The 57671-nt window shown below is 71.2% G+C and carries 45 protein-coding genes and 2 tRNA genes (1 of these 47 running past the window's edge); 30 read left to right on the plus strand and 17 right to left on the minus strand.

Translation table 11 applies throughout. The features are described 5' to 3' along the window. Positions 1–500: 500 nt before the first annotated feature. Positions 501–1811, minus strand: coding sequence for a tyrosine--tRNA ligase (tyrS, locus tag HSO01S_RS15830; protein WP_066043274.1), 1311 nt, complete (start codon positions 1809–1811; stop codon positions 501–503). A 58-nt stretch (positions 1812–1869) separates the two neighbouring features. Further along, positions 1870–3177 (minus strand): DUF445 domain-containing protein, encoded by a 1308-nt coding sequence (locus tag HSO01S_RS15835; RefSeq protein WP_066043276.1) that lies wholly within the window; start codon positions 3175–3177, stop codon positions 1870–1872. Positions 3178–3233: 56 nt separating this feature from the next. Between HSO01S_RS15835 and arr the strand changes: the two genes are divergently transcribed. The 4 genes from arr to HSO01S_RS15855 all read left to right on the plus strand — a co-directional run bounded on the left by arr (position 3234) and on the right by HSO01S_RS15855 (position 7184). Continuing rightward, complete coding sequence (arr, locus tag HSO01S_RS15840; protein ID WP_066043278.1) at positions 3234–3656, plus strand: NAD(+)--rifampin ADP-ribosyltransferase; 423 nt, start codon at positions 3234–3236, stop codon at positions 3654–3656. Between the two features lie 370 nt (positions 3657–4026). Continuing rightward, complete coding sequence (locus HSO01S_RS15845; RefSeq protein ID WP_245636034.1) at positions 4027–4968, plus strand: permease; 942 nt, start codon at positions 4027–4029, stop codon at positions 4966–4968. Further along, positions 4958–5761, plus strand: coding sequence for a TIGR03943 family putative permease subunit (locus HSO01S_RS15850; RefSeq protein WP_066043280.1), 804 nt, complete (start codon positions 4958–4960; stop codon positions 5759–5761). Before HSO01S_RS15845 ends, HSO01S_RS15850 begins: the two co-directional genes overlap by 11 nt. A gap of 4 nt (positions 5762–5765) precedes the next feature. Then, the gene (locus HSO01S_RS15855) at positions 5766–7184 is read left to right on the plus strand and encodes a hypothetical protein (RefSeq protein WP_157079117.1); all 1419 of its coding nucleotides are present in this window, start codon (positions 5766–5768) and stop codon (positions 7182–7184) included. A gap of 77 nt (positions 7185–7261) precedes the next feature. Here the strand turns inward: HSO01S_RS15855 and HSO01S_RS15860 are convergent, their stop codons facing one another. After that, positions 7262–8341 (minus strand): CobW C-terminal domain-containing protein, encoded by a 1080-nt coding sequence (locus HSO01S_RS15860; RefSeq protein WP_066043284.1) that lies wholly within the window; start codon positions 8339–8341, stop codon positions 7262–7264. A 49-nt stretch (positions 8342–8390) separates the two neighbouring features. Between HSO01S_RS15860 and ykgO the strand changes: the two genes are divergently transcribed. Beyond that, the gene (gene ykgO / locus HSO01S_RS15865) at positions 8391–8513 is read left to right on the plus strand and encodes a type B 50S ribosomal protein L36 (RefSeq protein WP_066043286.1); all 123 of its coding nucleotides are present in this window, start codon (positions 8391–8393) and stop codon (positions 8511–8513) included. Positions 8514–8588: 75 nt separating this feature from the next. Here ykgO and HSO01S_RS15870 read toward each other — a convergent pair. From HSO01S_RS15870 to HSO01S_RS15880, 3 genes are all read right to left on the minus strand, one after another. Then, positions 8589–8678 (minus strand) — tRNA-Ser (locus HSO01S_RS15870). 19 nt (positions 8679–8697) lie between these two features. Continuing rightward, on the minus strand, positions 8698–9354 hold the full coding sequence (locus HSO01S_RS15875) for an alpha/beta family hydrolase (RefSeq protein ID WP_066043288.1): 657 nt from the start codon (positions 9352–9354) through the stop codon (positions 8698–8700). Between the two features lie 60 nt (positions 9355–9414). After that, complete coding sequence (locus tag HSO01S_RS15880) at positions 9415–10716, minus strand: LCP family protein (RefSeq protein ID WP_245636035.1); 1302 nt, start codon at positions 10714–10716, stop codon at positions 9415–9417. 172 nt (positions 10717–10888) lie between these two features. Here HSO01S_RS15880 and HSO01S_RS15885 point away from each other — a divergent pair, with 172 nt between their 5' ends. After that, positions 10889–11359, plus strand: coding sequence for an SRPBCC family protein (locus tag HSO01S_RS15885; protein ID WP_066043292.1), 471 nt, complete (start codon positions 10889–10891; stop codon positions 11357–11359). Between the two features lie 27 nt (positions 11360–11386). Here HSO01S_RS15885 and HSO01S_RS15890 read toward each other — a convergent pair whose 3' ends face one another. From HSO01S_RS15890 to serS, 4 genes are all read right to left on the minus strand, one after another. Next, entirely contained in the window at positions 11387–12625 is a 1239-nt protein-coding gene (locus HSO01S_RS15890; RefSeq protein ID WP_066043293.1) for an alpha/beta fold hydrolase, read from the minus strand. A 31-nt stretch (positions 12626–12656) separates the two neighbouring features. Next, positions 12657–12743, minus strand: a tRNA-Ser gene (locus HSO01S_RS15895). Positions 12744–12797: 54 nt separating this feature from the next. Then, positions 12798–13601 carry an HAD family hydrolase gene (locus HSO01S_RS15900; protein WP_066043294.1) on the minus strand — a complete coding sequence of 268 codons (804 nt, stop codon included), beginning with the start codon at positions 13599–13601 and terminating at the stop codon, positions 12798–12800. Beyond that, complete coding sequence (gene serS, locus HSO01S_RS15905) at positions 13598–14908, minus strand: serine--tRNA ligase (protein ID WP_066043295.1); 1311 nt, start codon at positions 14906–14908, stop codon at positions 13598–13600. Before serS ends, HSO01S_RS15900 begins: the two co-directional genes overlap by 4 nt. Before the next feature lie 33 nt (positions 14909–14941). Between serS and HSO01S_RS15910 the strand changes: the two genes are divergently transcribed. Then, positions 14942–16033, plus strand: a complete 1092-nt coding sequence (locus tag HSO01S_RS15910) for a diacylglycerol/lipid kinase family protein (protein WP_245636036.1) — start codon at positions 14942–14944, stop codon at positions 16031–16033. A gap of 45 nt (positions 16034–16078) precedes the next feature. On the opposite strand, the gene HSO01S_RS15915 is transcribed toward HSO01S_RS15910, so the two are convergent. Further along, the gene (locus tag HSO01S_RS15915) at positions 16079–16792 is read right to left on the minus strand and encodes a LysR substrate-binding domain-containing protein (protein WP_066043297.1); all 714 of its coding nucleotides are present in this window, start codon (positions 16790–16792) and stop codon (positions 16079–16081) included. Between the two features lie 74 nt (positions 16793–16866). Here HSO01S_RS15915 and HSO01S_RS15920 point away from each other — a divergent pair, with 74 nt between their 5' ends. Both HSO01S_RS15920 and HSO01S_RS15925 read left to right on the plus strand, forming a co-directional pair. Then, positions 16867–17241: a DUF5997 family protein gene (locus tag HSO01S_RS15920; RefSeq protein ID WP_174523000.1), complete on the plus strand. Its 375-nt coding sequence runs from the start codon at positions 16867–16869 to the stop codon at positions 17239–17241. Between the two features lie 43 nt (positions 17242–17284). Then, on the plus strand, positions 17285–18694 hold the full coding sequence (locus tag HSO01S_RS15925) for a maltokinase N-terminal cap-like domain-containing protein (protein ID WP_066043299.1): 1410 nt from the start codon (positions 17285–17287) through the stop codon (positions 18692–18694). Positions 18695–18758: 64 nt separating this feature from the next. On the opposite strand, the gene pheA is transcribed toward HSO01S_RS15925, so the two are convergent. Continuing rightward, complete coding sequence (pheA, locus tag HSO01S_RS15930) at positions 18759–19691, minus strand: prephenate dehydratase (protein ID WP_066043300.1); 933 nt, start codon at positions 19689–19691, stop codon at positions 18759–18761. Positions 19692–19761: 70 nt separating this feature from the next. On the opposite strand from pheA, the gene pgm reads away from it, so the two are divergent. Further along, on the plus strand, positions 19762–21390 hold the full coding sequence (gene pgm, locus HSO01S_RS15935) for a phosphoglucomutase (alpha-D-glucose-1,6-bisphosphate-dependent) (protein ID WP_066043301.1): 1629 nt from the start codon (positions 19762–19764) through the stop codon (positions 21388–21390). A 114-nt stretch (positions 21391–21504) separates the two neighbouring features. Here pgm and HSO01S_RS15940 read toward each other — a convergent pair whose 3' ends face one another. Next, entirely contained in the window at positions 21505–22071 is a 567-nt protein-coding gene (locus HSO01S_RS15940; protein ID WP_066043302.1) for an NADPH-dependent FMN reductase, read from the minus strand. Continuing rightward, positions 22068–22868, minus strand: a complete 801-nt coding sequence (locus HSO01S_RS15945) for an IclR family transcriptional regulator domain-containing protein (protein WP_066043303.1) — start codon at positions 22866–22868, stop codon at positions 22068–22070. Before HSO01S_RS15945 ends, HSO01S_RS15940 begins: the two co-directional genes overlap by 4 nt. A 159-nt stretch (positions 22869–23027) precedes the next feature. Here HSO01S_RS15945 and HSO01S_RS15950 point away from each other — a divergent pair, with 159 nt between their 5' ends. The 5 genes from HSO01S_RS15950 to HSO01S_RS15970 are packed head-to-tail and all read left to right on the plus strand — an operon-like array spanning position 23028 to position 27782. Then, positions 23028–24218: a CaiB/BaiF CoA transferase family protein gene (locus HSO01S_RS15950; RefSeq protein ID WP_066043304.1), complete on the plus strand. Its 1191-nt coding sequence runs from the start codon at positions 23028–23030 to the stop codon at positions 24216–24218. After that, complete coding sequence (locus HSO01S_RS15955) at positions 24211–25038, plus strand: citryl-CoA lyase (RefSeq protein ID WP_066043305.1); 828 nt, start codon at positions 24211–24213, stop codon at positions 25036–25038. Before HSO01S_RS15950 ends, HSO01S_RS15955 begins: the two co-directional genes overlap by 8 nt. Positions 25039–25046: 8 nt before the next feature. Further along, positions 25047–25910: a DODA-type extradiol aromatic ring-opening family dioxygenase gene (locus tag HSO01S_RS15960; protein ID WP_066043306.1), complete on the plus strand. Its 864-nt coding sequence runs from the start codon at positions 25047–25049 to the stop codon at positions 25908–25910. Next, the gene (locus HSO01S_RS15965) at positions 25907–26281 is read left to right on the plus strand and encodes a hypothetical protein (RefSeq protein ID WP_066043307.1); all 375 of its coding nucleotides are present in this window, start codon (positions 25907–25909) and stop codon (positions 26279–26281) included. Before HSO01S_RS15960 ends, HSO01S_RS15965 begins: the two co-directional genes overlap by 4 nt. 43 nt (positions 26282–26324) lie before the next feature. After that, complete coding sequence (locus tag HSO01S_RS15970; protein ID WP_066043308.1) at positions 26325–27782, plus strand: amidohydrolase family protein; 1458 nt, start codon at positions 26325–26327, stop codon at positions 27780–27782. A gap of 101 nt (positions 27783–27883) precedes the next feature. Here HSO01S_RS15970 and HSO01S_RS15975 read toward each other — a convergent pair whose 3' ends face one another. Further along, positions 27884–28774 (minus strand): amidase domain-containing protein, encoded by an 891-nt coding sequence (locus HSO01S_RS15975; RefSeq protein WP_066043309.1) that lies wholly within the window; start codon positions 28772–28774, stop codon positions 27884–27886. Positions 28775–28871: 97 nt separating this feature from the next. Next, positions 28872–29789 carry a M15 family metallopeptidase gene (locus HSO01S_RS15980; RefSeq protein ID WP_157079118.1) on the minus strand — a complete coding sequence of 306 codons (918 nt, stop codon included), beginning with the start codon at positions 29787–29789 and terminating at the stop codon, positions 28872–28874. A gap of 263 nt (positions 29790–30052) precedes the next feature. On the opposite strand from HSO01S_RS15980, the gene HSO01S_RS15985 reads away from it, so the two are divergent. From HSO01S_RS15985 to HSO01S_RS16055, 15 genes are all read left to right on the plus strand, one after another. Next, positions 30053–36136 (plus strand): Ig-like domain-containing protein, encoded by a 6084-nt coding sequence (locus tag HSO01S_RS15985; protein ID WP_066043311.1) that lies wholly within the window; start codon positions 30053–30055, stop codon positions 36134–36136. Between the two features lie 16 nt (positions 36137–36152). Next, positions 36153–37127: an AAA family ATPase gene (locus tag HSO01S_RS15990; protein ID WP_066043312.1), complete on the plus strand. Its 975-nt coding sequence runs from the start codon at positions 36153–36155 to the stop codon at positions 37125–37127. Further along, entirely contained in the window at positions 37124–38419 is a 1296-nt protein-coding gene (locus HSO01S_RS15995) for a DUF58 domain-containing protein (RefSeq protein ID WP_245636037.1), read from the plus strand. Before HSO01S_RS15990 ends, HSO01S_RS15995 begins: the two co-directional genes overlap by 4 nt. Then, positions 38419–40800, plus strand: a complete 2382-nt coding sequence (locus tag HSO01S_RS16000) for a transglutaminase TgpA family protein (protein ID WP_066043314.1) — start codon at positions 38419–38421, stop codon at positions 40798–40800. Before HSO01S_RS15995 ends, HSO01S_RS16000 begins: the two co-directional genes overlap by 1 nt. Continuing rightward, the gene (locus HSO01S_RS16005; RefSeq protein WP_169799997.1) at positions 40797–42350 is read left to right on the plus strand and encodes an RDD family protein; all 1554 of its coding nucleotides are present in this window, start codon (positions 40797–40799) and stop codon (positions 42348–42350) included. Before HSO01S_RS16000 ends, HSO01S_RS16005 begins: the two co-directional genes overlap by 4 nt. Continuing rightward, the gene (locus tag HSO01S_RS16010; protein WP_066043316.1) at positions 42347–43213 is read left to right on the plus strand and encodes a PP2C family protein-serine/threonine phosphatase; all 867 of its coding nucleotides are present in this window, start codon (positions 42347–42349) and stop codon (positions 43211–43213) included. Before HSO01S_RS16005 ends, HSO01S_RS16010 begins: the two co-directional genes overlap by 4 nt. A 1-nt stretch (position 43214) precedes the next feature. Further along, a complete protein-coding gene (locus HSO01S_RS16015; RefSeq protein ID WP_066043317.1) occupies positions 43215–44963 on the plus strand; it encodes an FHA domain-containing protein in 1749 nt (582 codons plus the stop codon). After that, the gene (locus HSO01S_RS16020) at positions 44960–46711 is read left to right on the plus strand and encodes a serine/threonine-protein kinase (protein WP_066043318.1); all 1752 of its coding nucleotides are present in this window, start codon (positions 44960–44962) and stop codon (positions 46709–46711) included. The genes HSO01S_RS16015 and HSO01S_RS16020 overlap by 4 nt, the downstream gene beginning before the upstream one ends. Before the next feature lie 37 nt (positions 46712–46748). Then, positions 46749–47489, plus strand: coding sequence for an FHA domain-containing protein (locus HSO01S_RS16025; RefSeq protein WP_066043319.1), 741 nt, complete (start codon positions 46749–46751; stop codon positions 47487–47489). 62 nt (positions 47490–47551) lie between these two features. After that, entirely contained in the window at positions 47552–52015 is a 4464-nt protein-coding gene (locus HSO01S_RS16030) for a type VII secretion EssC family protein (RefSeq protein ID WP_066043320.1), read from the plus strand. Between the two features lie 141 nt (positions 52016–52156). Next, on the plus strand, positions 52157–52423 hold the full coding sequence (locus HSO01S_RS16035) for a WXG100 family type VII secretion target (protein ID WP_066043321.1): 267 nt from the start codon (positions 52157–52159) through the stop codon (positions 52421–52423). A gap of 73 nt (positions 52424–52496) precedes the next feature. Then, positions 52497–53588, plus strand: coding sequence for a hypothetical protein (locus tag HSO01S_RS19140; RefSeq protein ID WP_066043322.1), 1092 nt, complete (start codon positions 52497–52499; stop codon positions 53586–53588). A 55-nt stretch (positions 53589–53643) separates the two neighbouring features. Continuing rightward, complete coding sequence (locus tag HSO01S_RS16045; protein WP_066043323.1) at positions 53644–54120, plus strand: LpqN/LpqT family lipoprotein; 477 nt, start codon at positions 53644–53646, stop codon at positions 54118–54120. A gap of 9 nt (positions 54121–54129) precedes the next feature. Then, positions 54130–54627 (plus strand): hypothetical protein, encoded by a 498-nt coding sequence (locus HSO01S_RS16050; RefSeq protein ID WP_066043325.1) that lies wholly within the window; start codon positions 54130–54132, stop codon positions 54625–54627. 177 nt (positions 54628–54804) lie between these two features. Next, positions 54805–56532, plus strand: coding sequence for an MDR family MFS transporter (locus tag HSO01S_RS16055; protein ID WP_066043384.1), 1728 nt, complete (start codon positions 54805–54807; stop codon positions 56530–56532). A 27-nt stretch (positions 56533–56559) separates the two neighbouring features. Here HSO01S_RS16055 and HSO01S_RS16060 read toward each other — a convergent pair whose 3' ends face one another. Next, a protein-coding gene (locus HSO01S_RS16060) for an LLM class flavin-dependent oxidoreductase (RefSeq protein WP_066043327.1) crosses the window boundary here: on the minus strand, positions 56560–57671 show its 3' portion. It continues 232 nt past the right edge of the window; the window shows 1112 of its 1344 coding nt (coding positions 233–1344); the start codon falls outside the window, past its right edge — the gene reads right to left on this strand; the stop codon is at positions 56560–56562.

A 57671-nucleotide genomic window follows, 5' to 3' on the forward strand; every position in this document is an offset into this window, starting at 1 on the left:
CTGCACGACCCGAAGGCCGGCACATTTGATTGCAGCACCCGGCCGGAATAGGCCCTGGCACTGCGAGTTTGAAACTGACAGAACAAATCATTACTGACTTGCTTTGTTTCGTTTAAATGTATTCCAAAGGAATCCCAACCAGACCGAAGCCTGGACGGGGTATTTGGCATTTGACAATGTGCACGCTGTTGAGTTCTCAAGGATCGGATGCTCCGGCTCCACCTTCACAGGCGGCCCGCCGGGCAACTTCTCTACCCTAGCACTCCGGCGCAGCTTGTCAAATCGACACGCTGACGTTCCGAAGAGGAAGGGCTTAATCCTACGCTCCGAGTCGACGGCACTCAAGAAGAGAACCTAAGAAAAGGATGAGGATTGATGTCCCGCTTGAGGCCGGGAAGCTCTTCGGCTTTCCCGCACCTGTGGGGTGACGAGGGATTACATTACGCGGAGGTTTCCGGCAGGGCCAAATCAACCGCGCAGCCCGGGCGTGTCGCCGCGTCCTACTTCGTAACGGTGACGCCGGCGAGCGTCTTCTTGCCGCGGCGGAGCACGGCGATACCGCCGGGCAGGAGGTGGTCTCCGACCAGCGCGGTGTCCGCATCCACCTTCGCGTTGTTCACGTAGACGCCGCCCTGGGCGATCGCCCGGCGGGCTTCGCTCAGGCTCGACACCAGTCCCGTGGACACCAGCGCCTCGACCACGGGGGTGTCGGCCGCTGCGGTCATGGACGGGAGCTCGCCGACCGCGGCCGTCAGGGTCGCGACGTCGAGTGCGGCCAGGTCACCCTGACCGAACAGGGCGCCGGCCGCGGCGATCGCCGCCTCGGTGGCCTCGACCCCGTGCACCAGCGCGGTCACCTCGAACGCGAGGGTGCGCTGTGCCTCCCGCCGGAACGGCGACTCCGCCACCTCGCGCTCGAGACGCTCGAGCTCGGTGCGCGGGAGGAACGTGAAGATCTTCAGCCGCTGGATGACGTCGGCATCGTCGGTGTTGAGCCAGAACTGGTAGAACGCGTACGGACTCGTCAGCGCGGGGTCGAGCCAGATCGCGTTGCCCTCGCTCTTGCCGAACTTCGTGCCGTCCGAATTCGTGATCAGGGGCGTGCCGATCGCGTGGACGCTCGCATGCTCGGCGCGGTGCACGAGGTCGGTACCGCTCGTGAGGTTGCCCCACTGATCACTGCCCCCGGTCTGCAGCACGCAACCGTACGATCGGTACAGCTCCAAGAAGTCCATGCCCTGCAGGATCTGGTAGCTGAACTCGGTGTAGCTGATCCCGGCGTCGGAGTTGAGGCGGGCCGAGACGGCATCCTTCTTCAGCATCGTGCCGACGCGGAAGTACTTGCCGATGTCGCGGAGGAAGTCGATCGCCGAGAGCGGCGCCGTCCAGTCGAGGTTGTTCACCATCCGGGCCGCGTTGTCGCCCTCGAAGCTCAGGAAGCGTTCGATCTGCCCGGAGAGGTAGCCGACCCACTCGGCGACGGTCTCTTTCGTGTTCAAGGTGCGCTCGGCCGTGGGGCGGGGATCGCCGATCAGGCCCGTGGAACCGCCGACCAGCCCGAGGGGCTTGTGGCCGGCCAGCTGCAGCCGGCGCATCACGAGGATCTGCACCAGGTTGCCCAGGTGCAGGCTCGGCGCCGTGGGGTCGAACCCGCAGTAGAAGGTGATCGGCGGGCCGGACAGGAGCGTCTTGAGCTCTCCCGCATCCGTCGACACGTGCACCAGGCCGCGATAGTTCAGCTCGTCCCAGACGTCGTCGAACGAGGGATCGTTCTGCGGGACGGTGACGCTTCTGCTCGGGGAGTCTGACACGAGAAAAGAGCCTACCGCGCTCGGGCGTCCTTCCCCGGGAGAGCGCGGATGCGACCCGTCAGGCGAGGAGCGCGCGGACGGCGGTGGCGATCGCGAAGATCGCGAGGCCGGCGAGCGCCCCGACCACGGTGCCGTTGATGCGGATGAACTGGAGGTCGCGGCCCACCTGCAGCTCGATCTTCTCGGTGGTCTCGCGTGCATCCCACCGCGTGACCGTGTCGCTGATGACGGAGGCGAGGTCGTGGCGGTACTTCTGCACCGCGTAACCGGCGGCATCCGCGATCCAGGCGTCGATCTTGGCGCTGAGGGTGCGGTCGGCGGAGAGGCGCACGCCGACGTCGACCAGCGCGGAGGCCGCCGCCGAGCGCAGTTCACTCGAAGGGTCGGCCAGCGACTCGGCGAGCGTGGCCTTGACCGCCTCCCAGAGCCGGCCGGCGAACGAGCGCAGGCGTGGGCTCTCGAGGAACTCGGTCTTGATCTGCTCGACGCGATCGGCCATCGCGGGGTCGTTCTGCAGCCGGTCGGTGAGGTCGACGAGGTAGCCGTCGATGGCCACCCGGAGCGGATGCTCGGGATCGTCGCGCACGGCATGCAGCAGGCCGATCACCTCACGGTGGGCCCGGTCGTCGGCGAGATCGCGGGCGAAACCGGGGACCCAGCGGGGCAGGCGGGTGGAGACGACCTGACCCAGCGCATCCGGATGCTCGGTGAGCCAGGTCTCGGCGGCCTCTACGAGGGCGTCGACGATCGCGCGCTGCTGGTCGGCCGCGACGAGCTCGCCGCCGACCCGGCCGAGCGTCGGCGCCCACTCCCGGTCGAACAGGTACTCCCGGGCGAGCCTCTCGATCAGGCTCTCGACGTCTCCGTCGCTGAGGAAGCGCAGCAGGCCCTGCGCCATCACGGCGCCCTCGGCGCTCGCCCGCTCGGCGTTCGCGGGGTCGGCGAGCCACTCCCCCAGCCGGTCGGCGACGCTGAAGGTCGCCAGCTTGCTGCGCACGACCTCGTCGGAGAGGAAGTTCTGCTCGACGAACTCGCCGAGGCTCACGCCGATCTCGTCTTTTCGGTTCGGGATGATCGCGGTGTGCGGGATACGCAGGCCGAGCGGATGACGGAACAGCGCGGTCACCGCGAACCAGTCGGCGAGCGCTCCGACCATCGCCCCCTCGGCGGCCGCCCGGACGTAGCCGAGCCAGGCGTACCTGTCCTCGAGCGCGAAGGCGATCGCGAAGATGATCGCCGAGAGCACCAGGAGGGCGGTCGCCAGCAGCTTCATGCGGCGAAGTGCGGCTCGCCGCTCCGAGTCGGCGGCGCCGAGCTGCGCATCGCGCACGGTGTTGCCCGTCGTGTCGCGCGTGGTGCTGCTCATCGTGCTCCTCCCGGGCCGTCGCACTGACCACCGTAGGCGGGTTCTAGGCTGGCGGGGTGAATGCAGCTCAGGAAGCGGGGCCGTTCTTCCATGGCACCGCCGCAGACCTCCGGCCCGGCGAGCTCCTGTCTCCCGGGTTCCGGTCGAACTACCGTCCCGACGTCGTGATGAACCACATCTACTTCACCGCGCTCCGCGACGGCGCGGGGCTCGCGGCCGAGCTCGCCGCCGAGCTGCTGCCCGGCGACCTCGTCCCGCGGGTCTACCTCGTCGAGCCGACGGGCCCCTTCGAGGACGACCCGAACGTCACGGACAAGAAGTTCCCCGGCAACCCGACCCGGTCGTACCGCAGCACGGCGCCCTTGCGGGTGCTCGAGGAGGTCAGCGACTGGACCAGGCTCACGCCCGAGGCCCTTCAGCTGTGGCGGGATCGGCTCGTGGCGCGGGCGCCGGAGGAGCGGGGGGAGATCATCAACTGACCCGCGGGCGGTCGGGTGAGGTCGTCGACCCGCGGCGGGGGCGGCGTCCTGAGCCGCCGGGATCGCGGGCAACGCGCCGCACGACTGCCGGGAGCGCCCCGGTGCCGGAGTTAGCATCGTGCGGGTGCCGCCCTGCACGTGATCTGGATCGAGGAACCCGCTGACCGATTCGCCGAGCGTCCGCGACGCGCACCGCCCGCGCGACCCTGCCTCTGTGCCGGGCGTTGGGCCGGGCGTTGGGCCGGGCGTTGGGCCGGGCGGTGGGCCGGGCGCAGGGCCGGGTTCGCCGAGCCGAGCCGAGCCGATCCCGGATCTGCGGAGCCTGACGCGATCGGAATGGCGCTGGGCGCCGACGGTCGGGATCATCGCCGTGCTCGTGCTCGTGGCGACCCGTCTGCTGCTCCCCGCGGGGGCCAGCGACGGGCTCGGCGACGCGGTCCACGACGTGATCACCCTGTCGGTGAGCGTCATCATCGAGTCGTTGCCGTTCGTCATCCTCGGGATCGTCATCTCGGTGCTGGTGCAGATCTGGCTGCCGGAGGGCTTCCTGCTGCGGCGGCTCCCCCGGTCGCCCGTGCTGCGACGGCTGTGCGTCTCGGTCCTCGGCATCCTGCTGCCGGTGTGCGAGTGCGGGAACGTGCCGCTCACCCGCGGGCTCATCGCGGGGGGCCTCACGGTGGCCGACTCGATGACGTTCCTTTTCGCCGCGCCGATCGTGAACCCCATCACGATCGTCACCACGTACCAGGCGTTCGGCTGGAACGACGGCATCCTCGCGACCCGGATCCTCGGTGGACTGGCCATCGCGAACCTGGTCGGCTGGATCTACAGCCGGCATCCTGCACCCGACACCCTGCTCACCTCGGGCTTCCAGGCGGTCTGCCGGCGCGGTCCCGGTCACTCGCACGGCAGCCGGGTGCACCGCAGTCTCGGCATGTTCAGCCGGGAGAGCAGTTCGATGATGCCCGCGCTGTTCGTCGGAGCGGCGGTCGCCGGGATCATCCAGGTCGCCGTGTCGCGGGACGTGCTCATCGCCCTGGGAAGCAATCCGCTGTGGTCGGTGCTGGCCCTGATGGCATTGGCGTTCGTGGTGGCGATCTGCTCGAACGTCGACGCGTTCTTCATCCTGTCGTTCGGCTCGACCTTCCTGCCGGGCGGGATCGTCGCCTTCCTCCTGTTCGGGCCGATGATCGACGTCAAGATGCTGGCGCTGCTGCGCACGACCTTCACCGCGCGCACGCTCGTGCAGCTCACGGCGCTGATCGCCGTGTGCGCTGCGGCGATCGGATTGGCGGTCAACCTTGTCGCTTAGCCTGCTGATCGCGCGGTGGCGCGGACTCGCCCTCAGCCTCCTCGGCGTGCTCGCGACGGTGCTCCTCGCGCTCTCGGGCCAGCTGGGGTTCTACATCCATCCGCGCTACACGGTCTTCACAATCGTCATGGCCGCGATCGCCGCCGTGCTGATCGTGGGGGCCTTCGCGGTCGGTACCGACGAGGAGGACGACGACGACCATGAGGAGCACGAGGACCACGAGGGGCACGAAGGGCACGCCAGCCAGGCCGCTCGTCGTCGGCGACCCGGCGCACTGTTCGGAGCGGCCGGCTCGGTGCTCGTGGTCGTCGTCGCGGCGGTCGCGCTCTTCGCGGTTCCGCCGACCCCGCTGACGAGCTCGGCCCTGCAGCAGCGCGACCTCAACGGGTCCGCCGGCCAGCACGGGAGCCTCGCCCCCGCGGCCGCGCTCGGCGACGACACGTCCGGGTACACGGTCAAGGACTGGGCCGCGCTGATCAGGCAGGGCACCGCACCGGACGATCTCGCCGGCCGGAGCGCGACCCTCACCGGATTCGTCACCCCCGACACCGACGACCCCGAGAACGTCTTCTTCGTCGCCCGGTTCGTCGTGACCTGCTGCGCCGTGGATGCTCAGCCCGTCGGCGTCGCCGTCTATCTCCCGCACTGGGCCGACACCCTCTCCGTGGACGACTGGGTGACGGCGGAAGGGACCTTCGAACCGAATCCGAGCGTGCTCAGCCTGTCGTCCGTGGCACTGGACGCCGTCACCGTCACGCCGATCGACGAGCCGTCGGAGCCGTATGTCTACTGATCTCGTGTCCACTGATCTCGTGTCTACTGATCTGGCGGGCGGCCGGGACCCGGCATCCGTCACGCGCCGTCTCCGACGTTTCAACCGGCTGCTCTATGGCTCGATCGGAGTGATCGCGCTGGTCGCGGGAGGGCTCACCGCCGCGAGCCTCGGCCAGGGGCCCCGACTCGTCGGGGGCCAGCTGAACGTGCAGGCCGCCGTCGAGCGCGCCGGACAGCGACTGCTGCTGGAGACCGACGGGGCGGTCGCGGCGCTCCCGGACGCATCCGTCGTCGTGACTCCGGCGGCGGCCGCCTCGGCGACCAGCGACGGGTCGACGATCACCGTCACCTTCACGACCCCCCTGCAGTACGACACGGACTACTCCGTCCGTATCTCGGACGTCACCGCCGAGCAGACGGGCGCGTCGTCGACCGTGGAATACACGTTCCACACCCCCGATCCGCTCGTGCACTTCCTCCGCTCGACGCCCCAGGGCGACCAGATCGTCAGCAGTCGCACCGCAGGCGGCGACGTCGACGTGCTCGCCGAGGCCCCGAGCATCCGACGGTTCGCCGTCGTGGGCGATACGATCGCCGTGGTGCAGACGGACGAGAGCGGCGACGACTCGCTCAGCGTCATCCGCGCGGGCGCCGCGACACCGGTCACGATCGACCTCGGCGGCCCGGGCACGGTCGACAGCCTGCGGGCCTCGCCCGGATCGAACCTCTTCGGTTACACGTTCACCGCACGGTCGACGGGGTACTCCGCGCCGATCCCGCCCCGCCAGCTGTTCGCCTACGACCTCACCCGCGGACAGGACTACCCGATCCCGGTCACCGGCCCCGATTTCGAGCAGTTCACGGCCGCGGATTGGAGCTTCGTGCCGGGGAGCACGTCGGTGCTGGCCCGCACCGACGACGGCGACCTGTACCTGGCCGACGTCGTCGGCGAGCGGGATGCGACCTCCTCGGCCGTCGAGATGGGGCACGCCGAGGCGTTCGGCGGCTTCGTCCGCGGAACCACCGATGCGGTGCTGACGGAGGACGGGCGGAGCGTCGTCCGGGGCGTGGACGCCGCGTCGTCATCCCTCGGCTCGCCCTCGACCTCGACCTCTACCTCGACCTCGACCGGCGCCGTCGCCGGCGCGGAATCGGGGCCGGTGAGCTCGCTCGCGGTGGTGCTCGACCCGAGCGGCACCCGGCTGGTGGTCGACGACGGGGTGCTCGAACGCGTCACGGCGCAAGGCGGACGCGAGACCCTGCTCGACGCCACCCCCGGCGACCAGGTGACCGCACTCTGCCTCGCCCCCAACGGGCGATCCGCGGTGCTCGCATCGATCGACGCGCGCGGCGACGGGATGCTGGAGTACGTCGATCTCGACGACCCCTCGACGGTGAGCCGGATGCCCGGGCGCGAGCCCGACTGGTGCGGCCGGGACTGAGGCGGCGGCAGGCGCGGGCGGACCGGGACCCGGACCTGGCCGGGACCGGGACCGGGACGAGAGCTTCCGGGTGACGACTAGTGGTGGTGCTGGACGGCCCAGTCGGGGAACGGATCGTTGTAGCCCGACCAGGCGCCGGGGCCGGCCGCGAGCTCCGCGGGCTCCAGCAGGCAGCCGGTGAGCAGTGCATCGAGCGCGTCCCGGTCGAGGTCGAGTCCGAAGAACACGATCTCCTGACCGATCGGGGAGTCGGGATCCCAGCTGAGCATCGACGTCGGATCGAGATCCAGGATCCCGCCGGCGGTCGACCACGCGCCGATACGGTCCGGGCGGGTGGCGAGCCGCACGAACCCCCGGGACCGCACGATCCGGCCGACCTCGTCCGGAATCAGCCCGGTCGTGATCGCCTCGAGGAGGCGCTCCGGATGGAACGGTGTCGGGTCGCGGAACACATGGACCCCGACGGGTTCCCGCGTGCCGACGGCCGGCGCTCCCTCGGCGAGATGCTGCCGCCACCCCATCGACGCCCCGAGCCGATGGGCCCGGCTCCGGATCAGCAACCCGGAGCGACGCCACTGTCTTTCGACAGCGGTGAGGGAGAGCATCCGGGCGGCGGGGGCGAGTCGAGCCAGCAGCGCTCGCACCAGCCCGGTCTCGGCGGGGCTGCGCGCATCCGTGACGTCGCCGAGCACGATGATGCTCGCGAACTCCAGCCGGGCGGCGAGCCGGCCCGGGGAGTCGAAGTCCGCCGGCGGAGGCGCGGACGAGGGGGTGTCGTCAGGACGGACGAGGAGTTCGAGGATCTCGTGGACGGTCGTCACCGCGATGACCTCGCGGATGCCGATCGGCAGTCGGGGCTGCTGGGAGTCGAGGGCGTGTTCGAGCACGAGGGCCACCTCGACGACGTCGGCGGCGGCCTCGAGGACCACGATCAGGTCGCCGGTCATCCCGGTTCGAGCATCGGCGACGAGGTCCTCCGCCAGTTCGACCGCGAATTCCGCGGCAGTGGCGCCCGGCAGCTCGAACTCGCGCTGCGCCTTCGCGGCGGGCACCCCGCTGAGCGTTGCGGCCAGGCCGGCGCAGGCATCCGGATCGCTGCCGCTGACGAGGGTGACGGCCAGGGCCGGGACGGGCCTCGGATCGGATGAGGTGCTCATGTCGGCTACTGTAGGTGAGAACCATTCTCAATAACAACCGGAGGTCGCCATGAAGGTCCGCAACTCGCTGAAATCGATGAAGAAGATGCCCGGGTCGCAGGTCGTCCGGCGGCGCGGCCGCGTGTTCGTGATCAACAAGCTCAACCCGCGCTTCAAGGCGCGCCAGGGCTGAGGTGTGCGGCGGCTGCCCGCAACGAGAAAAGACCCCCGGCATCCTTCGTGGAGAAGGGCTTCGAGGGTCTTGGTGCGGAGACGGTGGGATTTGAACCCACGGTACCCTTGACGGGTACTCCACCTTAGCAGGGTGGTGCACTAGGCCGAACTATGCGACGTCTCCTTGGCTTTCGCCTCCGCCATCATAGCCGATCGAGGGATTCGTTCTCGACGCGGAGGAAAGCGGCCACCGCATCCGCCGCCTCGACGAGGTTCTGCTCGTGGGTGCGACCCGAGATCTTCACCCGAGGCTTGAACTCGTGCTCGCCGTCGCCGAGCCAGACCAGGCGGATGGACGGGGACAGCGGGTAGGCCGCGACCTCGGCCCGCGTGCCGAACGGGTCGCGCTCGCCCTGGCAGATCAGGGTCGGGGTGCGGAGGTGCTCGAGGTGGGCGGTGCGGAGCTTCTCGGGCTTGCCGGGCGGATGGAACGGGTAGCCGAGGCAGACCAGCGCGTCGATCTCGCCCGCGTCGTGGAGCTCGTCGGCGATCAGGCTCGCGACGCGGCCGCCCATCGACTTGCCGCCGATCGCGATCGGGCCGCCGGCGACCGCGCGGGCAGCGGCGACCGCGGCGCGGTACTCGTCGGCCAGGGTCTCGGCCTTGGGCGGCGGCTTCCGTGAGCCGGTGCGGCGGGCGGCCATGTAGGCGAACTCGAAGCGGGCGGTACGGATGCCGCGGTCGGCCAGCAGGGCGGCGAACCGGTTCATCCAGTCCGAGTCCATCGCGGCACCGGCGCCGTGCGCGAGCAGGAGGACGGGGGCGGACGGCGGGCCGGTCCAGAGCAGGTCGGTCGACATCGTTCCACGGTAGCGCGGCGGGCGGGCGTGGAGAGAGGGGTGACGGGCCGGGGCTGGGCCTCAGTCGTTGCCCTTCGAGCAGGTGTACTCGGCCGCGGTCTGGCCGGTGATGGATTGCGGGAGGGCGGTGGCGGCGGATGCCGCGGCGCCGGCAGACGGGTCGGTGGGAGCGGCGTCGGCGGCGGACGGGTCGGTGCCGGCTGGGTCGGTCACTGAGGGGTCGGGCGTTGCCGCTGCATCCGTCGGTGCCGTGGCTGCCGGAGCGCTCGGGTCGGCGACCGCGCCGATACCCGTGTTGCCCGGCTGGGCGGTGACGACGGGACGATCGGCCGCGATCGCGTCGAAGAGCACGGCCGCGTCATCCGTCAGCGGCTGCACCTTGCCGGCGTAGACGCCCTCGCCGCCGGTCGTGCCGGGGTAGGCGACGAAGGTGACGCGGTCGAGGTCGATGTCCTTGAGGGCGAGCGCGATCGAGACCAGGGTGTCGGGCGAGGCGAGGCTCTTCGAGAGCACCATGTTGCCCGAGGCGGCACGCGCGAGCCCGTACAGCTTGCCGAAGTCGCCCAGGGTGTCGCTTGACTTGATCGTGCGGACGAGGGAGGAGAGGAACACCTGCTGCGAGGAGATCCGCCCGAGGTCGCTGCCGTCGCCGACGCCGTGCCGGGTGCGCAGGAAGCCCAGCGCATCCGCCCCCTGGAGGGTGTGGGTGCCGCTGTCGAGCTTGACCCCGGTGAACGCGTCGTCGATCGGGTCGACCACGCAGACCGGCACGCCGCCGACCGCGTTCGACATCTCGATCACGCCGTTGAACTGGATCTCGGCCGCGAACGGGATGTGCAGGCCGGTCAGAGCCTCGACCGTGAGCACGGTGCAGGGCAGGCCGCCGTAGCTGAGGGTGACGTTGATCGGCTGCGCGCTCATCGCGTCGAAGCTGCCGCCGTCGGGGTCGGGACAGCTCGGGATCGGCACGACCATGTCGCGGGGGAAGCTGACGACGGTGGCGCTGGAGTGGTCCTCGGCGATGTGCATCAGCATCGTCACGTCGTTGAGGTTGCCCTCGGTCTCGCCGTAGGCGTCGCCCTGGCCCTCGCGGCTGTCGCTGCCGACGAGCAGCAGGTTGACCCCGCCGTCGATCGCCGCGATCTCGGGTACGGATGCTGCTGCGAGCGAACCGTCGCCGGTCTCGCCGGCGAGATCCACGGTGCGCACCTCGCTCGAGACGCTCCAGGTGGCGTAGCCGGCGAAGGCCGCTCCGCTGACCGTGAGCACCGCCGCCGCGAGCGCGACGAAGCGGCCGACGAGCCCCCAGGGTGAGGGGGTCTTCAGCCGGCCGTGGCGGGCGACGGGGTGGAGGGAGGCCATGACAAACATCCATTCTCTCGAATGAAACTGTGAGTCCCATCGGCATTCGTGGCGGCCGGCGTGTTGACCGGGTAATGCGCGGTGCGTACGGTCGACGCACGATCTGTTGCTCGACGCACGCCGCCGTGGGGGATCGCCGAGCCGGTGCGGCTGAGCAGAAGGAGAAGGAGCGATGACGAATCCCGTCAGCATCACGGCCCCCGAGGGCCTGCCGTTCGTCGAGATCGCGCGGGAGTTCGACGCCCCCGTCGACGCGGTCTTCGAGGCCTACCGCGATCCGGAGCTGGTGCGCCGGTGGCTCGGGCCGGACGGCTACGACACGCAGATCGAGGAGTACACGCTTGAATCCGGCGGGCGCTACCGGTACGTGCACGTGAATCCGGCGGGCGACCGCTTCGGCTTCCGCGGAGTCTTCCACACCGTGCGGCCGGGCGAGCTCATCGTGCAGACCTTCGAGTGGGACGGGATGCCGGATGCGGTCTCGCTCGAGTCGGTGCGCTTCGAGGCGCTGCCCGGCGGGCGCAGCCGGGTCGTCGGGCACAGCGTCTTCCCGCGCGTCGACTGGCGCGACGGGATGATCGAGAACGGCATGGAGCGCGGTGTCGTCGAGGGCTACGCCCGCCTCGACGCACTCCTCCCCTGACCGCCTGGCCCACCCTGCAGAGAGGACTTAGCGGAGGCCTCGGGTGAGGGAGATCAGGCGGTCGAGGAGGGCTGCGCCGTCGGAACGGAGGCCGTTGTGGAGGTGCTCGTTCGAGAGCCAGGGGCGGAGCCCGGGCAGGAGCTCTGCCGTCTCGAGCGAGAACTCGCGGTCGACGAAGGGGTCGTCGGCGTAGATCGCCGCCGCGGCCGGGACGTCGGCCGCCTGGAGGACCGCCGGGTCGTAGAGCCGTGGCCACTCGGTCTCGGCGATGATGCCCGCGACCGCCTTGAACGGCCGGAGCGCAGGGGTGTCGTCGAAGTGCCAGGGGTAGAGGTGCTCGCCGGTGAACAGTTCGGAGTCGCCGCGGAAGTCGTCCGGCGCCACCCGCTCGGCCGCCCATCCGGTCGTGCCGCCGTCGGCGTAGCTCGACTCGTGCAGCACCGCGTACATCGGGTTGCGCCCCCCGAACGGCAGCAACGCCTGGAGGTCGTACGCGAAGGCGGCCGACCCGGGGTCGCGCTCGAGGAGGAAGTGGATGAGCTCGGCCCCGCCGTCCATCCCGAGGTGGAGGCCGATCGAGCGGACGAGCGTGGGGCTCACCGCGCTGCCGTCGGGCGCCCGCACCTCCCCCGCCGCGGCGGCCGCGAGCACCCGCGCGAGCCGCTCGCGGTCGCCGGGGAACCGGGCGTGGTACCGCCGGTTCAGCGGGCGCATGGCCGCGTAGGTCGCCGCGTAGACCTCGTCGACGGGCCGGCCGACCGGCGGCAGGCCGCCGGTGAAGAAGACCTCGCGGAGGCTGTCCGGCGAGACAGAGAGGTAGTTCAGCGACGTGAAACCGCCGAAGGACTGCCCGAGGAGGCTCCACCGGCGGGCACCGAGGTGCTCACGGAGCGCCTCGGCATCCTGCACGATCGCATCGGCCCGGAAGTGACGGAGGCGCTCGGCGTCGGCGGCGGGATCGGCCCCCGCCCGATCGTAGGGCGTCGAGAGCCCGGTGCCGCGCTGGTCGAGCAGCACGACCCGGAAGTCCTGCAGCGCCCGGCCGAGCCACGACGGCCCGAGCGGCGAGGTCGGCCGCGGGGACTCCTGCCCCGGCCCGCCCTGAAGGAACAGCAGGTACGGCCGGTCGAGGCCGTCCGGCGCCACGACCTCGCGGGCGAACACCTCGATCGTCTCGCCGGCCGGGTCGGCGTGATCCAGCGGCACCCGGATGCGGTGGTCGGTCAGCCGGGCGCCCGGCAGGGAGACGGATACGGACGAGGTCATGAGTAATCCTTCACCGGGTGTGCGGGTGCAGCGGAGGGCGCGAGATTCGAACTCGCGAAGGCTTTAACACCTCACCAGTTTTCAAGACTGGCTCCATCGGCCGCTCGGACAGCCCTCCCGATCGCCGAGGCGATCGGGGTCGAGATTACCAGGGACGGGCCGGAACTGCCGGTCAGAGGGTGGCGAGAGTGACCGCGACCCCGTCGTCGTAGACCGACGCGGTGGTCTCGGTGGCCACCTCGATCACGTCCTCCGGCGCCTGGGCCATCGCGACCGCGCGACCCTCGGCACCGGCCCAGCGGAACATCTCGACGTCGTTGCGGCCGTCGCCGATCGCCATCACCCGGGTGCGCGGGATGTCCAGCGCCTCCCGCACGCGCTCGAGGCCGGTGGCCTTGTTCACGCCGTCGGGGGCGATGTCGAGCCACGCGGTCCAGCCGATCGAGTACGAGACGCGGTGCAGGCCCATCCGCTCGACGACCTGGAGGAAGTCCTCCATGTCGTGATCGGGCGAGACCACCACCACACGGGTGGCCTGCACGCCGAGCAGGTCGTCGAACGCGACCTTCTCGCTGCCGACGCCGAGCACCGAATCGGGGAACTCGCCGGTGTAGAGGAAGTGCCCCTCGTCGTCCTCGACCGCGAACAGCGCCTCGGCGAGGTGCGACCGGATGGTCGTGAGCACGGCTCCGGGGTCGAAGGTCTCGACGTGCTCCTGGCGGTACCCGAGCGGCGCCGAGGGATCGCGCTTGAGCGTGACGGCGCCGTTGGCGCAGACCACGTACTCCGGCGCGATGTCGAGCAGGGCGAGCACCGGCAGGGTGTGCACGGCCGAGCGGCCGGTGGCGAGCATCACCTGATGGCCGTCGGCGGTCGCGCGGCGCACCTCGGCGCCCACGATGTCGCTGAGCGAGCCGTCCTCGTGCAGGACCGTTCCGTCGATGTCGAGCGCGACGAGCCAGGGAGACGCGGTCACGGGGCGACGATCCGCTCGAGGCCGCCGAGGTAGGGCCGGAGCACCTCGGGGACCACGACGGTGCCGTCGGCCTGCTGGTGGGTCTCGAGCAGCGCGACGATCCACCTCGTGGTCGCGAGCGTGCCGTTCAGGGTCGCGACGGGCGCGGTCTTGCCCGACTCGGTGCGGTAACGGGTGTCGAGGCGGCGGGCCTGGTAGGTCGTGCAGTTCGAGGTCGAGGTGAGCTCGCGGTAGGTCTCCTGCGACGGCACCCAGGCCTCGGTGTCGAACTTGCGGGCGGCGCTGGAACCCAAGTCACCGGCGGCCACGTCGATCACGCGGTAGGTGAGCCCGAGGTCGGTGAGCATGCCCTCCTGGTACGACAGCAGCGCCTCGTGCTCGGCCTCGGCGTTCTCGGGCAGCACGTAGCTGAACATCTCGAGCTTGTTGAACTGGTGCACCCGCAGGATGCCCCGGGTGTCCTTGCCGTGCGAGCCGGCCTCGCGGCGGTAGCAGGTCGACCAGCCGGCGTAGCGCTTGGAGGTGGGGGCGGCGCCCGCACCCGCATCCGCATCCGCCGCATCCGCAGCGGCCGGTGCGATGTCGAGGATCTCGCCCATGTGGAACCCGGCGAGCGCGACCTCGCTCGTCCCGGTGAGGAAGAGGTCGTCGGCCGGCAGGTAGTAGACCTCGTCGGCGTGCTCGCCGAGGAAGCCCGTGCCGTCCATCGTCTCGGGCCGCACGAGGGTCGGCGTGATCAGCGGCGTGAAGCCTGCGGCGAGCGCCCGGTCGAGCGCCAGGTTCATCAGCGCGATCTCGAGGCGGGCGCCGACACCGGTGAGGAAGTAGAAGCGCGCACCCGAGACCTTGGCGCCGCGCGCCAGATCGAAGAGCTTGAGGCTCTCGCCGAGCTCGACGTGGTCGCGCGGCTCGAAGTCGAAGACGGGCTTCTCGCCCACCTCGCGGAGCGTGACGAAGTTCTCCTCGCCCCCCTCGGGCACGCCGTCGATCACGATGTTCTGGATCTGGCGGGCGGTCTCGAGGAAGGCGTTCTCCGCATCCGTGGCCCGCTGGTTGGCCGCCTTCACCCGCGCCGCGAGCTCCTGCGCCTGGGCGACGAGCGCCTTCTTCTCGTCTTTGGGCGCGGCCGCGACGAGCTTGCCGAAGGCGTTCTGCTCGGCCCGCAGGTTCTCGAACTCGAGGATGGCGGCACGGCGCTCGGCGTCGGCCGCGATGGCCACGTCGACGAGTTCGACCGAGGAGCCCCTGGCACGCTGCGAGTTGCGGACGACGTCGGGGGTTTCACGCAGGAGCACTGGATCGATCACGGGTCCATCCTACTTAGGCGGTACGGTGAACCCGTGGGAGACGAATCGGGTGCGGGGGCACCCCCTCGCGCGGCCATCGTCGTGAACCCGATCAAGGTCGACGCCTCGAAGCTCCGCGCCTTCGTGGCCGCCGCCGAGAAGGCCTCGGGCTGGGGCGAGACGCTCTGGTTCGAGACCACGTCGGAGGACTCCGGCCGCCAGGTGACCCGGCGCGCGGTCGCCGAGGGCGCATCCGTGGTGATGGCCGCGGGCGGCGACGGCACGGTGCGCTCGGTGGCCGAGGGGCTCCGCGACACCGGCGTGCCGATCGGCCTGCTGCCCGTGGGCACCGGCAACCTGCTCGCGCGGAACCTCTCGATGACGCTCACGAACGTCGAGCAGGCCGTCACGACCGTGTTCACGGGCACCGACCGGGCAATCGACCTCGGGCTGGTCACGATCACCCGGCCGGATGACGCGGCGACCGAGGAGCACGTCTTCCTGGTCATGGCCGGCCTGGGCCTGGACGCCAAGATGATCGCCAAGACCAACAAGAGGCTCAAGCGCGCGGTCGGCTGGCTCGCCTACGTCGACGGCATCGGGCGCGCCCTGCCGACGCTCCGGCCCGTGCGGCTCCGCTTCCGCCTCGACGGTTCGGCGTGGAAGAGCACGAGCGTGCACACCGTGATCGTGGGCAACTGCGGGCTGCTGCCCGGCGGCTTCCTGCTGATTCCGGATGCGCGACCCGACGACGGTCGCCTGGACATCGTCGCGCTGCGGCCCGAGGGCCCGTTCGGCTGGCTCAAGGTCTGGAACAAGATCGCCTTCGAGAACGGCGTGCTGCGGAAATCGGCGGCCGGCCGCAAGATCATCGACCTCAACAACGACGTGCGCTCGGTCTCGTACAGCACCGGTCAGGACTTCGAGCTGCGGCTCGAGGGCGAGCAGGAGATCCAGCTCGACGGGGACGAGTGGGGCATGGCGACCGCGGTGCACTGCTGGGTCGACCCGGGCGCGCTGCTCGTGCGGGTGCCGGCGGGGACGGCGGGACTTCGGGACACGGCGGCCGTGGCGGCCGCGCGCGCGGAGGCCGCGTCGGCCTCGAGTGAGGCGGCGTCGACGGGGGACGCGGCGATCCGCTCTTAGCGCTCCGCACCCGGCGAGCGCGGTCCGCGGATGCGCGGATGCGCCCTAGCGCGGCTTGCGCGTCCGGCGCGGCACGAAGGTCGTCGCCTTCTTCTTCTTCGCCGGCTGCTTCTTCGCCGCCGCCTCCCTGGCCTCCCGCGCCTTGGCCTTCGCGGCGGCGGTCGCCTTCGCCTTGGGCGCGTGCGGGTCGGTGTCGGCGCGCGAGCTGTTGGCCGTGCGGCCGCGCACGATCCCGATGAACTCCTCCACCAGTGCCGCGCGCTCCTCGTCGAGGTCGGTGCGCCAGACGATCGCGATCCGGGTCTCGTCCCCGTCGGTCAGCGGACGTGACTCGACGTCGCGGCGGCTCCACAGGCGTGCGAGCGACTTCGGCAGCACCAGGGCGCCGACGCCCGCGGAGACCAGCTCGACCGCGTCGGGACCGCCGGTCGGGGTCTCGGCGATCTCGAGCATCCGTTCGCCGGCCACGTCGTCGAGGGCGAGCTCCTCCTGCAGCGTGAGGTCGTGGTCCTTCGGCAGCACGACCACCGGCACCTCGCTGTAGAGCGGGATGGCGTTGACGCCCTCGCCCGCGATCGGGAAGCGGGCGAACGCGACGTCGGCGGCATCCTGGTGCAGCACCTCGAGGGCGTCGGTGCGGCCGAGCGCCACCGTCTCCAGGGGCACCACCTCGAGGGGGGTGCGCGGGAACCTCTCGTCCCAGATCCGGAACCACTTGGCCGGGGTGACGCCCGGTACGAATGCGACACGCAGCGTCATGGCCCCATGATAGGGCGGGATACCCTGGGCAGATGAGCGCCGACGAGAAACCCCGCACCGGGACCGTGCAGACGATGAAGCCGGCCACGGCCGCCAAGAAGCTCGGCATCTACCTGCCGGCGGCGCCCGCCGAGTTCCAGGAGTCGCCCGTCACCCGCGAACAGCTGAACGCCCTCTTGGCGAGCCCGCCGGAGTGGCTCGTGCAGCTGCGGCTGAACGGCCCGCACCCGCGCGACATCGTCGCCCGCAAGCTCGGCGTCTCGATCTCGGGGCTCGCCCGCGCCGGGATGACCGAGGCGCTCACGACCGAGGAGATCTCGGAGTACCTGCAGTCGCCGCCGGAGTGGCTCGTCACCGAGCGCCGCATCCAGGCCGAGGTGCGCGCCGAGAACCGCCGGGTGAAGGACGTCGCCCTCGAGAAGGCCGCCGCCGCGGCCGACCAGGACTGACCCCTCCCTGGTGGATCGGGCCCCGTCGGCGTAGGGTCCGAGCATGAGCGTCTCTCCAGTGAGTCTCCCGTCCACTCGAGAAGTACGACCGGCGTTGGCCGAATGGATGGCCGCCCAGCGGTGGTTCGCCTCCGGCTCCGCTGAGCCCCGGCTGAGCCGGGTCGGGATGTGGTCGCTCGTCGACCACAAGCATCAGGTCGGCCTCGAGACGCACCTGATCCTCGACGAGTCGGCGACGCCGCCGGTGCTCTACCAGGTGCCCCTGAGCTTCCGCACCTCGAACCTGCTCGGCGGGGATCGCGCCCTGATCGAGCGGGCGACGATCGACGGCCGCACGATCTACATCTACGACGGCCCGCACGACCCGGCCTTCACCCGGGCGCTGCTCGGCCTGATGCTCGACGACGAGGCCGAGGCCGGCGAGGGCGACGAGACCGAGGCCGTCGGGCACCACTCCCTGACCAGCTCGGAGGTGCGGGTCACCGACTCGCACGTGCTCCGCGGCGAGCAGTCGAACACCTCGATCGTCTTCGACCTCGTGCACCTGAACGGCAAGCCGGCCCAGCCGGTGATCTGCAAGGTCTTCCGCGCGCTCGCCGACGGCCCGAATCCGGATGTCGTGGTGCAATCGGCGCTCTCCGACGCGGGATCGCGGCTCGTGCCGCGCGCGGTCGGCACCGTCACGGGGGCCTGGAGCGACCCGCGACTGCCGGGCGGCCAGGCCACCGGTCACTTCGCGTTCGCGCAGGAGTTCATCCCCGAGGTCGAGGACGCCTGGCGCGTGGCGCTCCGCTCGGCCGAGACCGGCGAGTCGTTCTCCGCCCTCGCCCGCGCGCTCGGCGAGTCGACCGCGCAGGTGCACACCGAACTCGCCCAGCTCTTCCCGGTACGCACGCCCGAGGCCTCCGATGTCGGCGGGATCATGGCCAGCATGCGCGAGCGCGCCGCCCAGGCGGTCGCCGAGGTTCCCGACCTGGCCGAGCGTCAGGATGCGGTCGAGACCGTGTTCCGCCTCGCCGAGTCGGCCGAGTGGCCGGTCTTCCAGCGCATCCACGGCGACTACCACCTCGGACAGGTGCTCGGCGTCCCCGGGCGCGGCTGGGTCATCCTCGACTTCGAGGGCGAGCCGCTCCGGCCCCTGGCCGAGCGCAGCGAGCCGGACGTGACGCTCCGTGACGTGGCCGGGATGCTGCGGTCGTTCGACTACGTGGCCGGAACCTTCGCCGCGGGGCCGAATGCCGAGGCCGTGCGCGAGTGGGCGCTCGAGGCGCGCGAAGCTTTCCTCGACGGGTACATCACGCGCTCGGGCAACGACCTGCGGGCGCAGCGCGTGCTGCTGGACGCGTTCGAGCTCGACAAGGCGCTCTACGAGGTGAGCTACGAGGCCCGCAACCGGCCTGACTGGCTGCCGATCCCGGTGGGGGCCATCCGGACGCTCACCGAGCGCGTCTAGGGTTCGGGTTGGGGCTCGGTTCGGGCCCGGCTCAGCCTCGCGTGCCGGCCTCGCGGCCTGAGGCTCAGGCCCCCGGCTCCCCCGAGAGCAGCCCGCGCAGCCAGTCGCGCGCCTCGACGAACACCTCGTCGTCGTAGCGCTCGGTGTACTCCACCGGGGCGTGGTCGGCCCGGGGGTACGAGCCGAGGAAGAGCACCTTCGGGCTGAACCGGCGGACGCCGAGCAGCGCATCCGCGACCCGCTCGTCCGAGATGTGGCCGTCGGCGTCGATCACGAAGCGGTAGCGGCCGAGGGCGTCGCCGATCGGCCGCGACTGCAGCAGCGAGAGGTTGACGCCCCGGGTCGAGAACTGCTCGAGCAGCTCGAGCAGCGCACCCGAGCGGTCCGAGGGCAGCTCGGCGATGATGCTCGTCTTGTCGGCACCGGTCGCGGCCGGCAGATGGGTGCTGCGGGAGACCAGCACGAACCGCGTGACGGCGTTCGCGTTGTCGGCGATGTCGCTCGCGAGCACCTCGAGGTCGTGGTGGTTCACGATCTGGGGCGGGGCGACCGCCGCATCCGCCAGGTCGTTCTCGAACAGCGCGAGCGCGGCGGCGACGTTCGAGGTCGACGGGATGTGGCCGTGGGTCGGCAGGTTCGCGTCGAGCCAGCTGCGGGTCTGGGCGTAGGCGACCGGATGCGCGTTGACGACCCGCACCTCGTCCAGCGCGGTGCCCGGCCGGCCGACCAGCACGAACTGCACGCGCACCAGGTACTCCCCCACGATGCGCAGGCCCGGGATGTTCGCCAGCGCGTCGAGCGTGGCCGTCACCCCGCCCTCGATCGAGTTCTCGATCGCGATCATCGCGGCGACGCTGCGGCCGGAGACCACGTCGTCGAAGGCCTCGCCGACGTTGTTGACCGAGCGCCACTCCTTGCCGGCGGCCTCCGGGACCTGGGCGAGGGCGGCCTCGGTGAAGGTGCCCGAGGGGCCGAGATAGCTGTACGTCTCCGACATGGACCCGAGCCTAGCCACCCGGGTACCGCGGAGTACTGCAGCGGAACCGGAGCGGTGCCAGACTTGGGGCATGCATGAGCGCGCCGGCACTGTGGCCCTTCCCGAAGACCTGATCGACCCCGAGGCCCTGGTCGCGGCCTATTACGATCTGCATCCGGATGTGAACGACCCCGAGCAGAAGGTGATCTTCGGCACGTCGGGCCACCGCGGCTCGTCGTTCAACACCGCCTTCAACGAGGACCACATCGCCGCCATCACGCAGGCGATCGTGGAGTATCGCGCCGCCCAGGGCATCACCGGCCCGCTGTTCATCGGCCGCGACACCCACGGTCTCTCCAAGCCCGCGGAGGACACAGCCCTCGAGGTTCTGAACGCCAACGGCGTCACCGCGTGGACCGACTCCCGCGACAGCTGGACCCCGACGCCCGCCGTCTCGCACGCGATCCTCGCCTACAACAAGGCCGGCCACGACGACCAGGCCGACGGCATCGTCGTGACGCCCTCGCACAACCCGCCCGGCGACGGCGGCTTCAAGTACAACCCGCCGCACGGCGGGCCGGCCGACTCGGATGCGACGGGCTGGATCGCGAACCGCGCCAACGAGCTGATCGCGGCCAGCCTGGTCGACGTGAAGCGCGTGGGCCGCGGCGAGGGCACCCCCTCGGGCACCTACGACTTCCGCGAGCACTACGTGGCCGACCTGGTGAACGTGATCGACCTCGACGCCATCCAGAAGTCGGGCATCCACATCGGTGCCGACCCGCTGGGCGGGGCGAGCGTGGAGTACTGGGAGCTCATCCGCGACCGCTACAGCCTGAACATGGACGTCGTGAACGAGACCGTCGACCCGCGCTGGGCGTTCATGACGCTCGACTGGGACGGCAAGATCCGGATGGACTGCTCGAGCCCCTACGCGATGGCCTCGCTCGTCGCCCGGCGCCACGACTTCGACATCTCGACGGGCAACGACGCCGATGCCGACCGGCACGGTGTGGTCACGCCGGATGCCGGCATCATGAACCCGAACCACTACCTGGCCGTCGCCATCCAGTACCTGTACTCGCGGCGCGAGGGCTGGCAGCCGGATGCGGCCGTCGGCAAGACCCTGGTGTCGTCGTCGATGATCGACCGGGTCGCGGGCTCGCTCGGCCGCACCCTCTGGGAGGTGCCGGTGGGCTTCAAGTGGTTCGTGCCCGGGCTGATCGACGGCTCGGTCGGGTTCGGCGGCGAGGAGTCGGCCGGTGCGTCGTTCCTGCGCTTCGACGGCTCGGTCTGGACCACGGACAAGGACGGCATCCTGCTCGCCCTGCTGGCGTCGGAGATCCTGGCCGTCACGGGCAAGACCCCGTCGCAGCTCTACGCCGAGTTGACCGAGGAGTTCGGTGCGCCGGTCTACGAGCGCATCGACGCCGCCGCGACCAAGACGCAGAAGGCGGCGCTCGCGAAGCTCGACGGCGACGCGATCACGGCGACCGAGCTCGCCGGCGACCCGATCATCGCGAAGCTCTCGCACGCACCCGGCAACGGCGCTGCCGTCGGGGGCGTGAAGGTGGTCACGGAGAACGCGTGGTTCGCGGCCCGCCCCTCGGGCACCGAGGACGTGTACAAGATCTACGCCGAGAGCTTCGTGGGCGAGGAGCACCTCCGCCGCGTGCAGGCCGAGGCGAAGTCGATCGTCGACGCCGCCCTCGGCGGCTAGCCGACTGTCGCCGATCCGTCAGTTGTTGTCGCTATCCGCGGGGTTTAGCGACAACAACTGACGGGTCGCGGACAGTCGGGCGGGCGCGGACAGGCGGACGGGCCCGGGGCGGGGTCAGGCCAGGAGGGTCGCGAGCTCGGCGAGCTGGGCCGCGAGGGCCCGGTCGTGGCGGTCGGTGGGGACGAAGGCCCCGTCGACCAGGTGCTCGGCGACCCAGGCGATCTCGACGTTGGCGTGGATGCCGCGCATCCCGAGGTTCGCCAGCACCGGCTGGATCGCCACGACGGCCCGGGCTCCCCCGGCGAGGCCGCCGTAGCTCACCAGACCGACCGGCTTGCCGTCCCACTCCTGCACGAGGTAGTCGAGCGCGTTCTTGAGCGGCGCCGTGAAGCTGTGGTTGTACTCCGGCATCACGATGACGATGCCGTCGGCCCGGTCGACCTGGGCGCTCCAGCTCCTGGTGTGGTCGTGCCGGTAGTCGCGGAGACGCGGATGCGCGGGCTCGTCCAGGAGCGGCAGCGCCAGCTCCTGCAGGTCGGCGACCTCGACGTCGAACTCCGAGCTCACGCGGGCGGCCTCGACCACCCACTCGCCTACTGCTCCGCCGACGCGGCCGGGGCGCGTGCTCGCGATGATCACGAGGAGCGTCGGACGGGCGCCCCCGTCGCGTGCCGCGCTCATCGGGCCAGCTCCGCGAGCGGGCGGCTCTCCCAGCGCGCCCAGTCGCTGCTGATCGCACTCGCCGCCGTGAGGAGGTGCGGCAGGTGCCGGTCGATCAGCGTCTCGACGCTCGTCTCGGCCGCGTGCGCGTTGACGTTGACCGCGGCGACGACCCGCCCCGACCCGTCTCGCACGGGGGCGGCGACCGAGCGGATGGCCGGGCCCAGCTGCTGGTCGGTCAGTGCCCAGCCGGCCGCACGCACCTCGCGGAGCGACTCGCGGATCTCGTCCTGCTCGGGCCGCGACGCCGGCAGCACGGCCGACAGCGTCGGCAGCGCGAGCACCCGGTCGAGCTCGGCCGGATCGAGGGCCGCGAGCAGCACCTTGCCGAGCGAGGTGACCGCCGCCGGGAACCGCGTGCCGATCGAGACCTGCAGGGTGACGAGCTTGGGCACGGCGACCCGGGCGACGTAGACGATGTCCGACCCGTCGAGCTGCGCCAGCGAGCAGGACTCCCCGGTGCGCCGGCTCAACTCGGTCAGGTGCGGCCGGGCGACCTCCCAGAGGCTGCTCGCCGAGACGTAGGCCATGCCGAGGTCGAGCACCCGCGCGGTGAGCGAGAAGCTGCCGCCGTCGGCCCGTACGTAGCCGAGCTCGGCCAGGGTCAGCAGGATGCGCCGCACCGTGGGCCGGGCGAGACCCGTCGCGGCCGAGAGCTCCGCGAGGCTCTGGTTCTGCCCGGTGGTGCCGAACGCCGTGATGACGTCGAGCCCCCGGGCGATGGCCTCGATGAACTCGGGCCCTGTCGACTCGCGCATGGCCCTCCCGGCCGTTCGTCCGTTTTTCGTGTACCCCTTTCCTACCGCATCCTCGCCCGCCTGAGAAGCGGCGAAGAACCTCTTGACACCTCGATACGGATGCATTTAGCTGTGCTCATCCGCACAGCGGACACTTGACCGCATTCAACGAGGAGTTCGATGGTCACCCTTTCCGGCCCGCTCGACGGCCTGATCGTCGCCGACTTCTCCCGCGTGCTGGCCGGACCCTTCGCCACCCAGCAGCTCGCCGATCTCGGCGCCACGGTCGTCAAGGTCGAGAGCCCGGGTGGCGACGAGACCCGCTCCTGGGCGCCGCCGGAGCGCGACGGCGTCTCGACCTATTACCTCGGCATCAACCGCAACAAGTTCGACGTGGTGCTCGACTTCCGCGACGAGGGCGACCGCGCCACCGCCCTCGAACTGGCCCGCCGCGCCGACATCGTGATCGAGAACTTCAAGCCCGGGGGCCTGGCCAAGTTCGGGCTCGACTACGACTCGGTGGCCGCCGTCAACCCGGCCGTGCTCTACGCGTCGATCAGCGGCTTCGGCAGCGCCGGCGGCGCATCCCTCCCCGGCTACGACCTCATCGTGCAGGCGATGTCGGGCCTGATGAGCCTGACCGGGTCGCCCGACGGCCCCGCCTACCGCAGCGGCGTCTCGGTCTTCGACGTGATGACCGGGATGCAGGCCACGATCGGTCTGCTCGCCGCCCTCGAGCACCGGCACCGCACGGGTGAGGGCCAGCACATCGAGGTCAACCTGCTCTCGACCGCGCTCGCGGCGATGGCCAACCACAGCTCGACGTACGTCGCCGGCGGGTCGGTGCCGTTCCGGATGGGCAACGCGCATCCGAGTCTGTTCCCCTACGAGCCGCTGCCGGCGAGCGACGGCGAGATCGTGGTGGTGGCCGCCAACGACGGGCAGTTCACCCGGCTCGCCGAGGCGCTCGGGCGGCCCGAGCTCGCCGACGACCCGCGGTTCGCCCGCACCGAGGATCGCAATCGCAACCGCGAGCTGCTGCGGCCCGAGCTGGTCGCCGCACTCGCCGGGCACACGATCGCCGAGTGGTTCGACATCCTCACCGAGGCCGGGATCGCCTGCGGCCCGATCAACACGATCGACGGCGGGGTGGCACTGGCCGAGCGGCTCGGTCTCGAGCCGGTGGTCGAGGTCGGGGAGGGCGAGCGGGCGGTGCCCGTGATCCGCAACCCGATCCGCTTCTCCCGCACGCCCGCCCGGTACGACTCCCCGCCGCCCACCCTCGGCGAGCACGACGAGCTCGTGCGGGCCTGGCTCGCGGGGCCAGCATCCGCATCCATCGCCCCGACCCCCGGAGGAAACCGTGGCTGAGTACCCCACCGCGATCGGCACGAGCGACACCGAGTCGATCTCGCTGCTCGGCCACGACCTCGCCGGCGAGCTGCTCGGGCAGATCTCGTTCGGCGAGCTGGCCTACTGGCTCGCGACGAAGCGCAGGCCGACGCCCGGCCAGCTCCGGGTGTTCGAGGCGGTGCTCGTCTCGCTCGCCGACCACGGCTTCACCCCGACTGCCATCGCCGCGCGGCTCACCTACTACAGCGCCCCCGACTCGCTGCAGGGGGCGATCGCCGCGGGTCTGCTCGGCGGCGGCTCGCGATTCCTCGGCGTGACCGAGGACACGGGGCTGTACCTGCACGGCATCATCTCCGGCCTCGGCGACACGAGCGACTGGGGAGACGAGGAATGGGATGCTGCAGCTCTTGCCGCCCTGGAGGAGACCCGATCGCAGGGCGGCAAGATCCCGGGGCTCGGGCATCCGGTGCACAAGAACGGCGACCCGCGCACGCCCGTGATCATCCGGATCGCCGAGGAGAGCGGGGTGAAGGGCCCGCACCTGGAGCTCTTCGAGGCGATCGGCCGCGTGCATCCGGGGCTGCTCGGCCGCACCCTTCCCCTGAACGGTGCCGGGGTGGCGGGCGCCGCCCTCGCCGACGCGGGCCTGCCCGTCGACCTCCTGCGTGGCTTCGCGCTGCTCGCCCGCACCGCGGGCCTGATCGGCCACCTGGCCGAGGAGCGCGAGAACCCGATCGGCCCGACCGTGTACGCCGAGGTCGACCGCAACGCCGTCTACACCCCGCCGGCGGACAGCGCCGAGAACGCCACGCACGCCGAGAACGCCGAGAACGAATAGGACCCGACATGGCTGAACTCGCCGCCGTGCTCGCCACGACGCACCACCCCTTCTTCCTCAAGGCCACCGAGCTGACCCCGCCCGACGAGCGGATGCCCCAGGCCGCCGAGTGGAAGAGCAAGGTCGAGGCCTACCGCGAGACGCTCACCGCGGCCGAGCCCGACATCCTGGTGATGGTCGGCGCCGACCACTTCCACCAGTTCTTCCAGGACAACTACCCGACCTTCCTGATCGGCAAGCAGCCGAAGTACGACGCCACCTTCTACAACGAGGAGCGCGAGTTCGGCCTGCCGAAGTACCTGCTCGACGGCCACGAAGACCTCTCGGGCTTCATGTTCCAGGGCTTGCTCGACCGCGGTTTCGACTTCTCGATCAGTCACGAGCTCAAGATCGACCACTCGATCATCTGCCCGATCATCACGACGCGACCCGCCGCCGACCTGCCGGTCGTGCCGATCTACACGAACATCTTCGCGCCGCCGCTGCCGAGCCCGAGGCGCTTCTACGACCTGGGCCGGGCCATCCGCTCGATCATCGACGAGTACCCCTCGGACAAGAAGATCGCGGCCGTCGGCAGCGGGCACCTCTCGCTCGAGCTCGGCGGGCCCCGGCAGTTCGGCGAGACCGGGCCCGACCCGGTTTTCGACCGCAAGGCGATCGACTGGCTGGCCTCGGGCGACATCGAGGCGATCCTCGAGAACGTCACGCACGCGAGCATGGCGGGGGCCGGCAACGCGACCCACGGCTTCATGGACCTCATCCTGATGCTCGGGATCGCCGGACCCATCGACGCTTCCTACGTGGACGAGCTCGACCTCTTCCACACCCGCGAGATGTACATGACCTGGTACCCGGGAGGGGATCCGCGATGAGCGTCTACTACGTCAACAAGTTCCTCTATCAGGTCGACGGCGACCCGGGGCTGCTGGCGGCCTACAAGGCCGACCCGGCCGCGCTGGTCGAGCGCTGGGAGGCCGACTACGGCCGGCGGCTCGGCACCAACAATTCGGTCGAGACGACCAGCTGGCTGCACTTCACGGAGGCCGAGCGCGCCGCCCTCGTCGAGCATGACTACGTGGCCCTGTTCGAGCTCGGGGCCCACTTCTTCTTGACCCTCACGATCTTCATCGCGATCTACGACGACGACTACAGCGCCGCGAGCGGACCGCTCTCCTTCCAGCGCGAGTACGCCGCCAAGCTCTCGCACTGGCTCGACAAGGACTACCCCACCGTCGCCCTCTGACCACCCCGCTTCTCCTTCTTCTCACCCGGCAAAGGAGCCGAACATGGCTGAAACACCCCTCCCCACCGACGACCGCCCGGTCGTCTTCCGCGACGCGCTCGTGCTGACGATGGACGACCGGCACGAGATCATCCGGCACGGCGACGTGCTCGTGATCGGTGATGCGATCGCCGCGATCGGCCCGGGTCTCGCGGTGCCCGACGGCACCTTCGAGATCGACGCGGCCGGCGGCATCCTGATGCCCGGGATGATCGACACGCACCGCCACATGTGGCAGACCGCGATGCGCGGCTACGGCGCCGACTGGACACTCACGCAGTACTTCGTCTGGTACTACCTGGAGTACGGCACCTACTTCCGGCCCCAGGACATCTACGCGGGCAACGCGCTCTCGGCCCTGGACGCCATCGACGCCGGCGTCACCACGACGGTCGACTGGTCGCACGGCCTGCGCACGATCGAGCACGCCGAGGCCGCGCTGCAGTCGCTGCGCGACTCGGCCGGACGCTTCGTCTTCGCCCCGGGCAACATCTTCGGGGCGCCCTGGGAGTGGGCGACGAACCCCGACTTCGCCGCGTTCGTGAAGCGGGCGGACACCGGATCGGACATGCTCCGGATGCAGCTGGCCTTCGACGTGACCGGCGACCCCGCGTTCCCCGAGCGGGGCGCGTTCGAGGTCGCTCGCGAGCTCGGCCTGCCGGTGACCACGCACGCGGGGGTCTGGGGAGCGACGAACGACGACGGCATCCGCCTGATGTACGAGAACGGCTTCATGACGCCCGAGACGGTGTACGTGCACGCCGCGACGCTCAGCGACGACTCCTACCAGCGGATCGCGGCCACCGGCGGCTCGGTCTCCCTCTCGACCGAGAGCGAGCAGAGCTGCGGGCAGGGCTACCCGCCGTCGTGGGCGCTCCGCGAGCACGGCATCCCGATGTCGCTCTCGGTCGACACGAGCGTCTGGTTCTCGAGCGACCTGTTCACCGCGATGCGCTCGACCCTCGGCGCCGACCGCTCGTGGGAGCACGTGCAGGCGCACGAGAAGGGCGAGACCGTCACGCACTCGCACCTGCGCGCCGAGAACGTGGTCGACTGGGCCACGCGCGGCGGGGCCAAGGCCCTCGGGCTGGATGCGCTGACCGGCAGCATCGAGGCCGGCAAGAAGGCGGATCTGGTGCTGCTGAAGAACGACGGCTCGCCCTCGATGTTCCCGATCACGAACCCCTACGGGCACGTCGCGCTGCAGGTGGGACGGGCGGATGTGCACACCGTGCTCGTCGACGGACGGATCGTGAAGTTCGAGGGATCCCTCGTGGGTCACGACCTCGCGAAGACCCGGGCCGCCGTGGAGGACACGGTCGAGCACCTGCAGAGCGAGCTCGGCGACGCGGTCTGGGACGCCGGGATGAACCCGGAGATCCCGGAGACCAAGGTGCTCGACAACCCCTACATGTACACCGAGTTCCGCACCGCGGCGACGCACGCCGCCACGGAGGCCTAGCGCCCGACCGACTGTCGCCGATCCGTCAGTTGTTGTCGCTATCCCGTCGGTTTAGCGACAACAAGTGACGGATCGCGGACAGTCGGGGGGCGGGGGCGGGGCTAGTCGATCGACCAGAAGTGGGCGGTACCGCCGGGCTTCTCGACGGTGATGGCGTTGTCGAGGTCGCGGTACTGGGCGTCGAGGGTGTGCCCGACCATCCCGATGGCGATCGTGCCGTCGGCGTTCGGCGTGACCTTCGACACGATCATCGTATGGTCGACGCCGTTGTCGTTCTGCGGATCCCAGTCGAACATCACGACGTCGCCGATCTTCACGCGGTCGCGCTCGTCGATCGAGAGCCGCGTGGTGTCGGGGCGGGAGGCGTAGTAGGCATCCATCTCGTTGCCCCGGATCCAGCTGAAGCTGTAATCGCCGGTCGCTGCGTAGTCGCTGTACCAGTCGTCGCTCTGCTCCCAGCCGCGGGCGAGCATGGCCTGGTTCACGAAGTTGCCGCAGTCGTTGTCGCTGAAGACGCCCCACTCGTCGAGGTTGTAGTCCTGCCAGTAGGTGAACGCATAGTTCATCTGGGCGTCGACCGGGGTCTGGATCTCGTAGCTGTAGCCCGCGGCATCCGTCGACACCTGCGATCCGTCGGCGAGGGTCACGACGATCGGCACCTCGGCCGGCATGAAGTCGGTCGCCGAGGGGGCCACGACGGTGAGCGTGCCGTCGTCGACGACCGAGAAGGCCGGAGCCGGCACGGTGGCGAAGGCCACGTCGGAGACGCCCTCGAAGCCGAAGCCGCTCAACGTGACCGTCTCGCCGCCGACGAGGGAGCCGACCGCCGGGTCGACCGTGGAGACCCCGCCCGATGCCTCGGAGGAGGCGAGTTCTTCGGCGCTCCCGGCCGCATCGGCAGACCCGGAGTCGCCGCCGGCCCCCGCGCAGCCGGAGAGCAGGAGGACCGTCGAGGCGGCGGCCGCAGCGAGCAGAGCGGTGACACGGTTCATGCGTAGGGGCATGCATCCATGTCACCACGAGAACATTTGTGCCCTCTATGAGGGACAGGGGGCTGGGCCGTCGAGGGGCTCAGGAGTAGGGTGCGGCTCAGCCCGCGTAACCGGGCGCCGCCGGCAGCCCGAAGAACTCCTCGAGCGTCGGGATGCCGTCGGTGTGCAGCTCGGTCGCGAGCGGAACCCCGACCCAGCGCCAGTGCCACGGCTCGAACTCGTAGCCGGTCACCGGTGTGCCGCCGTCCGGGTAGCGCAGCACGTAGCCGAACCGGTAGGCGTTCGCCTGAAGCCAGGCGTAGGCCGCGGTGCCGGCGAAGCAGCGGCCATCGGTCGAGCATCCCGAGACCGTGTCGAGGATGTCCATGGCGAAGCCGGTCTGGTGCTCGCTGTACCCCGGCCGTGCGCTCGTCAGGTCGGCGCCGGCGACCCCCAGCGAGTTGACGTAGTAGTCGTACGCCTTCACCTGCACGCTGTACGAGCGGTAGCCGCTCTGGGCCACGAGCTGCACCCCGATCTCGTTCTTCGCCGCGTGGAACATGTCCTCCAGCGCCGTCGCCGCCGCGTCACGCAGCTGGTACCCGTTCGGGTTGGGCATGTCGGCGGGGAGATCGACCAGGTCCGGCGGCGAGTAGTCGGCGCCGTCCCGCACGGGCCGGAGCTTGTCCACGATCACCCACGGGCTCAGCGGGTCGTCGATCGAGTTGGCGGACCGGTCGAACCCGGCCGGGCTCGGGGCGGCGGGTTCGGGGGTTGCGGGCACGGGAGTCTCCGTCGGCTGAGGGGTGAACGAGGGAGCGGGGAGGTCAGGGGCATCGGTGACCGGTCCGCGGGAGGAGGAGACGGGCGCGGCGTCCGGCCCGGCGTCGGGCGCCCAGACCCCGGCGGCCGCGAGCGAACCGGCTCCGACGAGCGCGGCGACGACGAGGGTGGCCGCTCCGGCCCAGACGAGACGGATGCGCCGGGCCCGGCGTCGCTCGGTCGCGCGCACCATCCGCTGACTCGTCCTCGACACCGGGCCAGCCTACTGGGCGGCCCCCGGACGACCCTGGATGCGCAATGGGGAGTTCTACCCCCCGAAATAGTGCCCGGGGATTTGGGGCATCCGGGTGATCATGCTTGAATTGCCCCTGTGCGGGGCTCCGTCCACCCGAAAGTCGGAGCCATCGGTTCGCAGTGACCACCCCGATTCTGCAGACCCCGTCCAGTCTTACCCACACCGTATGAATCCGTTCTGAATGTTTGCGTTCTGAATCCGTTCGACGATCCGGAGACCGTGTGAGGCTGTTCCAGGCGATCCGCCGCCATAAAGCGACGACCGCATCCGTGGCGACCATCGCCGCGCTCGCCGTAGGCGTGACGACGATGGCATTCGTGTACGAAGGCGTGAAGACCGCCGACGTCGATCTGAACGACGGCGGCGTGTGGGTGACGAAGCCCACCGGCCTGCTGCTCGGGCACCTGAACCATCCCGCCCAGGTCATCGACGGCGGTCTCCGCACCTCCTCGACCGACTTCGACGTGCTGCAGCGCGGCGACACCGTGCTGCTGCTGGACAGCACCGGCGCCTCGCTCACACCCGTGAACCCGCGCACGGTCGCGCTGGAATCCCCCCTCAACCTGCCGCCGAAGGCGTCCGTCTCGCTCGGCGGCCGCTCGGTCTCGGTGCTCGACCGCGAAACCGGTCAGCTCTGGGCCGGCCCCGCCGACCAGGCGGGCGCCATGCAGCTCGACCCCGACGAGCCGCTCGCCGACCTCGGCGCGGGCTCCGCCGCCGTGGCCGACGTCGACGGCAACGTGCACGCCCTCGCCCGCTCGGCCGGCCAGCTCGAGACCTTCCCGCTCGACGAGACGACGGGCGCCCTCCCCGAGGAGCCCGAGACGGCCGCCTTCCCCGAGGTCGCCGACGACGCCCAGCTCACCCTGACGACCGTGGGCGACGACGCCGTGGTCTTCGATGCGGCGACCGGCACGCTCCACCTGCCCGGCGGCGCGACCGCCGTGATCCCCGAGGCCAAGGGCGGTGTCGTGCAGGACTCCGGGCCCGCCTCCTCCGACGTGCTCGTCTCCACCGCCACTGCCCTCATCCGCCAGCCCCTCGCAGGCGGCGACCCCACGGTGATCAGCACCTCGGGCGAGCCGGGCACCCCCGCTGCTCCCGTGTTCCTGAACGGATGCGCCTACGCGGCCTGGTCGGGCTCCGGCACCTACCTGCGTGACTGCTCCGGCGACCAGAACGACGTCGAGTCGACCATCGACGGACTCGCCGCCAACGCGCAGCTCAAGTTCCGGGTGAACCGCGACGTCGTCGTGCTGAACGACCTCTCGACCGGAGTCGTCTACCTGGTGAACCAGGACATGAAGAAGGTCGACAACTGGGACGACATCGCTCCCCCGCCCGAGCAGAGCGACTCGGACGAGGAGGAGGACAGCACCCAGGAGGAGCTCCAGGTGCTGCTCCCGGACCGCACCGAGGAGAACACCCCCCCGACCGCGGTCGACGACCAGTACGGCGTGCGGCCGGGCCGCACCGTCATCCTGCCGGTGCTGGAGAACGACAGCGACCCCGACGGCGACGTGCTCACCGCCTCCCTCAAGAGCAACCAGCCCTCGATCGGCCAGGTGCAGCGCATCCTGAACGGCGTCGCCCTGCAGATCGTCGTGTCACCGGATGCGACGGGCAGCGCCAACTTCACCTACCAGGCCGACGACGGCCGGGGCGGCACCGACGACGCCACCGTCTCGCTCACCGTGCGGAGCCCCGAGCAGAACTCCGCCCCGACCCAGAAACGCGTCTCTGACGTGCTGGTCGAGCTCGGTGCGACCGTGAAGCACAACATCCTCCCCGACTTCGGCGACCCCGACGGGGACGACCTCTATGTCGTGGGCGCCTCCTCCGGCACCGCCGACCAGGTGCAGTACCGGCCCGACGGAGAGATCACCTTCACCAGCATCGACCCGAACACCGGGCCGAAGGAAGTGACCGTCACGGTCTCCGACGGCCGCGACGTCACCGAGGGCACCATCCGCTTCCAGGTGCGCGACACCGGGACCCTCGCGCCCGTCACGAACCCCGACTACGTGGTCACCACCGTCGGCGAGCGCGTGACCGTCTCGCCGCTCGACAACGACCTGAGCCCCTCGGGCGCACCGCTCCGCCTCGCGAAGGTGAACGAGGTGCCGGGCGTTCTGCTCGAGCCCGACTACACGTCGGGCACCTTCGGCTTCACCGCCGCGGCCGCGGGCACCTACTACGTGCCCTACCTCGTCTCCGACGGCCCGAAGACGGCCGGCGGCCTCGTCCGCGTCACCGTGGTCGAGCGTGACAACAGCGACCTGGCGCCGATCGCCGTCCGCGACACCGCCCAGCTCCCGGCCGGGCGCGAGACGCTCGTCAACGTGCTGGCCAACGACACCGACCCGAACGGCGGCATCCTCGCCGTGCAGTCGGTGCAGGTGCCGGCCGACTCCGGCGTGACCGTCGAGGTGCTCGAGCACGAGATCATCCGCATCGCCGACCGGCCGGGCCTGACCCAGCCGATCACCATCACGTACACCGTCTCGAACGGTGTGGCCTCGGCCCGCGGCGAGGTGTTCATCACCCCCATCCCGGCGCCCGAGCGACTGCTGCCCCCGGTGGCCGTCGACGACGAGGTCACCGTGCGTGCGGGTGACGTCGTGACGATCCCGGTGCTGGCGAACGACTATCACCCCAACGGCGACACGATCACGCTCTCCGACACCCTGATCGACCCGCTGGTCGACCCGGCCGACGGCGAGATCTTCATCAGCGAGAACGTCGTGCGGTTCAAGGCCGGCCCGACCCCCAAGACTGTCTACGCGACCTACCAGGTCGTCGACTCGCAGAATCAGAAGGATGCCGGGTACATCACCATCCGCATCGTCGCCCCGGACGCCGGCACCAACTCGCCGCCGCGCCCGCAGGACGTGACGATCCGGGCCCTGCAGGCCACCAGCGTCCGCATCCCGATCCCGCTCGACGGCATCGACCCCGACGGCGACTCGGTCACCCTCGTCGGGCAGAACTCCGCCCCGCAGAAGGGCCGGATCACCGAGGTCGGCGAGGCCTGGCTGGTCTACGAGGCCTACCCCGACTCGGTCGGCACCGACACCTTCACCTACACCGTGCGCGACAAGCTGGGTGCCACGGCCACCGCCACCGTGCTGGTCGGCATCATCCCGGCGAGCGAGGCCAACCAGCCGCCGTACGCGGTGAAGGACACCGTCTCGGCCCGCCCGGGCCGCACCCTCGCCGTCGACGTCATGTCGAACGACACCGACCCCGACGGCGACCCGCTGTCGATCATCGGCGACGGCCTCGAGGTGCCCGAGGGCGTCGACGCCTCGGTCGAGGGCGGCCGCGTCATGGTCACCGCTCCGGACGAGCCCGGCGACTACACGCTCCAGTACACGATCGTCGACCGCTGGGGCGCCCCCGCGACCGGCGCCCTGCTCGTGCAGGTGAGCCCGGACGCCCCGCTCGCGACGCCGATCGCCCGCGACGACATCGTGAAGGTCACCGACGTGATCGACCGCCCCTACACCGACGTGAACGTGCGCGAGAACGACGACGACCCGGACGGCACGATCGAGGGCCTCACGGTCTCCTCGGCCGACCCCGCCGCCGTGTCGCTGGGCGAGGGGCTGCTGCGGATCACCCTGCTGCCGACCCCGCAGATCGTGACGTACACGGTGACGGACCAGGACGGCCTTCAGGCCTCGGCCTTCGTCTTCGTCCCGGGCCTGGACGACCTGCCGCCCGTGCTCAAGCCCGGCATCGAGCCGATCGTCGTGCACGACGGCGAGACCGTCGACATCGAGCTGAGCGACTACGTGCTCGTGGCCGAGGGCAAGACCCCCCGGCTCACCGAGGCCGACAAGGTGCGCGCCTCGAACGCCAACGGCGACCCGCTGCTGGTCGACGAGAACACGATGCGCTACACGCCCAAGCCCCGCTACGACGGGCCGGATGCGCTGAGCTTCGAGGTCACCGACGGCACCAGCGTCGACGACCCGAACGGCAAGAAGGCGAACCTCGTCATCCCGATCACGGTCATCTCCGACTACAACACGCCGCCCAGCTTCGTCGGCGCGAGCGTCGACGTGGCCGCGGGTGACGGTGAGGGCCGAGTCGACCTGCGCGCCAACTCGGTCGACCCCGACGAGGGCGACCTCGCGGCGCTGACCTTCGCGATCGCCGGCCAGGCCCCGCAGGGCGTCTCGGCCAAGCTCGACGGCTCGGTGCTGGTGGTGACGGCCGCGGCCGACGCGCCGCGGGCATCCTCGCCGCTCGAGATCGACATCTCCGACGGCGTGAACACCCCGGTGCGGGGCGTGGTCACCGTGAACGTGCAGTCGACCACCCGCAACCCGCCGTCGGCCACCGACGACGTGGTGCCGAAGGCCGACCAGGGCAAGACCGTCTCGGTGCCGGTGCTCGGCAACGACTACAACCCGTTCCCGGAGACCCCGCTCACCATCACGACGGCGACCGTCGAGACCGGCACCGGAAGCGCCGACATCGACGGCGGTTCGATCAATGTGACGCCGGCCGGCGACTTCGTCGGCACGATGGTCGTGCGGTATGCGGTGCAGGATGCCACCGGCGACCCCGAGCGCGTGGCCGAGGCCCGGGTGCGGCTCACGGTGCAGGGCCGGCCGGACACCCCGGCGACCCCGACGGTGACGAGCATCCAGGACCGCACGGTCGTGCTCTCCTGGACCCCGCCGGTCAACAACGGCGCCGAGATCACCGCGTACACGGTGTCGAGCCCGCAGGGCTACTCGAAGCAGTGCGTCTCGACGACCTGCACGCTCGACGGGCTGACGAACGACGTGGAGTACACCTTCACGGTGACCGCCACGAACTCGGTCGGCACCTCGGATGCGTCGCCCTCGTCGGGCGTCGCCCGCCCGGATGCGCGCCCCGACCAGCCGCAGCCGCCGACCCTCGTGTTCGGCGACAAGAGCCTCACCGTGAACTGGGTCACCCCGCCCACGCACGGCTCGGCCGTGACGGCGTACAACCTCGAGATCTCGCCCGCCCCCGAGCGCGGCGCGGCCTCCCGGTACGGCGTCAGCGGCAACTCGCTGATCTGGGACGGACTGGCCAACGGAACCTCGTACACCGTGCGGGTGCAGGCCGTGAACAAGGCCCCGGAGCCCTCGGACTTCAGCGCCTTCTCGGTCGCCGAGATCCCCGCTGGAGTCCCGGCGACCCCCGGCGCGCCGACCACGACGCCGGCGCAGCCCGTCGGCAGCGAGGCGCAGATCGCGGTCTCCTGGAACGCACCGGCCGCGAACGGCGACGCCGTGGCGTACTACATGCTGCAGACCCTCCGCGGCGGCACCGTGGTGAACACGCAGCAGGTGACCGGCACGACCGCCAACGCGGTGGTCGCCGTGAACGAGACCGACTACACCTTCCAGGTGCTCGCCCACAACAAGGCCGGCGACTCGCCCTACAGCGCGCCGTCGAGCGGCCGTCGTGCCGCCGTGCCGCCGTCGGCCCCCACGGGCGTGACCGCGGCGCCCACCGGAGCGAACGGGACCATCACGGTCGCGTTCACCCCCGGCGCCACCAACGGCAGCAAGGACGGCGAGGTGAGCTACCGGTACAAGGTGAACCAGACCGGCGCCACCGGCTCGATCCCGAAGGGGGGCGGCCCGATCGGCGGCCTGTCGAACGGCACCGACTACACCGTCGACGTCTGGGGCGTGTCGACCGTCGAAGGCGTGAGCCAGGGCGCGCACGGCACCTCGACCGCGGCGAACCCGTACGGGCCGCCGAACCAGCCGGGAGCCGGTGCCACGGGCAACGCGAAGAGCGTCACCGTGAGCTGGACCGCGCCGCCGACGAACGGCCGCCCGTACACGATGTGGATCACGATCGACGGCGCCCGCGAGCAGGTCAACGGCAGCGGCTCCCGCGAGGTGGGCAACGGGTACTCCCAGAGCCACACGATCGTGGTGGACGTGCAGGACTCCGAGGGCGGGAAGTCGCAGAACTCCGCCAGCGCGAGCTCCGGCGCCGAGCCGCCGAGCGTCTCGGGGTCGGCCTCGAAGGGCAGCAACGTCTACAAGCCGCCGCAGTGCGTCACCTCCGGGTGCGCGTACGTGAACGGCACCTGGTCGGGTCTCGTGCCGGGCGGCAACTACGTCCTGCACTACATGTCCAGCCGGGACGGCGAGTGGAACTCGGTCTCGTTCACCGCGAACGGCACCACCCACACCCGTAACAACGAGTCGTTCTACGGCTACAACGGCACCCAGGTCTGGATCACCATCACCGGGCCGGGTACCGCCAACGGCGGCACCGAATCGAACAGGATCAACTGGTAGTGACGAGAGGCAACCGATGACAATGACCCCCGAGCAGGCGACCTGGTTCGCCGGCACCTTCGATCGGCTCGTGCAGAACGTCGGCCTCGCCGTCCTCGGCAAGGACCACGTGGTGCGGCTGACCATGATGGCGATGATCTCCGAGGGCCACGTGCTGCTCGAGGATGCTCCGGGAACGGGCAAGACCAGCCTCGCGAAGGCGATCGCGGCGACCGTGCAGGGAACGCACCAGCGCATCCAGTTCACGCCCGACCTGCTGCCCTCCGACGTCACCGGCGTCACGATCTACGACCAGGACACCCGGAAGTTCGACTTCCACAAGGGCCCGATCTTCGCGTCGATCGTGCTGGCGGACGAGATCAACCGCGCGAGCCCGAAGACGCAGTCGGCACTCCTGGAGGTCATGGAGGAGTCGCGCGTCTCGGTGGACGGCGTGGCCCACGAGGTCGGCCGCCCGTTCCTCGTGATCGCGACCCAGAACCCGATCGAGCAGGCCGGCACCTACCGTCTCCCCGAGGCGCAGCTGGACCGCTTCCTGATCAAGACCAGCATCGGCTACCCCGACCTGGCCTCGGCCGAGCAGATCCTCGCCGGCTCGGCGAACCGCAACCCCTCGTCGGCGCTCTCGCCCGTGATCACGACCTCGGCCGTGGCCGACATGGCCGATCTCGCGGCGACCGTGCACGTCGACCCGGCCATCCTGCGCTACACCGCGCAGCTGGCCGAGGAGACCCGCGCGGCCCCGGAGTCGCGCCTGGGCGTCTCGGTCCGTGGCGCGATGGCGCTGATCCGTGCCTCGAAGGTCTGGGCCGCGGCGCAGGGGCGGCACTACGTGCTGCCGGACGACATCCGCGAGCTGGCCGGCCCGGTCTGGACCCACCGGTTCGTGCTCGACGCCGAGGCCGAGTTCTCCGGCGCGAGCGCCGAGGGCATCCTGGCCCGCGTGCTCGCCGACGTCGCGGCTCCGCAGTCGAGGCAACCCGCTGCATGAGCCGGGTCGAGGAGAGGATGCGCGCGGTCGCCCGCACGCCTCCGGTGCGCTGGCTGTCCGAGAAGGGCTGGCCGGTCGTGGCGGACGGCGCAGGTACCGCCTGGAAGACGGTCTGGGGAGTCGCCGGCCCGGTCGTGCTGACGGTGTCGGGCTTCGGCTGGGCGGTGCTCGCGACCACGATCGCCGCGATCGTCGCCGGAGCCGTGCTCGGCTGGCGTGAACTGCTGGTCATCGGCTTCGCGCTGCTGGCCGCGCTGGTGATCGCCGTGGGCTTCGCGATCGGCCGCTCGGCGTACGCCGTGCGCCTGGACCTCGCCCTCAACCGGGTCGTCGTCGGCGAGCGTGCCGTGGGCCGCATCGCGGTCACGAACACCTCCACGCGCTCCCTCCTCCCCGCCCGCATCGAGCTGCCCGTCGGTTCCTCGTACGCCTCGTTCCACCTGCCGCGCCTGGCCCCGCAGGCCGAGCACGACGACCTGTTCGGCATCCCGACCCACCGCCGCGCGGTGATCGTGGTCGGGCCCGTCCGCTCGGTGCGCGGCGACCCGCTCGGGCTGATGCGGCGCGAGATCCTCTGGACCGACCCGACCGACCTCTACGTGCATCCGAAGACCATCTCGCTCGGCGGCTCCTCCTCGGGCTTCCTCCGCGACCTCGAGGGCGTCGAGAGCCGGATTCTCTCGGACAACGACGTCTCGTTCCACGCGCTCCGCGAATACGTGCCGGGCGACGACCGCCGCTACATCCACTGGAAGACCTCGGCCCGCACCGGCAAGCTCATGGTGCGCCAGTTCGAGGAGACCCGGCGCTCGCACCTCGCGATCGCCCTCTCGACCAACCGGTCGGACTACGCGGCCGGCGAGGCCGGAGAGGCCGAGTTCGAGCTCGCCGTCTCGGTCTGCGGATCGCTCGGCGTGCAGGCGCTCGTCGAGGAGCGCGACCTCACCGTGCTCACCCAGACCAGCACCTTCCACACCGAGACCGGGCGGCTGCTGCTCGACGGCCTCTCGGGTGTGGAGCAGACCGAGCGCCGGGAGACCGTCGTCCAGCTCGCCAAGACCACGGGCACCGCGGTGCCGCAGGCCTCGGTCGCGTTCCTGCTCTTCGGCAGCGCCGTCACCCCGACCCAGCTGCAGTCCGCGAGCGTCCACATCCCCCTCGGCGTGCGCGTGATCGCGATCGCCTCGAAGCCGGGCGCCTCGGTCTCGCTCCGCCAGCTCGGCGACATCGCCCTGCTCACGATCGGCGAGCTTTCCGAGCTCCCCCTGGCGCTCCGGAGGGCGAACAGCTAATGAGCACCCCCCTTCTCCCCCCGCTCCCCGCGGGTTCCCGCCCGCTCTGGGCGGTCGCCGCGGACGCCCTCGTGCTCGCGGCGCTGATGTTCATCGGCATCCTGAGCCTCGGCCCCGCGTTCGGCGGTGTCGGCTATCTGGTCGCCGCGGTCGGCGGCATCGTGCTCGGCAGCCTGATCGGGCTGGCCGGATGGCGGCTGTCGTGGAACATCGTCGTCATCGCCGCCGTCACGATCGTCGTGTACCTGCTGTTCGGCGGGGCGCTGGCCGCGCCTGACACCACGATCATCGGTGTCATCCCGACCTTCGACACGCTCCGCACCCTCGTGCTCGGCATCGTCTTCTCCTGGAAGGACGTGCTGACCCTGGTCACCCCGGTCGGCCAGTTCGACGGCGTGCTCGTGGTGCCCTTCCTCTCCTCGCTGCTGACCTCGGTGCTCGCGGTGAGCTTCGCCACGCGCTTCCGCGGCCAGCGGGTGCTCTGGGCGCTCCTGCCGGTGCTCGCCCTGTTCGTCACCGCGATCGCCTTCGGCACGCGCGAGGCGGCGTTCCCGCTCGTGCAGGGCATCCTCATCGCCGGCATCGGGCTGGCCTGGGCCGCCTGGCGCCGGCACGAGGCCCGGGTGGCGGCGGCGGCCGGGACGACGCTCTCCTCGTCGTCGTCGAGCTCTGTCGACCCCGAGACCGCCCGGCGGCTGCGGACCACGCGGCTCGCCACCGCCGCCGGTCTGGTCGTCGCCGCGCTCGGCATCGGCCTGGTGACCGGCGGCATCCTGGTGCCCGCCTCGGCGCGCGAGGTGATCCGCGACCAGATCGTGCCGCCGCTCGACCTCCACGACTACGCGAGCCCGCTGGTCGGCTTCCGCAGCTACGTGCGCGACCACAAGGAGGACACGCTCTTCACCGTGCAGGGGCTGCCCGACGGCGCCCGCGTGCGGCTGGCGACCCTCGACACCTACGACGGCATCGTCTACAACGTGGCCGGCGACGGATCCTCCGGCTCCGGCACCTTCGTGCGGGTCGCCAACGAGATCTCGAACCCGGTGACCGGCACCCCCGCCACCCTCGATTTCTCGATCACCGACCTCAACGGCGTCTGGATGCCGGACGCCGGCTACCTGGACTCGGTCTCGTTCACGGGCGACCGGGCCGAGGACCTCAGCGGCGCGCTGCACTACAACACCGCCACCGGCGTCGCGCTCGACACCGAGGGCGTGCAGCCGGGCGACTCCTACTCGATGGACGTCGTCATCCCGCCCACCTTCAACGACGAGCAGCTCTCGAACCGGGCGATCAGCTCGGTCGCCCTGCCCCGCGCCACGGGCGTGCCCGACGACATCGCCGCGCTCGCCACCGAGTACCTCGGCGAGGCCGACACCCCGATCGAAGAGGTGCGGAACCTCGCCAACGGCCTCAGCCAGAACGGCTTCTTCAGCCACGGCCTCGAGGGCGAGGCGGTCTCCCGCGCCGGCCACGGCGCCGAGCGCATCGCGGCCCTCGTCTCGGCCGACCAGATGGTGGGCGACGACGAGCAGTACGCCGTGGCGATGGCGCTGATGGCGCGCTCGGTCGGCATCCCCGCCCGCGTCGTGATGGGCTTTTACCCCAAGGACTGGGCCGGGCAGGATGCGGTGCAGGGCCTCACCGGCGACGACCTGCACGCGTGGGTCGAGGTGCCCTTCGAAGGCGCCGGCTGGGTCGCGTTCGACCCCACCCCGCCGCAGGACCAGATCCCGCTCGAGGAGGCTCCGAAGCCGAAGTCCGACCCCAAGGCCCAGGTGCTGCAGCCCCCGCCCCCGCCGCAGGCGCCCGCGGAGCTGCCCCCGGACATCCGCACCGAGGACACCCAGCAGGACGAGGTCAAGGGCGACGGCTTCGATTTCCTGATCGTCGCGCTGATCGGCGGCGGCATCCTGGCCCTGCTGATCCTCGTGTTCGGCCCCCTGCTCGTGATCGCCCTGCTGAAGCTGCGCCGGAGGAAGCGCCGGAGGCTCGCCGAACGGCCCGCCGACCGCGTCAGCGGCGGCTGGGACGAGATCGTCGACCGCGCCGGCGACCTGGGCACCCCGGTGCCGCGCGGCTCGACCCGGCGCGACAACGCCCGGGTGCTGGCCGAGGCGTACCCGGCGGCTCCCGTGCTCGAGGTGGCGACGAAGGCCGACACGGGCGTGTTCGGCCCGGGCGACCCGTCTCCTGAGCAGATCGACGAGTACTGGACCGAGGTCGACCTGGTCGTCGCCCAGATGACGAAGTCGCGCTCCTGGTGGCAGCGGGTTCGGGCAGGATGGTCGGTGCGGTCGTTCTTCCGGCGATCGGGCACCCCGCGCCGGCGCGGACCCGATCAGGCACGGCCGACCGGACGAGGGGGAGATCGACGATGACGGATGCCACGTACCCGTGCGTGCAGTGCGGATCCCCGGTGCCCCGCAACGCCCAGTTCTGCCTGGTCTGCGGCACGCCCGTCTCCTCGCGGAGCCAGGCGGCGGCGCTCGGCACGGCCGCAGGTGCCGCCCCCGGCGCCGGGCACGGCTCGGGCTCGGGCAGCGCGACCGGGGCCTCCTGGAAGCCGGCGCCCGCGCTCACGCCCATCCGCCGGAGCGAACTGATCCGTGCGAACTACGGTCGCCGGGTCTTCGCCTTCCTCCTGGACGGCGTGTTCTCCGGGGCGCTCTGGCTGCTGATCGTGCTGCCGCTGTCGGCGGCCGGCCCCGTGCGGCTGCAGGTGACCGGGGGCGTCGTCTCGGTCTCGGGCCTGAGCGCGGTGCTGCTGCTCCTCGCGGCCCTGCTCTACCCGCTGGCGAACCTGTTCCTCCAGTCGTTCCTCGGCTTCTCGCCGGGCAAGGCGATCATGGGCCTCCGGATCGTGCGGTTCGAGACCCTGACCCGTCCCGGTCTCGGCCGGATGCTGCTGCGCGGACTGATCGTCTGGGCCGCATCCCTCGTCTTCGGCCTCGGCCAGCTCGTCGTCTGGCTGTCGCCGCTCTGGGACGCGACCGGCCTCAGCCGCGGCTGGCACGACCGGATCGCCGGCACCTGGGTGATCGACGTCAAGGCGGGGGCCAACCCGCTGACGGCCGCTCCCGGGCAGGTCGTGGTGGATGCGCCGCCGTCGCGCGAGGCCGCTGCCGGGCGTGCGGGTGCCGGTCAGGCCGGTTCCGGTCAGGCGGGTGGTCCGGATGACGGGCAGTACGCCGGGCCGCCGGTTCCGGGCGCCTACCTCACGGCCGGGCAGGGCTCCGGACCGTTCTCCGGGGTCGTCGCACCGGCGCCCACCGGGGCTCCGGCATCCGGCAGCCCGTCGCAGGACGGAGTGCAGGGACCGCTCGCGCCGCCCGCACCTTCGGCGCCTTCTGCTCCCTCCGCGCCGTCGTTCGCGCCCGCGCCCGGCGGTGCCGCCGCCCCGCTCGCGCCGCTGGCCGAGCCGATCTCGATGATCCCCGGGTTCTCGGCCCCGGTGATCACGCCCGCCGAGCTCGCGACCGCGGAGGCGGGCGGCCGTGGTGCCGCTCCTGCCGCCGGCCCCGCCGACGAGCTCGGGCTCGGATTCGACGACGCCGAGAGCACCCGCCTGTCGACGCCCGGCCCTGCCGTGCCCCCGGGCACCACCGCCTTCCGGCTCGACTCGGGGCAGATCGTGCCGATCACCGGGCACGGCGTGCTCGGCCGCGCTCCGGTCTCCCCCGCCGGCGACCCCGCCGACCTGCTGTTCACCCTGCCCGGCGACACGCTGTCGATCTCGAAGACGCACCTGGAGTTCGGTCTCGAAGCCGGCCGCGTGTGGGTGAGCGACCGCGGCTCGACCAACGGCTCGGTACTGCTCCGCGGCGACGGCGTCGAACTGCCGCTGCTCCCCGGCCAGCGCTTCACGGTCGCCCGCGGCGATCGCATCCGCGTCGGAACCCGCCTGATCACCGTGGAGGGCGGGGCATGAGCGGCGAACCGGCCGACGGCGTCCGCTACGCCGACCTCCGCCTTCGCGTCGGCAGCGAGACGCACACCGGGCTCCGCCGCCGCGCCAACGAGGACGCGTTCTTCGCCGCGCCCCCGATCTTCCTCGTCGCCGACGGGATGGGCGGGCACGAGGCCGGCGAGGTCGCGAGCGCACTCGCCGTCGAGGCGTTCTCGAGCCTGGAGGGCCCGGCCTCGCTCGAGCCGAGCGACATCCGCGCCGCCTTCGACCGCGCCTACACGGCCATCACCGACCTGGCGCACGCCGGGCCACGGAGGGCCGGGACGACCGTCTCCGGCGTCGCCGTCGCCCAGCAGGAAGGGCGCGCCTACTGGCTCGTCTTCAACCTCGGCGACTCGCGCACCTACCGCTGGGCGGGCGGCGAGCTCGAGCAGATCAGCGTCGACCACTCGGTCGTGCAGGAACTCCTCGACGAGGGCGAGCTCGACCGTGCGGCCGCCGCGACCCACCCGGGCCGCAACGTCATCACCCGTGCGCTCGGCGCCGGCGGCCAGTACCAGCCCGACTACTGGCTGGTGCCGGTCGAGCCCGGCGACCGCATCCTGATCTGCTCGGACGGCGTCTCGGGCGAGGTCGACGACGAGGTCATCGCCCAGGTGCTCGACGAGGAGCGGCAGGCTCAGGATGCGGCCACCCGGCTCGTGCACGAGGGCCTGCTGCGCGGGGGCCGGGACAACCTGACGGCGGTCGTCGTCGACGCGTTCGACTCGGTCTCGGCCGAGCACGCGGCGACCGGGCCGGCCGGGGACGACAGTCGGGACGGAGACCGGAACGACGAGGACACGATCCCTCGCGGCCCGGTCGAAGTCGGCGGAAGGAACTGAGATGACCGCAGTGCGCTACACGCCGGGCCCCTGGCGGGCCGTGGTCTCGCCGCAGGGCGTCGCCGTTCTGCCCGAGACCGTCGACGCCGAGCTGCTCGGCCGGATCTGGGCCTCGCTCGAGGAGGGCAAGGGCCTCGGCGCCGTGCTCGAGTCGTTGACGGGAGCGTTCGGCACGAGCCTCAGCGCCCTGCCGCCGTTCGCGGTCGCGACCGTGGCGGAGAACGGCGGGCTGCGGCTCGCGGTGCGCGGCGAGCCCGCGATCGAGCTGGTCGAGGCCGACGGCACGGTCGTCGTGGTCTCGGGTGCCGACGTGACCACCTGGAACGAGCGGGCGGTCTCGGTCGCCCGTCGCGCGACCGTTCGCACGCCGGGCTCGGAGGATGCTGGCGGCGAGTGGTACGGCATCACCGACGGGGTCGTGCTGTGCAGCGCTCTCGAGCTGGTGGTGGACGAGGTCTCTGCCGCGGCCCCGCCGGCCGCACAGGCCGGGCTCTCCACTCCTGCGGCCGTGGTGTCAGCGGCGCCGGTGGCACCGGTGGCGGCACCGCCCGCCGCCGCGCCCGCGCCGGTCTCTGCGAGCGATCATGCGGCAGCCGGCATCCCGGATGCGACGCTGATCCCCGAGCCCGTCGAGGCCGTCGAGGCCGCGCAGCCGGTGGACGCCGCCGGGGTGGGCCCGGCCGAGGTGGACGCGCCCGCCGGGCTGACCGAGCTCGTCGACGACGCCGACCCTGTCGAGGGGGCGCAGGACGCCGCACCGGTCGTCGAGGTCGAGGAGCCCGCCGCCGCGGACGAGACGCCGGACCCGGACCGGGTGGAAGACTTCGCGCCGGTCCAGGACCTCGCGCCCGTCGACGACGCGGAGACACCGCTCGGTGACGTGGAGCACACGCAGACCGAGCTGCCCGACGACGCCTACGACCACCTCTGGGGTGCGACCGTGGTGAAGTCCGTCGAGGATGCCGCCGTGCGCGACCTCGACGAAGATGAGACCGAGGACGAGCCCGGATCCGGGCCCGCCGAGGGTGCGGGCGCAGGCGCAGGCCCCGCGTTCACCCCGCCCACCGCGGCGGATCCCGGCCTCCCGGCAGCCGCCCCCGCCGCATCGACACCCGCCGCCGCTCCCGCTCCCGCCCTCCCGGTGCAGACCGGCGGCCTCATCGACAGCGTGCCCGGTTTCGGGTCGCTCGGCGCCTCGTCGGGCAGCGAGAACCTGACCGGCACCACCGTGCCGCCGGCATCCGCATCCGTGCCCGCACCCGCCACCGCCACCGCCACCGCCAACGCCACAGGCGCAGAGACCGACGCCGACACCGACCACGACGGCCTCACGATCTCGGTGTCCGAGCTCGACGCCCTGCGCCGCCTCGAGTCGGCCGCGCCGGTCGCCGACCCGGGTGTAGCGGGCTCCCTCGGCCGCGTGCTGCTCTCGACCGGCGAGCGCTACGAGCTCGACCGCCCGATCATCATCGGCCGGCGCCCCCGCGTCAACCGCGTGCAGGCCGACCAGGTGCCCGTGCTCGTCACGGTCGCCAGCCCCGAGCAGGACATCTCGCGCAACCACCTCGAGGTGCGCCTCGAGGGCCGACACGTTCTCGTGGTCGACCTCGCAACGACCAACGGCTCGGTGCTGCACCGCGACGGCTCGCCGCCGCTCCGCCTGGGGCCCAACGAGCCCGTGCTCGTGCTCTCGGGCGACGTCGTCGATCTCGGCGAGGGCATCAACGTGACCTTCGAGGAGATCCGGTGAACGCCCGTCGTCCGCCCTCCGCGCCGCCCGAGATCCCGGGCTTCTCCTACGTGCAGCTGCTCGGCTCCGGCGGCTTCGCCGACGTCTTCCTCTACGAGCAGCGGATGCCCCGCCGCCGCGTCGCCATCAAGGTCCTGCTCTCCGAGGCGCTCACCGAGGGCGCACGCGAGAGTTTCGACGCCGAGGCCAACCTGATGGCGCAGCTGTCGACGCATCCGTCGATCGTGACGATCTACCAGGCCGACATCGCCGGAGACGGCCGCCCGTACCTGGCGATGGAGTACTGCCCCAAGCCCAACCTGGGCGCGCGGTACCGCCGCGAGAAGATCAGCGTCGCCGAGGCGCTACGGATCGGCATCCAGGTCGCCGGCGCCGTCGAGACCTCGCACCGCGCCGGCATCCTGCACCGCGACATCAAGCCGGCCAATATTCTCGTCACGGAATACAACCGCCCGGCCCTCACCGACTTCGGCATCTCGGTCGCGCTCGTGGGCGGCGGCGGCGAGCAGGAGTCGGTCGGCATGTCGATCCCCTGGTCGCCTCCGGAGGTCTTCGGCTCCGACCCCTCCAGCGGCACCGGCGCCGACATCTACTCGCTCGGGGCCACGGTCTACACGATCCTGGCGGGCCGCTCGCCGTTCGAGGTGGCCGGCGGGTCGAACTCGGGGCTCGACCTGATCGCCCGCATCCAGGGCTCGACCCTGCAGCCGACCGGCCGCGCCGACGTCCCGCCCTCGCTCGAGGAGGTGCTCGCGACCTCGATGGCGAAGGACGAGCGTTCGCGCTACTCCTCGGCCCTCGAGTTCGCCCGGGCCCTGCAGAAGGTGCAGCTCGAGCTGAGCCTCTCGGTCACCCCCGCCGACGTGCTCGACGACCAGCTTCCGACCGACGACCTCGAGGAGGAGGACGACGGCAACACCCGCATCCGCGGGATCGTCACCATCGACCCGACCGGACCGGCCCCGAGCCGCACCGCGCCCGGCCGCACCACACCGGGCCGCGGTGCACCGTCGCGATCGGGCCAGGTGCCGACCTTCTCGTCGCCGGCGGGGGCTCCCCCGGCCGCTTCGGCCCTCCCCGACGTCACCGAGCGCACGCAGCGCCGGGGCTCCGCCCCCGCTCCCGCCCTCCCGGGTGCGGCGCCGACCGGCACGGGCATTTCTGCCCCTCCCGGCTCCACCGGAACTCCGGCCCGGCCGCGCGGCACCGGATCAGGCGCCCCAGGTACCCGCACCTTCTACGTCGACGACCCCCCGGTCGAGCAGACCGTGCAGCGCCCGCCGACCGGTCCCGACTCCGGTGACCCGACCGGCGCATCCCCCTCCCGCCGCCGCCCGCTGCCCTACATCCTCGGCGGCGCCGCCCTCGTGCTCGTGATCGGTGTGGGAGCCATCGTCTTCGCCCTGAACGGCGGAGCCGGGAGCCCCGCCCAGCAGGATGCGACCGAGACCGACAAGCCGGTCGACCAGATCCAGATCACCAACTCCACCGTGCCCGGCCCCACCGCCGTGACGGGGGCCGTCGGGGTCGACGGCAACGCCGTCTTCACCTGGGACGACCCCGCCCCCGAGTCCGGCGACACCTACCGCTGGGCCGTCGTGACCCCCGGCCAGACCAACCAGGCCGTGCGCATCGACCAGCCGACAGTCACCGTCCCGACCGGCGGCGCCGCCTCGGTGTGCATCGAGGTCAGCGTCGTCCGCAGCGACGGCAAGGGCTCTGAACCGACGATCGGATGCACGCCATGACGGATCCGACGCACGCCATGACGAAGGGTTGCCGGCCATGACCATCGACCAGACCGCCCCGACCGCGGCCCACCACTCCGACGCGAGCGTTGAGTTCTGCGGCGAGTGGTTCCCGCTCGACCGCGAGAAGCCTTTCGAGATCGGCCGTGACGCCGACCTCGACATCGACGACAACCAGTACCTGCACCGCCGGTTCCTGCAGATCGCGAACATCGACGGCATGTGGTGGCTCTCGAACGTCGGCTCGCGCCTCTCGGCGACCGTCTCGGACGCCTCGCGCACGATGCAGGCCTGGCTCGCCCCCGGCGCGCGGATGCCGATCGTCTTCGGCCTCACCACGGTGGTCTTCACCGCCGGCCCCACCAGCTACGAGTTCACGGTGCACACCTCGGCGCCGACCTTCATCGACGCCAGCCCGGTTCCGAACGGCAGCGGCGCGACGACTGTGGGAGCCGTGAGCTTCACCTCCTCCCAGAAGCTCCTGATCCTCGCCCTCGCCGAGACCATGCTGAAGCGCGACGGCACCGGCACCAGCGAGATCCCCTCGTCGCAGGCCGCGGCCGAGCGGCTCGGCTGGGCCCTCAGCCGGTTCAACCGCAAGCTCGACAACGTCTGCGACAAGCTCAGCCGCACCGGGGTCGAGGGACTCCGCGGCGGCGTCGGCGCCCTCGCCACGAACCGGCGGGCGCGACTGGTCGAGTACGCCGTGCTCTCCCGGCTGGTCACGAAGGCCGACCTCCCGCTCCTCGACGAGCCCCAGGACGACGTGACCGAGTGACCGGCGCCGCCCGCGGCCCGCAACCCTCCCCGACTCCCCCTCCGATCGACAGGTAGTACCGGATGCGCATCAAAGCCACCCTCCGACGCCCCGGCGGCAGCACCAGCAACCTGGTGATCACGGCCGACGCGACGGCGAGCGTCGGTGACATCGCCGACGCGATCTACGTCGCCGACCCCCAGCGCTCCGGCGAGGCCCCGACCCAGAAGCTCACGCTGCAGATCAGCGCCTCCTCGGGCGAGCAGCGCGTCGCCGACCCGGCCTCGAACCTCCTCGACGCGGGAGTGCGCTCGGGCTCGGTGCTCGACCTCGTGCAGGCCAGCGAGGGCTACGTCTCGCCCGGCGCCTCGGGGCCCGCCGCCGCGACCCTGCGTGTGCTCAGCGGCCCGGATGCGGGGGCTGAGTTCCCGCTCCCGTTCGGCTCGAGCTACATCGGCCGCGAGCGCGGGATCGACGTGCGCCTGTCGGACACGCTCGTCTCGAAGCGCCACGCGCGCATCAACATCGGCGAGCAGGTCGAGATCATCGACATGAAGTCGGCGAACGGCCTGCTGATGGGCGGCGAGCAGGTCGCCCGCACCGCGCTGACCTCGGCCGACGTCGTCGTGCTCGGCGACACCGCGATCTGCGTGGTTCCGCTGCAGCGGCTGGGCGGGGCGGCTCCGTCGACCCCGGTGATCGAGTTCAACCGGTCGCCGCGCGTGGTCGCGCGCTACCCCGGCGACGAGTACCCGGCACCCACCCCGCCGAAGAAGCCGGCCCCGCTGCGCTTCCCGCTCGTCGCGCTGATCGCGCCCCTGATCATGGGCCCGATCCTCTTCCTCGCCACCGGCTCGGCGCTCAGCCTGATCTTCATCGCGCTCAGCCCGATCCTGATGATCGGCACCTGGGTCGACCACAAGCTGCAGACCCGCGGCCAGCTTCGGGATGCGATCAAGCAGTTCACCGAATCCCTCGACGCCTTCGTGACCTCGATGCACGAGAAGCAGCGGGTGCAGCGGGCGGTCAGGGTCTCCGAGGCCCCGCCGGTCACGGCGACCATCGACGCCGTGCAGCGGCTCGGCCAGCTGATGTGGACGAACCGACCCGAGCATCCGACCTTCCTCACCGCACGCCTGGGCCTCGGAACCGCGCCCAGCCGCGACGCGGTGACCACGCCGAGCGAGAACGACGCCCTGCCGGAGTACTACGCCCAGGTCGAGGAGGTCGCCGACCGGTTCTCGCGGATCGACGGCGTGCCCATCGTGGTCGAGTTCCGTCGCGCGGGCGCCCTCGGGGTCGCCGGCGGCGCGGCCGAGCGCCAGGGCGTCGCCCGCGGCATCCTGACCCAGCTCGTCGGCCTGCACTCCCCGGCCGAGCTCGTCGTCTGCGCGCTCGTCTCGCCGACCTCGCGCGCGACCTGGGAGTGGCTGGAATGGCTGCCCCACACCTCGTCGCCGCACAGCCCGCTCGCCGGGGACCACCTCGCCGACAACCCCGGCAGCGGCGCCTCGCTGCTGGCCAGGATCGAGGAGCTGATCGACGCCCGCACCACGGGAGCGCCGAGCCCTCGCGGCCCGATCGACACCTCCCGCCGCAAGGGCGGCAGCACGGGCGGAGGCGAGGGCGACGAGCTCGAGCACCCGATCACGCCCTCGGTGCTGCTCGTGATCGAGGACGACACCCCGCTGGACCGCGGCCGCCTCACCCGGATCGTCGAGCGCGGGGCCGACGCCAACGTGCACGTGGTCTGGTCGGCTCCCTCGATCGCCCACCTGCCGGCCGCGTGCCGCAGCTTCGTGAGCATCGACCAGGACCCGAAGTCGGGAACTGCGGGCCAGGTGCGCCTCGGCGAGCACACCTTCCCGCTCGAGTGCGAGACCGTCGACGCCGACACCGCGCACCGGCTGGCCCGCCAGCTGGCACCGGTCATCGACGTGGGTGCGCCGATCGACGACGACTCCGACCTGCCCCGCCAGGTCTCCTACCTCTCCCTCGTCGGCAGCGAACTCGCCGAGGTGCCCGAGGCCGTGATCGACCGCTGGCGCGAGAGCAACTCGATCGCCGTGCGCGACGGCTCGCCGTTCCAGCGCCGCAAGCACGCCGGATCGCTCCGCGCCCTGGTCGGCCACTCCGGCACCGAGCCGTTCTACCTCGACATCCGCAACCAGGGCCCGCACGCGCTCGTGGGCGGCACGACCGGTGCCGGCAAGAGCGAGTTCCTGCAGTCCTGGGTGCTCGGCATGGCCGCGGCGCACAGCCCCGACCGCGCCACCTTCCTCTTCATCGACTACAAGGGCGGCGCGGCCTTCGCCGACTGCGTCGCGCTGCCGCACACCGTGGGGCTCGTCACCGACCTGAGCCCGCACCTGGTGCGCCGGGCCCTGACCAGCCTCCGGGCCGAGCTCCGCTACCGGGAGCACCTGCTCAACCGCAAGAAGGCGAAAGACCTGGTGTCGCTCGAGAAGACCGGCGACCCGGACACCCCGCCGAGCCTCCTGATCGTGGTCGACGAGTTCGCCGCCCTGGTGCAGGAGGTGCCCGAGTTCGTCGACGGCGTCGTCGACGTCGCCCAGCGCGGACGGTCCCTCGGCCTCCACCTCATCCTCGCCACCCAGCGGCCGGCGGGCGTGATCAAGGACAACCTGCGCGCCAACACCAACCTGCGCATCGCGCTCCGGATGGCCGACGCCGACGACTCCAGCGACATCCTGGGCGACCCGATGGCCGCCTACTTCGACCAGTCGATCCCCGGCCGTGGTGCCGCGAAGACGGGCCCGGGGCGGATCGCGCCCTTCCAGACCGGCTACGCGGGCGGCTGGACCACGAACGAGCCGACGCGCCCGCGGATCGACCTCACCGAGATGGACTTCGGCGCCGGCGCGAACTGGGACATCCCCGAGACCGAGACGCCGGAGTCGGCCGAGCAGGGGCCGAACGACATCGCCCGGCTGGTGTCGAGCATCCGCACCGCCGCTTCGCTCGCCAACATCCCCGAGCCCCGCAAGCCCTGGCTCGACGAGCTCGCCGCGGTCTACGACTTCTCGCTGCTGCCGAACCCGCGCACGGATGAGCAGCTGCTGCTCGGCGTGATCGACGACCCGGCCACGCAGAGCCAGCCGACCGTCTTCTACGAGCCCGACCGCGACGGCAACATGGCCATCTACGGCACGGGTGGCTCCGGCAAGAGCGCCACCCTGCGCACGATCGCCGTTTCGGCGGCGATCACCCCCCGCGGCGGGCCCGTGCACGTCTACGGGCTCGACTTCGGCTCGAGCGGGCTCACCATGCTCGAAGACCTCCCGCACGTCGGCGCGATCATCTCCGGCGACGACGAGGAGCGGGTCATCCGGCTGCTCAGGATGCTGCGCGACCTGGTCGACGACCGCTCGATCCGCTACTCCGCGGTGCGCGCCGGCTCGATCGGCGAGTACCGCCGGCTCGCCGGGGCGCCCGAGGAGCCGCGCATCCTGGTGCTCGTCGACGGCATCGGCGCCTTCCGCGACCAGTACGAATTCGGCGGGCACTCGGCCTGGTTCACCACCTTCTCGCAGATCGCCACCGACGGCCGCGGCGTCGGCGTGCACATCGTGATCACCGGCGACCGCCCGAACTCGGTGCCGGCCTCGCTCGGCTCGACGATCCAGCGCCGGCTGATCCTCCGGATGGCGAACGAGGACGACTACTCGCTGGTCGGCGCCCCCAAGGACACGCTGAGCGCGGTCTCCCCGCCCGGTCGCGGGGTGATGGACGGCGACGAGGTGCAGGTCGCGGTGCTCGGAGCCGACTCGAACGTCGCCATCCAGGCCCGTGAGATCGCCAAGCTCGCCGAGGCGATGGAGCGGCAGAAGGTCACGCCGGCGGCGCCCATCCGTACCCTGGCCGACTCGATCCCGCTCGGCACGCTGCCCGCGGTCTCCGGTGGCGCGCCCGTCGTGGGCGTGCGGGACGACACCCTCGGGCCGTTCTCGATCAAGCCGAGCGGCGCCCTGCTCGTGGCCGGAACGGCCGGCAGCGGGCGCTCGACCGCGCTCGCGACGATCGCGACGGCTCTGCGACGGGCCGACCCCGGCATCCGCCTCGTGCACATCTCGCCGCGCCGCACGACCCTGACCCCGCTGCCGATCTGGAGCCTGTCGCTGTCGGACCCGGCCCAGATATCCGCCTTCGCCGACGACGTCTCGTCGCAGCTGGACGCCGAGACGCTGAAGCCGACGCAGTTCGCGCTCTTCGTCGAGAACGTCGGGGAGCTCAACGGCTCCCCGGCCGAGGCCGACGTCGACCGGCTGGTGAGACGCGCCCTCCGGGACGACGTGTTCGTGATCGGCGAGAGCGAGTCGTCGACCTGGTCGGCGGCCTGGACCCTCGCGGGGCCGTTCAAGAACTCCAAGCGCGGGCTCCTGCTCGTGCCGGGAGAGCTCGACGGCGACTCCCTGCTCGGCACCTCGCTCGGGCGCTTCAAGCGCTCGGATCTGCCGCCTGGCCGGGGATTCTTCATCCAGGGCGGACGGCTCACGAAGGTGCAGCTGGCCACCCGGGACGACTGACGGACGGGGCATGGGGAGGCATGGGTAGTTCTCCCCATCGACGTTCGCCGAAGCGCTCAATAGTGTCTTTCTTGTGAGGACGACCTCACGAGAAGTAGCGGAACCGGACAGCCCGGGCCGCGGAACGAAAAGGAGAGAACAATGGCCGTATGGGGTCTTGACGTCGAGCAGGTTCGCGGGCTCAGCAAGCAGCTCAACACGCAGTCGCAGCAGGTCCAGCAGATCCTGACCACGCTCACCACCGCTCTCCAGAGCGTGCAGTGGACCGGTCCGGACGCGGAGGGCTTCCGCAACGAGTGGAACACCACGCACACCGCCGCCCTCAAGCAGGTCATCACCGCTCTCGAGGACGCTTCGCAGAAGGCGTCGAAGAACGCCAGCGACCAGGAGGCCACCTCCAACGCCTAGTCGGAATCGGCGGGGGTCCTCCGGGGCCCCCGCCTTCCGTCGTCCCGACCTATCCACGCGCTGAGAGGGAGCCATGCCTGGGGGATTCTACGGAGCGGATGTCGCCGCGCTTCGAAAACTGGCGAAGCAGTTCGAGACTGCCGCCGATCAACTGAACACGGTCACGTCCACCCTGACCACGAGCGTCAATCAGGCGCACGCCTGGAAGGGTCCGGATGCGACCGGCTTCCGCGCCGACTGGAACGGGACGCACACCGCGAAGCTCAAGGCCGCGGTCAGCGCCCTCCAGGGCGGTAGCGGTGACCTGCTCAAGAACGCCGACGAGCAGGACGCGGCCTCCACCGACACCATGGGTGGCGGCGGATCGGGCGGCGGCTCGGGATCGGGCGGCTCCGGCGGCTCCGGCTCCGGCGGCTCGGGAGGCGGCGGCAGCTCAGGCGGTGGCAGCTCAGGCGGCGGTGGCGGCGGGGGCGGAGTCGGCGGCGAGGGTGACGGCTCCAGCAGCTCCAGCGACGCCCACGGCTTCGAGGCCGACGGTTCGGCCTCGGCCGGCACCGAGACCGGCCCGACCTCCGCCAGTGCCGACGCCAACGCTCAATGGCAGTGGGGCGCCGGAGCGGAAGCGCACGGCGAGTTCGACAACGGAACCGTCTCGGGTGAGGGCAACGCCGATGCCTTCGTCGGGATCGACACGGATGCCGGCGCCAGCGCGGGCATCAGCCTGGACGGCGCGGAGGCCAACGCCTCCGCCAGCGCGATGGTGGGCGCCGAGGCCTCGGCCGACGGCTCCGTCTCGGTGCTGAACGGTCTGGCCGGGGCGGAAGGCAGCGCCTCCGCGATGGCCGGAGCCGAGGCCAACGCCGAGGTGGGCGCGACGATCGGACCCGACGGCATCGGTGCGAACGCCGGCTTCGACGCCTTTGCAGGCGCTCAGGCCGGAGTGGACGGCAGTGTCTCGGCCGTCGGTGTGACCGCGGGAGGCGGTGCCGAGGTCTACGCCGGCATCGGAGCCCACGCCAACGTCGACGCGAGCATCTCGATGGACGAGATCGGCGTGAGTGTCGACGTCGGAGCCGCGCTGGGAATCGGCGCGGGCGTCAACTTCGACATCTCGTTCAGCCCGCAGGACGCCGTCGACTCCGTCGCCGGGTTCTTCGGGTTCTGATCCGCATCCGTCCCCCTTCTTCCTCACCGATCCCCAAAGCTGAAAGGCTGAACCCATGACTCACACGCTGACCTTCCCCGGCGAGTCCGCTCCGGCGTTCCCGTCCGTCACCCTCACGCTGCCCGACGACTGGCAGGCGCTCTCGGTCTCCGGCGCGGTGCTCGCCGCCGGCAAGACCGTCGAGCAGGGCCAGTTCCGGCCCAACGTGGTCGTCGCCGTCTCCCGCTTCGGCTCCGACTACTCGCTGCAGACGGCGATCGACGCCGTGGTCGCCCGGGTGGCGAGCATCCCGGGTGTCGTCGAACTCGGCCGCGAAGAGCTCGAGGTGCTCGGCACGCCCGGGTACCGCATCGAGTTCAGCTACCCCGACGAGCGCGTCGGCACCCTGATGCAGGGTGTGCGGATCGCCGTGGTCGAGAACGGCCCGGTCACCGACCTGGTGCAGCTCACGGTCACCGCCACCGGCGAGCAGGCCACCGAGCTCTGGGGCGAGCTGCGCGAGATCCAGGCGAGCGCCACGAGCGCGGCCTAGGCTCGAACCATGGCAGACACCTTCGAACAGGCCCAGGCCCGTGTGCTCGCGCTCAACAGCGACGACTTGCCCTTCGTGTATCAGGCGGCCCCCTACGGCATCCAGGCCGTCTGGAAGTACGCCGACGTGAAGTGGGCCGCGATCACCGCGGCCGGCACCATCGACGCCTCCTACGAGCTCCGGGTGACCCTGGATCCCGCCGAGTCCCAGTGGGAGTTCGACGAGACCGAGTCGCGGAGCGAGACGCGCGTCCGCAGCACCGGTGGCGGCGGATTCAGCATCGGCGGCTCGGCCTCGACCTTCAAGGGCAACCAGAACAAGAAGAGCTTCTCGTTCGGCGTCGGGTCGGCCGCGCGCACGACCGACCGGCAAGGCACGCACGACGGCAACCTCTACGGGTACTCCTTCACCACCGACGAGATCAAGCAGCCGCTCATCGCGGCGCTCGAGCAGGGCGGCTGGGAGGCCAAGAAGAAGGGCCTGTTCGGGAAGCTCTTCGGCGGCTGAGGCCCCCCTCGGTTGAGGGCGGGATGCAGCGGGTGTAACTTTGCAGTCTGCGCAATGTTCGCGCGTTCCCCCGTTCTCTTCTCTTTCCCGAGGATGCCCATGTCGCGCACCAATCCGTCGTCCCGCCGATCAGCGTCGGAGGCCCGTGCCAAGCAGTTCGAGGAATCCGGCGGGAAGATGACCCACCGGCAGATCCTGTTCATCATCTTCGGACTGATGGCGGGCATGTTCCTCGCCTCGCTCGACCAGACGATCGTCGGCACGTCGATGCGCACGATCGGCGACGACCTCGACGGCATCAGCCTCCAGGCCTGGGTGACGACCGGCTACCTCATCCTGTCGACCATCTCGACGCCGCTGTACGGCAAGCTCTCCGACATCTTCGGGCGACGCCCGCTCTACATCATCGCGATCGTCATCTTCCTGATCGGTTCGCTGCTGGCCGGGCTCGCGACCGACATGTACCAGCTCGCGATCTTCCGGGCCATCCAGGGCCTCGGCGCCGGCGGTCTGATGTCGCTGGCCCTCACGGTGATGGGCGACATCCTCGCCCCCCGCGAGCGCGCCAAGTACCAGGGCTACTTCCTCGCCACCTTCGGCATCTCGAGCGTGATCGGCCCGCTGCTGGGCGGCCTCCTCTCCGGCGCACCCCAGATCCTCGGCATCACCGGATGGCGCTGGATCTTCCTGCTGAACCTGCCGATCGGCGCGGTCGCGATGGTCATCGTGCTGCTCTTCCTGCACATCCCGCACACCAAGCGCGAGGTGCGCATCGACTGGTGGGGCGTGGTCGCGGTCATCGTCACCGTCGTGCCGATCCTCCTCGTCGCCGAGCAGGGCCGCGAGTGGGGCTGGGGCTCGTGGGGCGCCATCCTCTGCTACGTGCTCGCGCCGCTCGGACTCGCGCTGTTCATCGTGGTCGAGCGCCGCATGGGCGACGACGCGATCATTCCGCTGAAGCTTTTCAAGTCGTCGACCTTCACGGTCGCGACGATCCTCGGCGTGCTGGTCGGCTTCGGGATGTTCGGGGCCATGATGACCATCCCGAACTACCTGCAGATCGCCACGGGCGCGACGCCCACCCAGGCCGGACTGCTGATGATCCCGATGGTGCTGGGCCTCATGATCTCCTCGATCGTGTCGGGCCAGCTGATCTCGCGCACCGGCCGGTACAAGATCTTCCCGACGCTCGGCACGGGTCTGCTGGTGGTCGCGTTCATCTACATGAGCTTCGTCTCGGCCGACAAGCCGGTCTGGTACGTGCTGATCGGGATGCTCGTGATCGGCCTCGGACTGGGCCAGCTCATGCAGACCCTCACGATCGCGTCGCAGAACTCGGTCGGCCCGCGGGACATCGGCGTGGCCACGTCGAGCTCGACCTTCTTCCGCTCGATCGGTGGAACGCTGGGCACGGCCGTGGTGTTCTCGGTGCTGTTCTCGCGCCTGGGCAACACCCTGCTGGACGCGTTCACGAACCCGGAGATCATCGCCGGCACGCAGGCGGCCGCGGCCGACCCCGCGGTGCAGGCGAACCCGGCCAATGCCGCCATCCTGCAGGTGCTCGCGAACGCGCAGACCGACCCGTCCTCGCTCGGCACGGCGCTGAGCGGCGACACCTCGTTCCTCGTGGGCGCCGACTCGCGGCTCAGCCTGCCGTTCGTGGACGCCTGGGCCAACGCCACCTCGACCGTGTTCCTCGTCTGCCTCGCGGTGGTCGCGGTCGCGTTCGTGCTCAGCTTCTTCCTCAAGGCGACGCCGCTCCGTCAGCGCTCGGCCCTCGAGGAGAGCGCGGCCGAGGATGCCGCCGTCAAGGCCCAGCTCGCCGCCGAGCAGGCCGGCGCCCTGGTCCTCCCCGACCTCCCCACCGGAAGTGTCCCCGTCCAGAAGCCGGCCGGCCAAGCCTGAAATCGGGTTCCGGAAGCCTGAGGGTAGTTAGAAGTCCCTCAGGTTTCCGCGGAGGCCTCCGGCGCCGTAGGTGGTTCGGAGGATGCCTCGGCGGCGGAGGATGGGGACGAGCTCGCCGAGCATGCGGTGGATCGTCACGGGGTGCAGGTCGCCCGAGAAGATGAAGCCGTCGTTGTCGGCCTCGTCGCCGAGTTCCTGGATGAAGTCGGCGATCTCCTCCGCCGTGCCGACGTAACCGGCCCGGTCCGAGATGCGGCCGAGGCGCGCCTTGGCGGTGAGCAGCTCGCGGAGCGTCGCATCCGCGAAGTCGTCGTACCGTCCGAGGAGCCCCTTGATGGTCCCGCGGGAGACGTGGTCGCCGAAGATGGCGGGGTCGACCGGCCGGTCGAGGTCGAGCCCGGTGAGGTCGGTCTCGAGATCGCTGGACTGCCCGGCGGCCACCGCGAGCAGCGTCTCGTCGTCCGGGTGCGCCGAGGCGTCGACGATCCGGTCGGCCTCCTCGCGGCTGGACACGATGATCGGCTTGAACACGAACAGCACGTCGATGTCGGATGGATCGCGGCCGTTCGCACGCGCCGCCGCGTGCACCTTCGCCCGGTAGGCCCGGATCGTCTCGACGTCGAGCGAGGCCAGCGCGAGCTGCACCTCGGACTGCTCCCCCGCGAAGGCCAGCCCCCGCGGCGACCCGCCCGGCGAGACCACGATCGGGTCGCCCGAGAGCGCCCCGCCCGCGCCGAGCCCCGGGAAGGGCAGCGCGTTGAGCGGGCCGTCGAACCGGTAGTGCTCGCCGCGATGCGCGAACGCATCCAGCTTCGACCCGTCGGCGAACCGGCCGGTCGCGGCGTCGGCGATCAGCGCATCCTCACCCCAGCTGTGCCAGAGCCGCCGCACCGCGCCCAGCCACTCCTCGGCCCGGTCGTAGGCGCCGTCGTGATCGAGCGGCTCGGCGCCGAAGTGCCGGCTCGAGCCGACGTCGGTCACCACGTTGATGCCGAACCGGTTCGCACTCAGGTGCTGCAGCGTCGCGAACTGGCGCGCCGCCTGGTACGGCGAGTACGCCAGCGGGTTCACGGTCGGCGCGATGCCCAGGTGGGTCGTGGCGTCAAAGAGGTAGGGGGCGAGCAGCAGCGGGTCGTGCT

This window comes from Herbiconiux solani NBRC 106740 (assembly GCF_001571005.1).
Lineage (GTDB): Bacteria > Actinomycetota > Actinomycetes > Actinomycetales > Microbacteriaceae > Herbiconiux > Herbiconiux solani.

Bases quoted from the DNA above. Each gene is read 5' to 3' on its own strand.
- HSO01S_RS15835 (WP_066043276.1), bottom strand. From the start codon at position 3,177: ATGAGCAGCACCACGCGCGACACGACGGGCAACACCGTGCGCGATGCG.
- HSO01S_RS15860 (WP_066043284.1), bottom strand. From the start codon at position 8,341: ATGAGCACCTCATCCGATCCGAGGCCCGTCCCGGCCCTGGCCGTCACC.
- ykgO (WP_066043286.1), top strand. From the start codon at position 8,391: ATGAAGGTCCGCAACTCGCTGAAATCGATGAAGAAGATGCCCGGGTCG.
- HSO01S_RS15875 (WP_066043288.1), bottom strand. From the start codon at position 9,354: ATGTCGACCGACCTGCTCTGGACCGGCCCGCCGTCCGCCCCCGTCCTC.
- HSO01S_RS15880 (WP_245636035.1), bottom strand. From the start codon at position 10,716: ATGGCCTCCCTCCACCCCGTCGCCCGCCACGGCCGGCTGAAGACCCCC.
- HSO01S_RS15885 (WP_066043292.1), top strand. From the start codon at position 10,889: ATGACGAATCCCGTCAGCATCACGGCCCCCGAGGGCCTGCCGTTCGTC.
- HSO01S_RS15890 (WP_066043293.1), bottom strand. From the start codon at position 12,625: ATGACCTCGTCCGTATCCGTCTCCCTGCCGGGCGCCCGGCTGACCGAC.
- HSO01S_RS15915 (WP_066043297.1), bottom strand. From the start codon at position 16,792: ATGACGCTGCGTGTCGCATTCGTACCGGGCGTCACCCCGGCCAAGTGG.
- HSO01S_RS15920 (WP_174523000.1), top strand. From the start codon at position 16,867: ATGAAGCCGGCCACGGCCGCCAAGAAGCTCGGCATCTACCTGCCGGCG.
- HSO01S_RS15925 (WP_066043299.1), top strand. From the start codon at position 17,285: ATGAGCGTCTCTCCAGTGAGTCTCCCGTCCACTCGAGAAGTACGACCG.
- pheA (WP_066043300.1), bottom strand. From the start codon at position 19,691: ATGTCGGAGACGTACAGCTATCTCGGCCCCTCGGGCACCTTCACCGAG.
- pgm (WP_066043301.1), top strand. From the start codon at position 19,762: ATGCATGAGCGCGCCGGCACTGTGGCCCTTCCCGAAGACCTGATCGAC.
- HSO01S_RS15940 (WP_066043302.1), bottom strand. From the start codon at position 22,071: ATGAGCGCGGCACGCGACGGGGGCGCCCGTCCGACGCTCCTCGTGATC.
- HSO01S_RS15945 (WP_066043303.1), bottom strand. From the start codon at position 22,868: ATGCGCGAGTCGACAGGGCCCGAGTTCATCGAGGCCATCGCCCGGGGG.
- HSO01S_RS15950 (WP_066043304.1), top strand. From the start codon at position 23,028: ATGGTCACCCTTTCCGGCCCGCTCGACGGCCTGATCGTCGCCGACTTC.
- HSO01S_RS15960 (WP_066043306.1), top strand. From the start codon at position 25,047: ATGGCTGAACTCGCCGCCGTGCTCGCCACGACGCACCACCCCTTCTTC.
- HSO01S_RS15965 (WP_066043307.1), top strand. From the start codon at position 25,907: ATGAGCGTCTACTACGTCAACAAGTTCCTCTATCAGGTCGACGGCGAC.
- HSO01S_RS15970 (WP_066043308.1), top strand. From the start codon at position 26,325: ATGGCTGAAACACCCCTCCCCACCGACGACCGCCCGGTCGTCTTCCGC.
- HSO01S_RS15975 (WP_066043309.1), bottom strand. From the start codon at position 28,774: ATGAACCGTGTCACCGCTCTGCTCGCTGCGGCCGCCGCCTCGACGGTC.
- HSO01S_RS15990 (WP_066043312.1), top strand. From the start codon at position 36,153: ATGACAATGACCCCCGAGCAGGCGACCTGGTTCGCCGGCACCTTCGAT.
- HSO01S_RS15995 (WP_245636037.1), top strand. From the start codon at position 37,124: ATGAGCCGGGTCGAGGAGAGGATGCGCGCGGTCGCCCGCACGCCTCCG.
- HSO01S_RS16000 (WP_066043314.1), top strand. From the start codon at position 38,419: ATGAGCACCCCCCTTCTCCCCCCGCTCCCCGCGGGTTCCCGCCCGCTC.
- HSO01S_RS16005 (WP_169799997.1), top strand. From the start codon at position 40,797: ATGACGGATGCCACGTACCCGTGCGTGCAGTGCGGATCCCCGGTGCCC.
- HSO01S_RS16010 (WP_066043316.1), top strand. From the start codon at position 42,347: ATGAGCGGCGAACCGGCCGACGGCGTCCGCTACGCCGACCTCCGCCTT.
- HSO01S_RS16015 (WP_066043317.1), top strand. From the start codon at position 43,215: ATGACCGCAGTGCGCTACACGCCGGGCCCCTGGCGGGCCGTGGTCTCG.
- HSO01S_RS16025 (WP_066043319.1), top strand. From the start codon at position 46,749: ATGACCATCGACCAGACCGCCCCGACCGCGGCCCACCACTCCGACGCG.
- HSO01S_RS16030 (WP_066043320.1), top strand. From the start codon at position 47,552: ATGCGCATCAAAGCCACCCTCCGACGCCCCGGCGGCAGCACCAGCAAC.
- HSO01S_RS16035 (WP_066043321.1), top strand. From the start codon at position 52,157: ATGGCCGTATGGGGTCTTGACGTCGAGCAGGTTCGCGGGCTCAGCAAG.
- HSO01S_RS19140 (WP_066043322.1), top strand. From the start codon at position 52,497: ATGCCTGGGGGATTCTACGGAGCGGATGTCGCCGCGCTTCGAAAACTG.
- HSO01S_RS16045 (WP_066043323.1), top strand. From the start codon at position 53,644: ATGACTCACACGCTGACCTTCCCCGGCGAGTCCGCTCCGGCGTTCCCG.
- HSO01S_RS16050 (WP_066043325.1), top strand. From the start codon at position 54,130: ATGGCAGACACCTTCGAACAGGCCCAGGCCCGTGTGCTCGCGCTCAAC.
- HSO01S_RS16055 (WP_066043384.1), top strand. From the start codon at position 54,805: ATGACCCACCGGCAGATCCTGTTCATCATCTTCGGACTGATGGCGGGC.